The organism is Pseudomonas sp. 7-41 (assembly GCF_021233075.1).
Classification (GTDB): domain Bacteria; phylum Pseudomonadota; class Gammaproteobacteria; order Pseudomonadales; family Pseudomonadaceae; genus Aquipseudomonas; species Aquipseudomonas veronii.
Genome location: NZ_CP089552.1, coordinates 1 through 54,981, shown reverse-complemented (window position 1 = coordinate 54,981; position 54,981 = coordinate 1). Strand labels below are relative to the sequence as shown.

Sequence of the window (54,981 nt, the reverse complement as noted above, 5' to 3'; positions counted from 1 at the left end):
AAACTGAGAAATTGAGCTAGGCGTTTACCTTCTGCATCGATTACTTGCTCGGCTAGATAGAAGCCTAACACCTCGGTAAACAGATCATTTGTGGCTTGTAATTCGTCGCCATACAGCAAGCAATGGTCGAAGCGTACAGCCGCCATCCCTTTCAGATCGCGCGGCCAGGCCTCGGGATTAATCTCATTCACACCCCATTTACCAGTGTATTCCTTGTCCACATACAACTCGAAGTGATGTCCAGAGGGGGCCTGGAAGCGCACGCGCCTACCGCAGCCGTTCAGTTCGCCCGCCGGTACATGCTCGATGGCACAGCCATATGCCAGCAGATCCTGCTCAAGTTGCCGGAGAGAATCCTCATCTACCATCTTGAAACCCATAAAATCCATACCAGGCTCATCGGCTTCACGTAGCACCACGGAAAACTTGTCAACTTCTGTCCAGGCCTTCAGATAGACACGGCCGTGCTCGTCACGGTCCATCTCGATCAGGCCTAATAAATCGACGTAGTGTTTTAGGGCCTCGGCCATATCCAGTACCCTTAGCTGCACGTGGCCGGGGCGCATTATCCCTTTACTCATGGCGTCACCTTTTCTCATTGTTGTGGGTTGACTATTTCTTCGTTTGGGGGGTTTGAATAACGTTCGATACATAAATCACTACGGGCAAACAGTCGGCATGCCAAGGCGTAACCTTGTTCTCGAGCCTCTATAGATAGGTGCTTGCAGCTCATACGTCCGCATTCGTAATCACCGGTCAGCACCCGCACCTTACACACGCCGCACCCGCCGCCGCGACAGCCAACTGGTAAGCAGTACTTGTTCTGGGCCTCCATAGCACGCAGCACTGACTGCTGCGGCTGGCAGACGAAGCTCTCCCCATCAGGCCGCACAGTGATTTCAAAGACAGTTTGCATCCCGCCTCCATCGACACCTGCGTCACTGGGCACCGCTGCAGGACCCCAAAAGACAAATCCTAGCCAGCTTGGTGATTGCTAGGGAAGTATTGATTGTCATCGCGCGAGCTCTGATTGTGGAACGGAACGAGCGCTTGTTATTGGTTTGCATTGTTATCTCTAGCGGTGCTCTTCGGCACAGCGTGTAGGAAATACTAATGGGTTACCGTGGTGTCTGCGTTGCCCTGGTACCAATGCGGTGGCTGCCCGTGTTTAGATCAGAATCTAAGTTTATCTACAGATCCAACGGCTCTCATCAGCGTCGGCCTAGCGGCTGAAGCAAAGTGATATCTTGCACCTAGCACCAAAGGCAAACCCATACGCATCACGTAACCCGTGCGCAGAAAATGCTTCAATACTTGCCGTCGAAACCCCAGCCACAATCTACACGCCCACTTACCCTTGACGCTGCGCAATTTGGTCACGCGGCTCCCACCCCATGCGCACTCGGGCCTCAGCCAGATCGGTGTCGAGGTCATGGTTCCATAGCCAATCAAAGCGGGTCGCCAGGGTCTCCCCCAGCAGTTGCTCGTTCGCACCGACGATGGGGTCGCGCAATTCGTATAGTTCGCCGGTTTCGAAGGAGGTTCGCTGCACGAGACAGGCACGAGGGCGGCGTAGGTCGTCGTAGGCTTTAAGCAGCTCGGGTAGAGTTTCTGCATCCGCATGAGGATCGCCCAGCAGACGAGCGAGAAAATAGGCGTCCTCAAGCCCCTGAGCGGCACCGGCACCTTGATGCGGAAGCATAGCGTGGGCTGCGTCACCGATTAGGACGACCCGACCATGCACATAGGTTGGCAGCTCCGCCAAATCATGCAATGCCCAGAGAGTGGGGTTCGGGATGCACTCCAGTAGGATACGTGCGGCATCCCCCCACCCGAAGAAAGCATCAAGCATATCGAGCTGGCTCACTTCCCGGACCCAAGGGGCATCGGCGGGCCAAGTTGGCTCCGGCTGGCTACGGTCGGAAATGAAGGCTACCACGTTGATGCTGCTACCATTTCTTACAGGGAAGGTAAGAATATGGCCATCGAGTCCTAAGTACATCTGCGGTACATCCACCAAGTGCTCGGCGATGCCATTGATCCTATAGGCTTCGCGCAGTTGCAGGCTATCTACCATCCCCCGGAATGCACAGGTGCCGCTAAAACGTGGTCCTAGATGGGCCAGTCCCTGACCTTCCAGCACATGACTACGAAGCGCTGACTTAATGCCGTCGGCACCGATTAGGAGATCGCAACGGTACTCCGTGCCGTCGGCGAATAGCACTTGCAGTTCACCACCCTGCTGTTCGACCTCGGTGGCACGCTTCCTGAATTGTGCGATGCCTTCTGGAAGGTGTCTTACTAGGGCGTCAAGGAAATCCGCCCTGTGTACAGAAGACTGACCTACGCCCGGCGCAATGGTGGCACCTAAATAGCTAGCATCGCTCCCGCGCCGCCATTCAAACCAAACATCCTCCCAAGGCTGTGGGGTACGATCAGCAACCTGCAGGTAGGCCTCACCCAAACCCAAACCGGCAATGGCGCGCACGGCGTTAGGCCCGAAGGACACACCAGCACCTACTTCACCGAACGCGGGGGCCGCCTCGAATAGCTGTACCTCGAGATGGGAGTGCTGGCACAAGCTCAATGCCAAGGCGACACCTGAAATTCCGCCGCCGATTATACCAACGCGCAAGGCCGGTTTCTTATTGTTCATGCAATACCTGTCAACTTTATTATTGGATGCCTCCAACAATAGCGAAGCTATAACTATTGATAAATACACTAAATCCTATACTATATATTCGCATTGAGAATAATGCTGCCGTTCAGGCAGAACGACAGCGACAACATAGCGAGGCTCCATGGAACTACATGACCTGGATTTAAACCTGCTAGTAGTATTCAATCAGTTGCTCGTCGACAGGCGTGTCTCTACCGTCGCGCAAAGCCTAGGTCTAACCCAACCTGCCGTAAGCAACGCCCTGAAGCGCCTGCGCACCGCACTGCAGGACGAACTATTCGTACGTACCCACCAAGGCATGGAACCTACGCCCTACGCTGCCCATTTAGCCGAGCCCATCGCCCATGCCATGCACAGTCTGCGCGAAGCACTACATCACGAAGAGCGCTTCGATCCTCTGACCAGCGAGCGCACCTTCACCCTGGCCATGACCGACATTGGTGAGATATATTTCATGCCCCGGCTGATGGATGCGCTCACTCATCAGGCCCCCCATTGCATAATCAGCACTGTACGCGACAGCTCGGTGAGCTTGGTACAGTCGTTACAAGACGGTACAGTAGATTTGGCCGTAGGCCTGCTACCCAACCTACAGGCCGGCTTCTTACAGCGTCGGCTGCTCCACAACCGCTACGTGTGCCTTTGCCGTAAGAACCACCCGGCCACCAGAGAGCCACTGACCTTGGAGCGCTTCTGCGCCTACGGCCATATACGAGTCATCGCCACCAGCACTGGCCACGGCGAAGTAGATTCCCATATGGCGCGGGCCGGCATCCGACGTGACATCCGCCTAGAGGTTCCGCATTTCGTCGCCGTCGGCCATATCCTCCAGCATACGGAGCTACTCGCGACCGTACCTGAGCGCTTCGCTGACTGCTGTGTAGACCCCTTCGGCTTGAGCGTGCTGCCTATCCCCATCGACCTACCAGAAATCCCCATTAACATGTTCTGGCACGCAAAATACCACAAGGACCTAGCCAACATCTGGTTGCGACAACTGATGTTCGATTTGTTTTCGAATTGAGCCACAATCCGGGGTGATCGTTGGGGCTATCAGTAATCTTGAGCAGCCGCTCGCATATTGGTTGGCAACCGAGGAAGCCAAGCAACTAGCTACTCATGCAGGGGGACCTTAGCAATACGCCAGTCGCACCGACTGTGCCATTCCTAGGTTTAGGTATGTTGAGGGCGGCAAGGCGTCCGTAGATTGGCCACTGGAGCCGGTTACGCTGGCTGCGTCGCTTGAGGCGCTTGCCGCCAACCGAAAACCACCGAGACGTGTCAGATTTCCCTGTACTGCATGGTGCTTGAAGAATCCACTAACCACTCGGTTAAGCGACTGACCACGACTCAAACTGGCTCATGACGTCGGCGTTTTAGCTTATCCCGAATGGCCAGCAGCATCGCACGCCTCCACTCCTTGACCGTCAGCCACAGGATTTGAAACCCACCGGTTCTGTTGGTCCTACAAGTGTGTAAAGCCCAGGCAGTCAAAAGCCTCCGGTTTACCCAAGGCTCGCTTCCTACAATTTCTCGCAGCAAAACGATCAAACTCGATCAGTCGTGTCTTCAAAGCGTTGAGCGATAAACCGAACCTAGGGAATCTCCGAACAAGTCCCGGTTATGCGAAAATCGCCTGACCACCTGATCCGAGCCTCCCATGAGCCAGATGAGCTTTTCCGATTTCGAATATGCCAGCAAGCGCAAGCAGACACGCCGCGAACGCTTCCTCGCCGAGATGGATCATGTCGTCCCCTGGACAGGTCTGCTGGGCCCGATCGAACCGTTCTACCCCAAGGCCGGCGGTGGCAGAAAACCTTATCCGCTGGAAACCATGCTGCGCATTCACCTGCTGCAGAACTGGTTCTCCCTGAGTGATCCGGCCATGGAAGAAGCGCTCTACGAAATCACCCCCATGCGCCAGTTTGCACGCCTGACGTTGAGTGCGCCGATACCGGAAGACACCACGATCATGAACTTCCGGCACCTGCTGGAGAAACATCAACTGGCTCCTGCAATCCTCGCGGTCATCAACGGTTATTTGCAGGAAAAAGGCCTGTCGCTGCGCCAGGGCACCATCGTCGATGCCACTATTATTCATGCCCCAAGCTCGACCAAGAACAAAGACGGCGAGCGTGATCCCGAGATGCATCAGACAAAGAAGGGTAACCAGTATTTCTTCGGTATGAAGGCCCACATCGGCGCTGACGTTGAGTCTGGACTGGTTCATCACGTCCATGGCACTGCGGCCAATGTGGCCGATGTCACTCAAGTCGCCGAACTGCTCCACGGGGAAGAAAACGCGGTCTATGAGGACGCTGGCTACACCGGTGTCGAGAAGCGTGAAGAGCACGAAAATCGTAACGTGATCTGGCAAATCGCGGCGCGGCGCAGCACGTATTCCAAGCTGAACAAACGCAGCCTGTTGTACAAAGCCAAGCGCAAGATCGAGTACTGCAAAGCGCAGACACGCGCCAAGGTCGAGCATCCGTTTCGGGTCATCAAGCGCCAGTTTGGTTACGTGAAAGTACGCTTTCGTGGGCTGATGAAAAACACGGCCCAACTGACCACGCTGTTCGCCCTGTCGAACCTGTGGATGGCTCGAAAGCGACTGATGGGTTTGGGTGAGTTGCGCGCTTAACACGGAAAACCGAGCGAAAAACGCGCTCGACTCACACTGCATCAGACCGTTTTCAGAAAAATAGCGCTATGTGCCTGGCAAATTACGGCTTGCCACCGCTGCGCGGCAAGTTGATCGGAGCATCCCTAGGGTTAGAAACTTATTTCAGAGACAGCACACTAGATCAAGCTTGGCAGGGGAATTAAAGAGTTCAACACGGCTTTTCAATTAAATGAGATGACAAAGATCGCTGGCGACTACTGCAGGAAAACACTGGTGTCCAGGGGATAGGCTCCGGTAGTGTTTCTCCGCCTACTGATGCGTCGGCACTGACCAATCTGTATCGGACGGGTTCGATTCCCGGTTTGGAACTGAGCTGGCCCTGAAAGTAGACGGGCTTGGAATCCTTTCCAGCGACCTATTTCGACGACTGCTGCCGGAGCTGATGCTGAAGCCGTCAAATACCCAGACCTAGGAACGCAGCCACGAGCCACCCGCAAGTTACACAGGATGGTTCGTACCGCGTCCTGTAAAAAGTGGAGAAACACTTATTTTCAGGATCAACCCAACGATTATCGTGCCTTAGCCGAGCAGGCCCTCTCTTTTGAGGGCCGCCTGTATGGCAGGACGCCCGGCGATGCGCCCCAGGTATTCGTTGATCGTGGGCCAGGACGCAAGATCGAACTGCACCAATCGCGACCAACCCAACACGGTAAACAGATAGGCATCGGCAACCGTGTAACTGTCGCCGAGAAGGAACTGTTTGCCCGCAAGCTGTGCCGCGACATACTCACACCGCTTTGTCAGCGTCTGTTTGATCTGTATTTTCCATTCATCAGGCGCGCAGGGATTGAACAGGGGGCTAAAGGCTTTGTGCAACTCCGATGTAATGAAATTGAGCCATGAGTACAGGTGGTAGCGTGCCATGCTGCCGGCCGAAGGTGCCAGGCTCTTGTCGGCGCGATCTGCCAGGTAGAGTAAAATCGCCGACACTTCGGTTAGCAGCTCGCCATCATCGAGTACTAACGCAGGCACGTAGCCCTTGGGATTGATGGTGCTGAAATCGATATTGGACTCCGTCCTATGCGTGGCCAGATCCACTTTTTCGAGCGCAAAGTCAAACCCGGTTTCTTGTAGCGCGATGTGTACGGCCAGCGAACAGGCACCAGGTGCATAGTACAGTTTCATAAGTGTGTCTCCTTGTTGTGGTGGCAGTTACAAACCTGCGTAAGCGGGATAATTGGGGGTAGCCTTTTTCACCTACGGTATAGACAGTGGAGATATCAAGCGGATTGAACGGCGTGGCCATGCGCCAGCACCGATAGGTCGGCGTTGGCGAGGAATACTCCCCACCACGATCAATATACACTTGCGGCTCCAGGTCAGCCTAGGTACGTTCGGCAGCAGCATGACCGCCGAACAAGAGCAGATACCCTGAACCGCTCGCGAATGGCCTGTTTGATAGCGGTGGGTTTCAAATACTGCGGCTGACGGTCAAGAAGCGGATGCGTGCGACGCTGCTGGCCATTTGGGATGAGCTGAAACGCCAACGTCATGAGCCAGTTCGAGTCGTAGGTCAGTGGCTTACCCGGGTGATCAGCGGGTACTTCAATTACCACGCGGTGCCGGGGAATCTGATACGTCTTGGTGGTTTTAGGTTGGCGGTATGCCGTCTATGGCGGCAAGCCCTCAAGCGACGCAGCAAGCGTAATAGACTCCAGTGGTCACGCTACGGACGCCTTGCAGACCTCTATATACCTAGACCTAGAAATGCACATCCTTACCCTGAGGATCACTTCGCGTCACATACCCGAGGCAGGAGCCGTATGTGGTAGTTCCGCACGTACGGATCTATTGGTATGGACGCCCCCATCCACAAACCAGTGGCTTCAACGTGCAATAGTAGAAGTGCTTCAGAAACCACAAACCAAGAGGAGCATCTGGCATGAAAATTATGACCGTTGGTAACGATCTGGCGAAAAATGTATTTCAGGTGCACGGTGTTAATGAACATGGCAAGACCGTTCTGAGGAAGCAACTCAAGCGCGAACAGGTCGCCACCTTTTTGCAATCATGCCGCAGTGCCTGATCGGTATGGAGGCCTGTGGAAGCGCCCACCATTGGGCTCGCAAGCTGCGCAGCTTTGGTCATGATGTGAGGCTGATGGCCCCGCAATTCGTAAAGCCATATGTGAAAACGAACAAAAACGATGTAGCTGATGCTGAGGCTATCTGCGAAGCGGTAGGTCGGCCAAACATGCGTTTTGTGCCGATTAAGGACATAGAGCAACAGGCTGTGCTGTCGCTGCATCGGGTTCGTCAGGGATTCGTGAAGGCTCGGACAGCGCAGGCTAATCAGATCCGTGGGCTGCTGGCCGAATTTGGTCTTGTAATCCAATCCCACAGGGCATCGCACATATCGCCAAGCGTGTGCCGGAGCTTATTGAGGATGAGCACAACGAGTTGCCGGGCTTGTTTCGTCTGCTTGTGCCGCGTCTACAGGAACAGTTGAAGGGGTTCGATCATCAGGTTCGTGAGATCGAGAGTCAAATTGTCGCCTGGCATCGCGTGAACGAAAACAGCCGCAAGCTGGCCAAGATTCCAGGCATCGGGCCAATCAAGGCCAGTGCGATGGTAGCCTCTCTTGGCGATGCCAAGAGTTTCAAGAATGGCCGACAGGTGAGTGCTTGGCTTGGGCTGGTGCCGAAGCAGAACTCCACTGGGGGTAAGACGGTGCTGTTGGGGATGAGTAAGCGGGGGGACTCCTATCTACGGACGCTACTGATCCAGGGGTCACGGTCGATGATCTACGCAGCACAACGAAAAGATATCTCTGACAGCTGGCTTGGCCGGCTACTTAAGCGGCGTAACGCCAATGTGACAGCCGTTGCACTGGCGAATAAAAACGCCCGAATTATATGGGCCTTGTTGGCCTGTGACCGCGAGTTCCGCTCCGATTACACGACCGTCGTCGCGTAATCGGAGTGGCTTGAAGACGTCAACTCACCCCTGTAGTAGACCAACGCTATTGATTGCTCAGGTGAGCATGAATTGATGGCAAAACTGGTAAGACCGTGGCCAAGAAAATCTGACCCGCACAGCGTGCCATGAGCACACGGATCTATTGAGAACTCGGCCAGCGGATTCCATCAGGGACAGCGGCAACGCCGCACCGAAAGTCCAGATGTATGAGTGTAATCTATACCATCGAGCCGTCACAGATTGAAAGCTTGGCAACCCGGGGGCGTCCATGTATGTGCGGGGGGCGGCAGGTAACTGCCGTCCCTACCGCGACCTGGTTACCTGCCTTTCAGAGCGCTCGTTCCACCAGAAAAAAGCGCCATCTCATGCCATTTCATGAGAACGATCCAAGCACCATTATTCACAGCGGTAATACTAATATTCATTTATGCTTTATTGACATATAGGAGTTGGTCTATGAGGATGGTGGACACAAAACCTATAATGACGAATCAGAGCTATGGAACTTCTCGTACAACCGAACAACCGCCGCCTGCCATTTGAGTCCGGTGCTAACCTTTTGGAAGTACTCCGTGAGCACGGTGTGGGTATTTCCTATAGCTGCATGTCTGGACGTTGTGGTACATGCCGCTGCCGAATTACAGATGGCAGCGTCATCAGTTCAGCGGCGGAAAGTGGTGACTCAAACCTCGTCGACGAACATTATGTGCTCGCCTGCCAGTCAGTACTCACGAGCAATTGCGCAATTGAAATCGTAGAAGCTGACGACATAGTCACCCACCCGGCGCGAGTCATCAAAGGCATGGTTGTCGCCATCGAGTCACCCACTCACGATATCCGCCGCATCCGCATCCGCCTTGCCAAGCCATTCGAGTTCTCACCCGGACAGTATGCGATGCTGCAGTTCAGTCCCGAGCATGCGCGTCCTTATTCCATGGCAGGTCTGCCAGATGACCAAGAAATGGAGTTTCACATACGAAAAGTGCCGGGTGGGCGTGTTACAGACTATATTTTCGAGCACCTTCGCGAAGGTACAAACGTCAAGTTGAGCGGGCCTCTCGGCACGGCATATCTGCGTCAGGCCCATACCGGGCCAATGCTGTGTGTGGGCGGCGGGACTGGACTCGCGCCGGTACTGTCGATTGTCCGCGGGGCGCTGAAGTCTGGTATGACGAACCCTATCCACCTATATTTCGGGGTGCGCAGTCAGCAAGACCTTTACGACGTAGACAGATTGTACGACCTCGCCGCTATGCACCCTCAACTCAAAATCCATACAGTGATCGCAACTGGCCCAATTAATCAGGACCAGCGAGCAGGCCTAATTACTGATTTGATCGAAAAAGACATTCCTTCGCTGGCTGGGTGGAGAGCCTATCTATGCGGCGCACCAGCGATGGTTGAAGCGCTTTGCGGCGTCGTGAAAGGCCTTGGAATATCGTCTGAACATATTTATGCCGATGCCTTCTACTCCAGTGGGGTTTGAATTACCCCACCGCCCCTGCATCTCTGTGCATCGAGAATCCCTCAACAAGAAAAACAGCTGCGTCTGATTATTTACGACAGTGGAATGATCTCTGAATCCATAATTTACCCAATTTGAAGATAGCTTTATGACAAAAAGATGGATTGAAGCAGTAGCTCTTTCAGATATCCCTCAAGGGGACGTCCTCGGCGTGACAGTCGAGGGAAGGGAGTTGGCGTTGTATGAAGTGGAGGGCGAAATTTACGCTACCGACAATCTATGCACACATGGCGCCGCCCGCATGAGTGACGGTTTTCTCGAAGGCAGAGAAATCGAATGTCCCTTGCATCAAGGTCGGTTTGATGTATGCACAGGCAGAGCCCTGTGCGCTCCACTGACACAGAATATCAAAACATATCCTGTAAAGATTGAAAACATGCGAGTAATGCTTGATTTGAGCTGTGAGTTTAAATAGGAGGCACCCCGGACCCTAGAGCGTACCCCCATTCCATCTTTTAGGTGAAAGCATGAATTACAAAAATAAAAACTTGGTAAGTGAATCTGCGCTGACTCAAAAACACTTGATTCATGGCGACGAAGAGCTTTTCCAACACGAGCTGAAAACCATTTTTGCGCGTAACTGGCTTTTCCTCACCCATGACAGTCTGATTCCTTCCCCTGGCGACTATGTAACCGCAAAAATGGGAATTGATGAAGTCATAGTCTCCCGGCAGAACGACGGTTCGATCCGTGCATTTCTTAATGTTTGTCGTCACCGTGGTAAAACGCTAGTGAACGCTGAAGCCGGTAATGCCAAAGGTTTCGTTTGCAGCTATCACGGCTGGGGCTTCGGATCCAACGGTGAGCTACAGAGCGTCCCGTTTGAAAAAGAACTGTATGGCGAGTCGCTCAACAAAAAATGTATGGGATTGAAAGAAGTCGCTCGTGTAGAGAGCTTCCATGGCTTCATTTATGGTTGCTTCGATCAGGAGGCACCACCGCTTATGGACTACCTAGGTGATGCAGCCTGGTACCTAGAGCCCATTTTCAAGCATTCTGGTGGTTTAGAACTGATCGGTCCCCCAGGAAAGGTAATCATCAAGGCCAACTGGAAAGCACCCGCAGAAAACTTTGTGGGGGATGCATACCACGTGGGTTGGACTCATGCGTCTTCGCTTCGCTCGGGTCAGTCAATCTTCTCTTCGTTAGCAGGCAACGCAGTGCTGCCCCCTGAAGGCGCAGGCCTGCAAATGACCTCTAAATATGGCAGTGGCATGGGTGTGTTATGGGACGGATATTCAGGTGTGCATAGCTCAGACTTGGTCCCGGACTTAATGGCATTCGGCGGTGCTAAACAGGAAAGGTTGAACAAAGAAATTGGCGACGTTCGCGCGCGGATTTATCGCAGCCACCTCAACGGCACTGTTTTCCCGAACAATAGCTTTCTGACATGCTCGGGTGTCTTCAAGGTATGGAACCCCATCGACGCGAATACTACTGAAGTATGGACCTACGCCATGGTCGAAAAAGACATGCCTGAAGATCTCAAGCGACGCTTGGCCGACGCGGTTCAGAGAACGTTCGGGCCTGCGGGTTTCTGGGAAAGCGATGACAATGACAATATGGAAACGGAATCGCAAAACGCCAAAAAATATCAATCCCGAGATAGCGATCTTATTTCTAACTTGGGTTTCGGCGGGGACGTATATGGTGACACGGCCTATCCTGGCGTCGTAGGAAAATCTGCTATTGGCGAGACCAGTTATCGTGGATTCTATCGGGCTTACGGCGCACATATCAGTAGCTCCAGCTGGGCTGAATTCGAGGATGCTTCTAGTAATTGGCATACCGAGCTGACAAAGACTAATGATCGCTAACAGCCGAGAGGGATTATGATGATCAATATCCAAGAAGACAAGCTTGTCTCCGCCCATGACGCTGAAGAGTTTCTTCGTTTCTTCAATTCCCGCGATATTGCTTTGCAACAAGAAGCCGCCATGGTGCTGACCCGGGAAGCGCATCTGTTGGACATTCAGGCTTACCGGGCCTGGCTCAAACACTGTGTGGACTCAGAGGTGCAATATCAGGTTGTCTCACGCGAACTGCGCGCAGCTTCCGAACGCCGTTATCGGCTCAATGACACCATGAACATTTTCAATGAGAACTATCAACAACTGATGGTTCGAGTCGAGCATCAACTAGATCCGCAAAACTGGGGAAACAGCCCAAAGTTACGCTTTACTCGGTTTATCACCAATCTCCAGGCCGCAATGGATGAGGATGAAGATGTACTTCACATCCGCTCCAATCTGATTCTTCAACGAGCACGACGCGGCAATCAAGTCGATGTCTTCTACGCCACACGGGAAGACAAATGGAAGCGCGGCGAAGATGGCGTGCGCAAACTGGTCCGGCGATGGGTGGATTATCCTGAGCGCATTCTTCAAACGCACAATCTAATGGTCTTTCTGTGACCCAATGATCGTTTCTAAAAATGGTGGACACCACAAGCGCCCACCATTCTCAAAAGGACATTTGTGTGTATGAGCAATCAACAAGTCGTTTCGATAACCGGTGCTGGCTCAGGAATTGGTCTCGAACTGGTTCGATCCTTTAAATCGGCCGGTTATTATGTATCCGCCCTAGTGCGAAACGAAGAGCAAAAGGCAAGCCTTTTCAACGAGTTCAAGGACACACTCGAGATTGTCGTGGGTGATGTACGGGACCACGCAACAAATGAAAAGCTGATAAAGCAAACAATCGATAGGTTTGGCCATCTCGACTGCTTCATTGCAAATGCAGGTATTTGGGATTACATGCTCAGCATCGAAGAACCTTGGGAGAAAATATCGAGCAGTTTTGACGAGGTATTCGACATCAATGTCAAGAGCTATTTCAGCGGTATAAGAGCGGCCCTGCTAGAACTAAAAAAAACTAACGGATCAGTGGTGATGACCGCCTCTGTGTCTTCCCATGCGGTCGGTGGTGGTGGTTCTTGCTACATCGCCAGCAAGCATGCGGTCCTGGGAATGATGAAGGCTTTGGCTTACGAATTAGCCCCTCATATTCGGGTCAACGCCGTTGCACCAGGCGGCACCGTAACATCTCTAAGCGGTCCTGCGAGCGCCGGCTTCGAAAAAACACACATGAACAACATGCCCGGTATCGAAGACATGATCAAGGGCCTAACACCCCTGGGATTTGCAGCCAAGGCCGAAGACGTAGTGGCACCCTATTTGTTGTTGGCATCGCGAGATCACGGAAAATTCATTACAGGTACAGTAATTAGCATTGATGGTGGGATGGCGCTCGGTCGCAAGTAGGTTTGTGCGTACCTTAAAATTATAACTACATTTCTGGTCAAACCGAATGAATACAAAATTGTTTATCAACAACGTCTGGATCAATTCCAGTGACCAACAGACCTTCGATCGAAAGCACCCAGTCAGTGGTGAGGTGATGACGGAGTGTGCAAACGCCACGGTGACGGATGCGTTAAAAGCCGCCCAAGCTGCCCAAGAGGCGTTCCAGACATGGAAGAATGTCGGACCTTCGGAGCGACGCCGTGTTCTGCTTAGAGTCGCTGAGGTTATGGAAAGTAAAACACCTGAGTTTGTCGAAGTGATGGCCAGGGAGGTTGGAGCCTCCGCTCTTTGGGCTGGCTTCAATGTCCAGATGTCAGCCAATGTGTTCCGCGAAGCGGCATCGCTAGCTACACAAATACAGGGAGAAACTATCCCGACGGACAAACCCGACACGCTTTCTATGACTTTACGTCAACCGGTTGGACCGATCCTGAGCATCGTGCCATGGAACGGCACGGCCGTGTTGGCGGCACGAGCTATAGCTTATCCGCTGGTCTGCGGCAACACTGTGGTGCTCAAAGGTTCTGAGTTTAGTCCCGCAACGCATGCCCTGATTACTCAGTGCGTGCAGGAAGCTGGGCTGCCTGCAGGAGCTCTCAACTACATCAACTCTTCGCCTGATCGCTCGCCGGAGATCGCCGACGCATTAATCGCCGCCAAGGAGATCCGACGCATCAACTTCACTGGCTCCACCCGCGTCGGTAGCATTATCGCGCAGAAAGCCGCACAACATCTCAAGCGCTGTCTGCTAGAGCTAGGCGGTAAGTCCCCGCTTATTATTCTGGATGACGCGGACATTGGAGCCGCAGTCAACGCCGCGGTGTTCGGTAGCTTTCTGTTCCAAGGTCAGATATGTATGTCCACTGAGCGTTTAGTGGTTGATGAAAAGATCGCCGATGAATTTGTCGCAAAATTCGCCGAAAAGACCAAGCATTTGAGCGCGGGCGACCCATGCGTGACTGGCGACTGCATTATAGGCCCGATGGTCTCGTCAAACTCAGGCGAGCGGATCAATGGTTTACTCAAAGACGCGATTGACAAAGGCGCCAAAATTGTCTGCGGAGGTGTGGCCAAAGGTGCGGTTATGCCAGCCACGATACTTGATCACGTCAATTCTGACATGAGGATCTACGATGAGGAGACTTTCGGCCCCATCACTGTGGTGATCCGTTGCAAAGGCGAAGCAGAAGCTATTCGCATTGCCAACGACAGCGCCTATGGTCTGTCGTCAGGCGTATTTGGCCACGACATTAACCGCGCATTGCGCGTGGGCATGTCCATAGAATATGGCTGTGTCCACATTAACGGATCGACAGTCCAGAGTGAAGCACAGGCTCCTTATGGGGGCACCAAGAATACCGGCTACGGTCGATTTGACGGCCGTGCGGTGCTCGACGAGTTCACAGAACTCAAGTGGCTAACTATCGAGCCTATCAAGCAGCAGTATCCCTTTTAATCAGTACTAACTTCAAGGACTCAAACTATGAGTGAGAAAGCTGGCGTTATTGAGCTCGGATACATGGGTATCTCGGTCAAAGACCCTGATGCGTGGAAATCATTCGCTACTAATATGTTGGGCCTGCAAGTACTAGATGAAGGTGAAAAGGACCGCTTTTATCTGAGGATGGATTACTGGCATCATCGCATCATAGTCCATAATAATGGACAGGACGACTTGGAGTACCTAGGTTGGCGTGTTTCCGGTAAGCCGGAGTTTGAAGCTCTGGGTCAAAAGCTTATTGATGCCGGTTACAATGTCCGCGTCTGCGACAAAGCCGAGGCTCAGGAGCGTATGGTGCTGGGTCTAATGAAAACAGAAGATCCAGGCGGGAATCCAACCGAAATATTCTGGGGGCCGCGAATCGACATGAGCAATCCGTTTCATCCCGGTCGCCCTCTGCACGGCAAGTTTCTGACTGGTGAACAAGGCTTGGGTCATTGCATTGTTCGCCAAACAGATGTTGCAGCGGCACATAAGTTCTATAGTCTACTGGGCTTCCGTGGGGACGTCGAATATCGTCTTCCACTGCCCAATGGTATGACTGCGGAGCTTTCGTTCATGCACTGTAACGCACGTGATCACTCCATTGCATTTGGTGCCATGCCCTCTACTAAGCGACTCAATCACTTGATGATCGAGTACACCCACATGGAAGACTTGGGATATACCCACCAGCAGTTTGTGAAAAACGAGATTGACATCGCGTTGCAACTTGGCATTCATGCCAACGACAAAGCGTTGACGTTCTATGGTGCAACACCTTCCGGCTGGCTTATTGAGCCCGGCTGGCGCGGCGCTACGTCCATCGACCAATCTGAGTATCACGTTGGGGACATATTCGGACATGGGGTCGAGGCAGCTGGATATGGGTTGGATGTGAAGCTTAGTTGAGATATTGAATAATAGGTATACACCTTGCGTTTCTTTATTAAATAAAAATAATAAATAATATGGAAGAAGTCGATGTTAACAAAAAGGTTTTTCCTCGCTTGTTTAGCAGTGTCTTCGCTCAGCACAGCATGGGCCGATGAGTCGCCTTGGACATACCGTGTAGGAGTGACTAATGTCGCCTTCGATGCAAGCGCCAAAGTTTACTTGGATGGGCACAGGGTGCCAGGAGGAAGTGCTGATGCAAGCGATAACAACGCGCTCACCTTTGACATCGGATACGACATCACCGACCTGTGGAATGTACGTTTTATTTTTGGTGTTCCGCCCACAACCAAAGTTACAGGCGCAGGCTCTCTTCCAGGCATGCAGTTGGGAAAGATTAAATATGCACCAGCTGTATTGACTTTGAACTTTAATCTACCTTCTTTAGGTCCAATTCGCCCTCACATCGGCGCAGGAGTAAATTATACGCGAATTGTGGCGAGTGAGGATACTAATCTCAAATCGTTCGATGCAGACCACGCATGGCCCCCCGCGCTGCAAGTTGGTGCTGATATTGACGTAACTAATAACTGGTTCGTTAGCATCGATATCCGAAAATTGTTCCTAAAAACCGACGCTTCTGGGTACTTGGGGCCCCAAGAGGCAAAAGCTAAGGTAACTCTAGATCCATTGCTGACGTCGCTCGCTATCGGATACAGATTCTGAATAGGTTAACTCTAGATTTTTCACCTAATTGAGGAGTATATTTCTATGTCGAATAAAACTATTAAGCCAGCGCGTATTACTGCTGATGAGATACACGGTGTCTGGGCTATTATGCCAACGCCGGCCACTCCCGATGCTTCGAACTGGCGTAGTGCTAATACAGTTGATGTAAAGGAGACTGCCCGCATAGTTGAAGAGTTGATTGCCGCAGGCGTCAACGGAATTTTGAGTATGGGCACTTTCGGGGAGTGTGCAACATTAACTTGGGAGGAGAAATGTAATTATGTTTCGACCATTGTCGAAACCGTTCGTGGTCGCGTGCCTTATTTTTGTGGAACCACGGCATTGAATACCCGTGAAGTTATCCGCCAGACTCGTGAGCTTATGGATATTGGGGCAAGCGGCACCATGCTCGGTGTTCCTATGTGGGTGAAAATGGATCTACCTACAGCGGTCCAATTCTATCGTGACGTTGCAGAGGCGGTTCCAGACGCTGCCATTGCGATTTACGCCAACCCAGAGGCCTTCAAGTTCGACTTTCCTCGCGCGTTCTGGGCGGAAATGTCAAAAATTCCGCAGGTAGTAACTGCCAAGTATCTAGGTATCGGAATGCTTGACTTGGACCTAACACTTGCTCCCAACATACGTTTCCTTCCACACGAAGACGACTATTACGCGGCCGCACGCATCAATCCCGAGCGGGTGACCGCGTTTTGGTCAAGCGGCTCTATGTGCGGCCCCGCCACCGCCATCAGGTTGCGTGACGTAGTGGAGCAGGCCAAGAACACCGGTGACTGGGTCAAAGCCAAAGACATCTCCGATGATATGCGGGCAGCCGATTCGACATTGTTTCCGCGTGGCGACTTTTCGGAGTTCTCGAAATACAATATCGGACTTGAAAAAGCACGCATGGATGCCGCTGGCTGGCTCACGGCGGGGCCCTGCCGTCCACCCTACAACCTTGTTCCAGAAGACTACATCACTGGCGCACAAAAGTCAGGCAAGGCTTGGGCTGCGCTGCACACTAAATATAGTAAGGAGTTGAAATAGCTCACCTTCTCAGGAAATAAGCGAGATATAGAGAATTTCTTGCTATAGGAATCGCCAGATCAACAGGTTAGTTGATCTGGCAGTAACCAAAGTATAGGCGAGTGCTGATCTTTATGAGCATTGGATGCGGGAAAACGGGGATGCCCCCCGTGATGAGAATACCCTATTATTGCAGGGTTTTTATTGTATTTGGAGTTTTTAATTGTGATTATTGATTTCTATTTCGATTTTTTGAGCCCTTTCTCGTACTTAGCTAACCATCGGTTGGCAAAGCTAGCGCAAGAATATAGCTTTTCCATTCGATATCATTCGATTGATTTGGCGCGGGCCAAAATAGCCATTGGCAATGTTGGACCCTCTAATCGCGACCTTAAAGTCAAATTGGACTATTTGACGGTTGATTTGCAACGGTGGGCCGAGCTTTATGGAATACCACTTGTGTTTCCAGCTAACTATAACAGTCGAAAGATGAATGTTGGAGTGTATTACCCAAGTGACCTGGGGGAGACTGCCGCCTACGTGAATATAGTGTTCAATGCGGTTTGGGGGGAAGGCATGGCTCCAGATTCGGAAAGCCTGGTTACCCTAGTATCCGGGAAGTTAGCCTGGGATCGCATCGCATTCGAGAAATTTCTCACCAGCCACATTGCAGTAGGTAGATACGACGAGCAAACGGAGGCAGCCATCGAGCGTAAAGTTTTCGGTGTACCTACGATTTTTTTTGGCGACGAAATGTGGTGGGGGAATGACCGCTTATTTATGCTCGAGAATGCACTCGCGTGCGCCTTTGATACGGAGAGTAACTAAGGAAACTCGCGGTTTAACATCCCTTCCCCGTAGTCAAGAGCCAGTTTGGCTACACAAAAGTACACTTTTGTGGTTTGTCGAAAAAACATCGCACAGCGTACGACTTTATTTGCTTTGTCGAACCTGTGGATGGTGCGAAAACGCTTGTTGATTGCGTGGGGAAGTGCACCTGTAATGCGGGCTGATCGCCCTGAAGTACAGCGATGAGAGAAAAACAGCATGAATTAAGATAGGAAAGGTCTCTTTTCGAGCGACTTAGTCAGGCAGCAGAAGGTATCAAAAATCGGTGGATACTTCAGGCCTTCCCTAAGGTTTTTAGATCGGTCTTAGCCAAGCGCAAACGTCAGTTGCGCTGCTTTCACAATTCTATCGATCCTCGCGGGAGTGCCACAGGCACAGCAGATAGATGGTGGAATTCACTATCTCGTAACGCATCTCGTACTGGCCGATCTGATTTCGACTCACATCCCTCGGCTCAAATTCTTGATCGGGTCCCAGGAAGTGGTGTAACTCATCATGGCTCTGGCCATTGAATTCGCCGCTTCGTTGATCACGGCCGACAGTTTGGCCTGTGGATTATCGCTGACGGATTCAAATGCCTCCAACTGCATATAGCGCCGTTGCAGGCAGCACTCGTCGTTCTTCTCCAGCAGCATCGCCCCTACCAGCCGCGTGATTGTAGGGTCGTTGGGAAAGATGCCCACGACATCGGTGCGACGTTTGATCTCAGCATTGAGCCGCTCCAGCGGGTTCGTGCTGTGCAATTGCTGTCGATGCGCTTTGGGAAACTCCATGTGCGCCAGGACTTCATCCTCGCAGCCGTCCATGAGCGTCGCGATTTTCGGGTACTTTTAGCGCAGTTGGTGAGCAACCAGGCGCCACTGCTGGTGGCATTCAGCGCGGCTGTCTTGGGCGAAGACCGTGCGCAGAAGCGCCGCCACCATGGTGCGCTGGCCCTTGCCGACATGGGCCATGGCGTTGCGCATGAAATGCACGCGGTAGCGCTGCCAGGTCGCGTTGAAGACCTTGGAAACTGCTGCCTTGAGCCCTTCGTGGGCGTCGGTGATGATCAGCTTCACGCCACGCAGTCCGCGCCGCATCAGGCTTCGCAGGAAATCCGTCCTGAACGGCTCTGCTTCTGAAGGGCCAACGCGCATGCCCAAGACTTCCCGACCACCATCAGTATTTACCGCCACGGCGATTATGACGGCGACCGACACGATACGCCTGGCCTCCCGCACCTTGACGTAAGTGGCGTCGATCCAAAGGTAAGGCCAATCGCCTTCCAGTGGGCGGTCAAGGAAGGCGTGGACACGTTCATCGATCTCGCCAGCCAGCCGTGACACCTGGCTCTTGGAGATGCCCGTCATGCCCATGGCTTTGACCAGCTCGTCCATTGAGCGCGTTGAAACACCTTGAATGTAGGCTTCCTGGATCACCGCTGCCATCGCCTTCTCGGCGGTACGTCGAGGTTCAAGAAAGCCAGGAAAGTAGCTGCCTTGCCGTAATTTCGGGATCTTCAGGTCAACGTCACCGGCGCGGGTTTGCCAGAGGCGATCACGGTAGCCGTTGCGGCTATTCGTCCGGTCTGGGCTTTTGACATCGAAACCGGCGCCGCACATGCCTTCGACATCGAACTCCATCATGCACTGGGCAACGAACTGGATCATTGCTTGAGCAGATCGGCGTCTGCCCCTTTCTCAACCAACTCGGTCATTGCGATAGTGGGCTTGGTCATCGTGGTTTCCTTGGTGAGTGTTAGGTCTTCGCCAAGAACCACGATGGCCATCCTCTTTCGCCCGCAGGGCGCCTTCGGCTGGTTCAGTTACACCACTTCCTGGGACACGATCAAATCCTTCCAGGCGCTCGCCGATGCCCGGGCTGGCCAACAGCGTATTCGGCGCTGCTGTGAGTTGCTGTAGGGCTCGTGCAGCGGCAGGTTGATTCACCGCTGCCAGAAACTCGTACAGCCGTGCAATGTCGGACAGCGCCTTGCTTCTTGTCCACTTCAATTCCATCAGCGCGGTACCGGCAACGGTGTGTCGGTGCTAAGGCTATCAGCCCAGGCCTGCACGGCGTGGTGGTCAATTACTCAGACAGCATCAACATCAGCTAAGGCTTCGCGGGTCAGGCGACTACGTTCCACTTCCTGGTCGATCCAAGCGGACAGAGCCTGTTTGACGATCCAGTTTTTTGGAGCGTTCCAGACGCTCTGCCATCAAATCGACCTTTTCGGCAAGTTGCACAAGGACGTGAGCCGTGACAAATCGGGTTTTTGCGGTAGTTGCCATGATGAGATACTCCTAATTGTGTATTGATTCAAAGTTAATCATAGTGATTAGTTATGCGTCGTCAAACGCCGTCAGGTTGGGCTATACCCTAACTGGATGTCAGGCAAGGCCGCTCCGCGCCGTCAGAATAGAGTCTGCATTCACATTCTTTGACACATGCTTGCCAAGGTCATAGATTTCAGCCTGACAAATTCAAGGCTTCGGGCGCAATGGAACCAAAAACCAACGTAAGCCCTACATCCCATGGAGGCATCTTGCAGGGACAACGCATCGGTTATGTCCGGGTCAGCAGTTACGATCAGAATCCGGAACGGCAACTTGAGCAAGTCGAGGTCGGCAAGCTGTTCACCGACAAAGCCTCGGGCAAGGACACCCAGCGTCCCCAGCTGGAGGCCATGCTCGGCTTCGTCCGCGAGGGCGACACCGTTGTGGTGCACAGCATGGATCGCCTGGCCCGTAACCTCGATGACTTGCGACGCCTGGTGCAGAAGCTGACCCAGCGCGGCGTGCGTATCGAGTTCCTGAAAGAGGGCCTGGTGTTCACCGGCGATGACTCGCCGATGGCCAACCTGATGCTGTCGGTGATGGAGGCCTTCGCCGAGTTCGAGCGCGCCCTGATCCGTGAGCGGCAACGGGAGGGCATCGCCCTGGCCAAGCAGCGCGGCGCGTACCGGGGCCGCAAGAGGCCCTGTCCGACGAGCAGGCTGCTACCCTGCGACAGCGGGCGTCGGCCGGCGAGCCCAAAGCGCAGCTTGCCCGCGAGTTCAACATCAGCCGGGAAACTCTCTACCAGTACCTACGCACGGACGATTGATACATGCCGCGTCGCTTGATCCTCTCGGCTACGGAGCGGGATACCCTGCTCGCGTTGCCGGAAAGCCAGGATGACCTGATCCGCTACTATACCTTCAACGACTCCGACCTGTCGCTGATCCGCCAGCGGCGCGGCGACGCCAACCGCCTGGGCTTCGCGGTGCAGCTCAGCCTGCTGCGATATCCAGGCTATCTCCGACCAGTACGCACCGTTCAGCACCCGCGTGGTGAATGTCGGCGTGCGCGATTCCACCTATGTGCTCGACGGCTTGCTGTACCACGAGTCCGATCTACGGATTGAGGAGCACTACACCGACACGGCTGGCTTCACCGATCACGTCTTCGCCCTGATGCACCTGCTGGGCTTCCGCTTCGCACCGCGCATCCGCGACCTCGGCGAAACCAATCTGTATGTTCCGAATAGCGTCCAGGACTACCCAACATTGCGCCCAATGGTTGGCGGCACCCTGAACATCAAGCATGTCCGCGCCCACTGGGACGACATCCTGCGCCTGGCCAGCTCGATCAAGCAGGGCACCGTCACTGCCTCGCTGATGCTGCGCAAGCTCGGCAGCTACCCGCGCCAGAACGGTCTGGCCGTGGCCTTGCGCGAACTGGGCCGGATTGAGCGCACACTGTTCATCCTCGACTGGCTGCAAAGCGTAGAGCTACGTCGCCGCGTGCATGCCGGACTGAACAAGGGCGAGGCGCGCAACTCCCTGACCAGGGCGGTGTTCTTCAACCGCCTCGGCGAAATCAGGGATCGGAGCTTCGAGCAGCAGCGCTACCGGGCCAGCGGTCTCAACCTGGTGACGGCCGCCATCGTGCTGTGGAACACGGTGTACTTGGAACGCGCCACCCAGGCGATGGGCGAAGCGGGGAAGTCGGTGGATGGCGAGCTGCTGCAGTACCTGTCGCCGCTGGGATGGGAGCACATCAACCTGACCGGCGATTATGTCTGGCGGCAGAGCCGCAGGCTGGAGGACGGGAAGTTTCGGCCGCTAAGGCTGCCCGGAAAACCTTAGCGAATGAAAGGGACTTCCCCGTCCAAGTCCGCGGCGAAAGTCGCGAGGCGGCATCAAGGTGCCATGATGAAGTTTCATAACTGCATCAATTACTGGAGGGGAAGCCAATGTCAGTTATCACGGTGGGAATCGATTTAGCCAAGACGGTGTTCGCCGTTCACGGCGTCAATGAGGCTGGCAAAGCCATATTGGTGAAACCGAAGGTTGCGCGTGATCAGTTGGTGCCATTGATCGCGCAGTTACCGCCGTGTTTGATTGGTATGGAGGCTTGCTCAGGGGCGCACCACTGGGCGAGGGTGTTTGTTCAGCACGGACATACTGTCAGGTTGATGGCTCCTAAACTCGTTGCTCCTTATCGGATGTCAGGTAAGCGCGGTAAGAATGATGCAGCAGATGCTGCTGCAATCTGTGAGGCAGTGACCCGACCCAGCATGCGGTTCGTACCCGTCAAGGACGAGCATCAACAGGCGACTCTTTGCCTTCATCGCACTCGGCAGGGATTTATCGAAGAGCGCACAGCTACTTACAACCGACTGCGGGGATTACTTTCTGAATTTGGGGTGGTCCTGCCGCAAAGCCCAGAGCGATTGAGAAGAGAGATTGGCCCTTATCTGGACAGCTTGCCTGGCTGGGCAAAACGGTGCATGAGTGAACTGTTAGAGCACACCAACCATATCGAGGACCGCTTGGTAGAGCTTGATCGAGCAATCAGCCAGATTGCTCGTGAAGATGATCGTAGCCGTAGGTTGCTGCAATTGCGCGGGGTTGGCTCGACCACGGCGAGTGCCTTGGTTGCCAGTATTGGGGATGGGCACGACTTCAGAAATGGTCGCCAAGTGGCTGCATGGCTCGGACTGACGCCAGGTCAGTACAGTAGCGGTGGAAAGCAGCGTTTGGGGAGTATCACCAAAGCCGGGGATGCCTATTTACGGAGTCTACTGGTGCTCGGGGCTCGATCTGTAATGGCCAACCTGGGCGATAAACAAGATACATTCAGTCGCTGGATCCGCAATCTGATTGAACGTCGCGGTTACTGGCGTGCGGCCGTCGCGATTGCCGCCAAGAATGCAAGGATGGCCTGGGCCGTCCTGCATTACGGCGACACGTTCAAGCTTGAGCAGGTAGAACCAACTGGTGCGTAGGCCCTGGCTTTCTATTGCTCAACTTTTAAGGTGTCAGGGTAGAACCATGAGCAGATAAAAAGAGGATCAATGTGCACTGCCGTCGTTGATGTGAAGCGGGTTGGACCTACGTGGGGTATACCTGAAAATCGTATGGGGAATTCAGTCCCGGTTAGCGAACGAGGTCCTCACGTGCGTCTTTCATCAGGGTCCGAGCCATCAGCTCAATATGACCGTTTGTAGTACCGCAGTCCTTCACCTTCTTACGTCGATCCGGCACGCGCAGCAGTGCAGCAATACAGAACACAATCGCTATTGCGCTTGCGCTCAATGGGGAAGCCCTTGTAGTACGATTTTTTCCGTTTTCTCTATTCGCCCCTTATAGAGCTTGTCGACCTCTGCCAGCACACGCCGATATCGAACTACTTCGAGAGCCAGGCGGCGAATATCGGGATCTTCATGCGCCGACCAAATGCGACGCAACTCGTCGAGCGTCACGGGCTCGAATGGCGGCAGTTCCGAAGAGGGCATAGCACGCCTCACTGTATGTAAAAACAGTATAGTCGCACAGGATTATGGTTGTTGCTTACACGGCTCTCATCAGAACAGATCGATCTGACCCAGTGAGTTACCACCAAGATGGGCTATCAGCGCAGCGCGGTCATGCAGAATGGGCTGAAGATCGCTTCTGAAAATCTGGTTGGACATCCGCATCATCCGATCCCAGTCGCCATGGTCGCCCTTGTAGATCGCTATGGTTCCCAACCCCAACAGGTAATGCAGCCCCGCAGTCGGAGACTGGTCGAAGGTCACGCGGGACAGGGCGTTATCCAGCTCGAAGTTCACGAACAGCTCTGCACCTTCGCGATCGATCTCGAATCCGCTGCTGGTCACCACATCCATGACCACCATCCCACTGCGTGTTGTGGTCAGGAACTCTGCATCAGCAGCAGCATGGGAAATACTGCGCAGGCCGTTGAACATTCCCTGGTACTGATCATCACAGAACGGCACCTCGACCTCGGGGTAGCGCAGGTCTGCCTCGGTGTACTTTGGCAGCGCCGCGATATCTGGGATCTCATAACGAACACCTTGCTCGTAGACCTCCAGGAACACCCTCATTGCGGTAAACGGTTTCTGGTATCCATACCGACCCCAAAGCGCCTCGACCGCCAGCAGTTGCTGGATATCCAGAAGCGTGAAGCGGGGCTTGATACCGGCTTGCTGGGCAGCGTCAAACTCGTCGAGCTGGATCGTGAGCATGATTCCCAGCAGCTCTTTGGTGAATGCCGGCGAGTAGGAATTCGGAGCGATTTTTATCGTCCCCGTTTCCTTATCAATCGTGCGCGCCAGCCAGCATCGAGCGCTCGGATCGAAGTGGCGGGCCTTAATGTAGTTCCGCAAGTCGTTCAAGGGCTTGAGCCAGTCGTACTCGCCGCCTTCCTTGGCAATCATGCTCTCGGCCGACGAGTCTCGAGAGACGCGGGTACATGACCAGCAGCCTGTCCGATGGCCACACGCTGGGCGCTCGGATTGTTTCCCGGCCAGGTAGACGTTCACCATGCAGTCACCGCCATTCATGTCGCGGTAGATCTCAACTAGCTGGTTGAAGCGGTCGTAGCACTCAATCCGGCCGGCGATCACCTGGCCGATGTAGCTGAACACGTCCATGGTGGTCATTTCAGCAATAGGGCTGAGTACCCAGTCGTGCGCGCCGGCGTCGGCGGCGAGATTCACCGCCTCAAAGGCGCTCTCGCCGCGCTCAGACATTTTCCGCTCGCGCTGCACCGACTCATCGAACCGGGTACCGATCAGCGAAACGAGATCGTCGTCAGTACACTTGCGGCCGAGGCGAGCCGCGACATCCCGGAGAATTGCCTTCTTCACTCGTTTCAGGGGATCTGCTTTGGTCATTTGCTGGCATTTGGCGTTGGAGCCAACGCTGGCGATAATGCGCCCGCCGACCAAGCTCACCAGGTAGTCATTGCTCAGGCCCGGCTTTGCTACCCACACCTTCATCTCGATGCCGGCGAACTTCGCATAGGCCTGCATTTGCTGCATCTGGCTCTGGTTGTAGCAGTGGATCACCGGGTTTTCCATGCGGGTGTCGGAGTGCATGACGTTCAAGGTTGGCACCGCGAAACCTTCGGTGGCCAGCTCGCGAATTGCAGTGAACGCGATGTTCAGCGTAACGCTTGAGTCTTTGCCGCCACTCCACGCCACAACAGGCTGCTTGCCGGCCCGCACGACGCGCTTCACAGCGTCGACCGCCCCGGCAATCTTCTCGGCCAGGGTCTTCTCAGGCCCGCGAACAACATTGGCAGGCATCTCCTGGACGCCAGCTGAAGAGAACAGATCGACATCGAACAACTGCATGACAAGCTCCGTGCTTGAATCCAGCTCCTCACTGGAGCTGATGGATTCAAGGTACGGCAGGCATCGGAAATCCCAAGGAACGCGGACAGCTATCGTTCCAGGGGAAACCAGGGTGGAATCTTTTAAACCGATCCGCAACCTTCGGTCACGAATGCTCCAGCTGGCAACTGCCAGGCTTTACCCTCGGGCGTGAAGATCGGCAGCACGTATTCGCGCTGGCGCGCCTGGGCAAGTGCGTCCAGATCGGTAATATCAAACGCTTCCGCCGTGGCTGACAGATCCACCACGTTGATTTTCTGCCGGCTGATAGTGCAGCCGAACTCGTCCTCGTAACCGGCTATCGGGGTGACCCGCTCAGGGAAGTATTTGCGGATAGTGGCCCAGACCTTCGGTGAGTTGTAAATGCACGTCATGCAGCTGAAACGCCCCCAAACGGTAGGGGACAGGTGCCTCCACGCGGTGGCGAGCAAGCAGCTCCCACACCTGTTCTTCGCTGTAGTGCAGCACCGGCCGCCAAGCATCTACGTGCCGGCCGAGGCGACCCTTGCGGCGGTCGACGGCGTGAGGTTCCAGCTGGTTGTACTTGCTGCGGTTACTCGACTCTGCACGGCGCTCGCCAGTGACGAACAAGGTCTTGGTCCCGAGAAAGCGCTCCTGATTAGTGATGGCCCTGCGGCCTACGTCGATCTTGGCCGCCGAGCTACACCAGCGAGTTGCCAGGCTGGCGCTTTGCTGAGGAAACCGGCGACGGGTCGCTGGTGATGTCCGACTGGTATCACGATCCAAGCAGATAATTCCGCCTGGAGTTTCGACCATGTGAGGCTTGGAGTAGGCGTCCATCTTGAGCATTTCGCCCTCGATGCCACCCTTCAACCAAGAGAAATAGAGCGGCAAATTGAATGCTGCTGCGAACTTCTCGATGAAACTGTCATTGAATGTCCAGTCCATGAGTGTGCTCCCCTCAGCGCCATCAACGCGGTGGTGCCAGAGTTCGACGCGACGCAGATCCACACCCTGCTCGATCAATGCCAGCAGGCAAGCGATGCTGTCCTTGCCAGACACACAGACTACAACGTGGTCATAGCTGTCCAGATCCACTGTCGGAGCATCGAAATAGGTGCCCTCGGCCAGTACCGTAGGCTCAGGCTCGAACCCGAGCAGGGTGAGCTGCTGACCCAGTGCCGGGATAACTACCTGGTCGTCAAACTGGTGTGCGCGGGAGATTAACGGGTGCATTGGCTGTCCTCTGAGCACCTACCTGGTGCCTACAGTCTCAAGCTACTGCGGCAACGCGAAATCCCAAGTGAAGGGCAAGGGGGACGTTTCCCCCTTGGGATAGCAGGAAGCTGGGAGGAAATCATCTACAGGGGACAGGGAGCGTTCGGATACCACTCGGCCGCGCTTCTCCTGGATGGGATAGCTCTATCTAGACGTAGCGCTAGGTTGACTCCCACTCGATTACGTCCCAGTCATAGCTCACTTCGCAAAGGTCGCCGGCAGTTCGCCAGGCACAATCGTCCTCTGCCACGTGGACTAGAAGATGCTGCTGGATATTGCCACTGCTGCAATGCCTGAGTCTGCATTGGACGGGCACCCCTGGAGCGGGCATAAAGTCTTTTGTCTTGATCCAGGCCAATGTTTTCGCCTCCGCTTTTCAAATCAGTCGTCAGTCTGGTTGCCAGCGATGAGCGCGTTCAGCACGGTTTCGTCATCGTCAAACCAGCCGTCTTCAGCCAGGCCCAAGTTCCCGTCGAGGATGACGCAGACCGCCAGAGCGGCTTCCGCAGGATCTGCACCGTATTCACGAATCACGCGCTCGATCTGTTTGCGCAGAAGGGAAGCGGACTCAACTTGGCCTACGCCACGCTCAGCAGCAGGATCTGCGAGCTCCAGGGGTGTCTGCCCCTCAGCCATAGGATCGGCAGTGACGATGGCATCGGACTGGGTGCGAAATTTCATTTCCATGGATGGATTCCTACTTCTTGAACTTGATGTCGCCGGAGCCGGCAACAGACTGGTCACGGCTCGGCGGGTTGCCGCGCACCACGATGTCACCGGAGCCAGCCACTGACAAATGTTATGCGCAGTCTGCGTGCCTACTCGACCGCGGGCCACTTACTCCGACACCCGGGCCTCTTGCAGCGCTGCCAGTCGGGCACATCCTCGGCCGGCTCGGGATCGCACATCACCGCCACCAGCCCGCACGCGGCGCGCTTGGGCGTGCGAGTGTCCGGGTTCGAACACCAGCTCGCGTCGCGGAAAGCGGCGAGCAACGGCGGGGCTTCGGTCTGCTCAATCATGAGTCGGGTTCCTCCGGTTAGCAGTCATCACACAGAAATAGCCGCTCGGCTCGGCTGCGCGGGTCGTTCTTGTGAGGGCCGCAATTCATGTGGCAGACCTTCGACGCCGGGTCGAACTTGGCCAACTCGGCTGGGTCGGCGCGCGGCCACTCAATAGGCACTTCAGCCGGTGGCTGCGCTGGCTTTGACTTGCGGACTTTCGCACTCATCGCGGGGTGGACTCGTCTTCAAAGTTTTCCGCCACTTTCGCTTCGCTTTTGATTTTCAGGATGACATCTGCGAGCTGCTGGCTTGAGCCGCTATCGTTGTGTGGCCATGGTCCGAAAGGCTGCGATGAAAGGCGGTTGAAAACGATCAAACCAGGGCAGCGGTATTCAAATGGGCCAGTGGATTGGAACCGGACAAAGGCAACCGGGCTGGTGCAGCCAGGCATATCAGTTATTTCTCCGATTTCCTTCATGAGCGCAATATCCGCCCATCCTGCCTGATCGGTGTTGAAGAACGTCAGGTGGTCATATGCGGACTTGCTACCTACGAAGCATGCCAAAGCAACAAGTGTCAGCTGGCCCATCGGCCAAAAGCCTTTGGAGTTAGCCGCTCTTTTCCACAGCGAGGGGATGTAGAAGAGTAGGGCCACTGAGGCGGCCAAAAGCAGATAGACGGTTAGCCGCGCAGTATCGACGCCAAGAGTTTTCCCCGGAGCGCCATCTGGGCCAAAGAAGAGGTAAAGCAGTGGTGCGCAGTAGGCCATGCCTACAGCATAGGAAGCCAGCACGAGAGCCATTTGAAGTAGCCGCTGCCCAGGGCCGGGGGAAACCAAGGCCAACGTAGCGCGAGCGACGGTACCAATGACCACGATCAGCAGAACAACGGAGCATAGGAGGATGTAGAGCATTATGATTGACGCCTTTAGCGCTATTCGGTGGATCTACCGCCGAGCTGTTAGAGATCGAGATTTATGCGAGGGGGCGTACTCGGTTATCCACTGCCTTCCTTCTTGCTGCCATTACCTGAGAAAAGCAGCACGAATGGGGTCACCAGTAGCCCGACCCCCATGAAGAACATGGCGAAGATGCCCAGGCCATCGCCCGGCTGTAGCCCGGTACCAGCAGCGGTCGCAATCGCCCGATAGTGGTCGGCCTGTGCCCCAACGACACGCACAAGAACTATCGTCATGGCGCACACCACCAGAGCTTGCCAACCTTTGCGGATGTCCAGGTGATCGACGAACACCCACAGCCAGGCGAGGGCTGCGAAGATGGCTAGCAGTAGCAACAGCCAATAAAAAAGTCCGTAAATATCGGCCATAAATGCAGCTCCTAACATATTCCGCACTCCATTAATTTGCTTTCGGCCAAGATAGCGCGCAACGCAGGTATCCCAACTCATGGGCGCATTATCCCACACGGCTTGGAGAGGCGTGGCGGCGAGAGGATAGCTCGTGAGGAGCCTTAAAGCCTGCGCCAAGCCTAAGGGAACAGGCCGACGCGGTATTCATGGGCAGAGCGTCAGGGACGGGAGTTGTGGTGCAGTGTCGACAGCTCTGCCAATACCCACTGCCAGTATCCAAGCTGTGTCTGGTTGCTTCGCACTGCTTGAAGCCACTGGTAGTTGGTCAGGAAAGGATGGTCGTTTCCACTGAGCGCATACCTTTTCTCTAGTTGCGACGGAGTGCGATCCAGGTCAGAGAGATAGGCTTCCGGCAGTTGATAGGGCACCAAGGCGAAGTCTGTAATCGCTTGCTCAATTGAAATGGATATTTCCTGCCCCGTTTCGGCACAGCGGAGAGTCCTCACATCGCCATTGCGGCCGGTTACCTGCCACGCATACCCCGCCGGGGTTACAGCCTCAGCATTATCCGGGGAGCAAATAGCCTCTTCGCTGTAAACAACGGACTCCAGCGGAAAAAATATCTCTGCAATCATGCGGTCAAGCTGATCCAAAGTTCGCTGATGGATGCCTGAACCCTCGGCCTCGATCAGTGCCCGTAAGGAAGCTCTCGATGCGTTGAGTTCCTGATAAAGCTCGGCCAAATGCTGGGGTACGGAGGGGTCAATGTGAGTCATATTTGGTAGTCCTAACCAGGGGGAGTGTGCATATAAAACCGCTCCGCTGACCCTCTGGGCGTAGCGTCACGAGCGAAAAGGGTATTCTTAAACGTGGTTTTAATTGTTCCTGCCGATAACGCTTCTGTCTATGGAGAAGCGACCACCAACACGCGGGCGACCGGCAGGAACATCAAGCTTTGACCCTCAGGTGGCAGGAGCTTTTGGCAATGTCGTGCGCGAAGAACGCCTGAAATTGGGCCTGGCTCAGGAGAAACTTGCTCTCCTGGCTGGGGTTGAGCGTTCGCACCTGGGGAAAATCGAGCGGGGCGAGAGTCTGCCCACACTTCCCTTGATTATGAGATTGTCCAAAGTCCTCGAAGTTAAAGCCGCTGACCTGATATCGCAGATGGAGCAGAGGCTGGACCAATGCGAAGACGGGAGCGGTTGAGTTAGGCGGATTGCGGAACAGGTGGGAACGGAAAAGTGTTTTGAGAGCCTGACGCCAGATCAACGGTGATCCAGTGCTTATCGGTTTCCCCCGTGCGCAGCAACTCCCACACAATGCTCATTCCGGCAGTTGTAACTGCCCGGTTGACCAAGCAGTCCTGCGAACGAATGGCTTCCGCAACTGAGCAGGATTTTTTGTTGTCATCTTCAAGCGTTTCGATTTCAGGGTAAGCGTCCATCACGTTGGGGTAGATGCCCCTCTTGTTTGAATGCGCAGCGCCGAACACAACCTGTCCATGGCGGGCCTCGTTGCCGAGGTCAAGCCACATGCAGTGTCGGGATAGCAGCGCGCTGCTGGCGATTGCGCGGCGGGCCGAAGAAAGGTCAACAGCGGAAATGATCAAGTCGGCGGCGCGCATCGCCTCTATGGTCTCTTGGCTTGGAAATCGGAAGGGCAGGGCCTCCCAGGACGTACCCAGCATGAGATTGTAACGATTCACCAAACTGATTGCTTTGAATTGGCCCAAGTCGCACGGCCAGAAACGCTGACGTACAAGGTTCGGCTCGCGCACGATGGCATCGTCAATGACAGTGACCTCCAGCCCCTCTGGATGGCCGAGGGAGCGAAGCGCATGGTGGAAACTGGCCAGCGCATCAACCACCTCACTGCCATTGCCACCGGCCCCGATAACCACAATGCGTGGTGCGCGCTCAACCCACGAGGCTGGCGTCTTGTAGATCGGCGATTGGTGAGCTGTGATCGGATGAACGCTCATCGCGCACCTCCTTTGATAGCTTGCGCTAGCGTTAGCGGGCCACTGTATGACCCGGCTGAAACCAGTTTTGAGGCTGGGAACCGCTTCGATCCTTTCTCGCTCAGTGCTCGATAGAACTCCTTCAAGGCCTCAAACGAGCGGCAACCCGCCACCGGCTCAACCGTGCCGCTGTGGGTGTTTTCGCTCTCCAGCACGAAGTTCTCCCAGGCCGGGATGTTCTCTCGTCGAACATCGCGGGGAACATTGCCGCTGCCAGTGCAGAAAGTTCCGCCCTGGTACACGTTCCCCAACGGGGCGTAGAAAAGTTCTGTCTCCGGGGTCGGACGCTGGTTGCCCTTGAACGCAAAGCAACGGAAGGATTGGTTGGCCGCAGCGATGAAGATCAAGCCCGGCAGGGGGGCGCGTATGCGCTCGCCAAGGATTGGAATATCGTGCAGACCAGGGCGGCGGTACCACGCCAAGACGGTGCGTGAGCTGAACAGATAGCTCTCGGGGAGAAATTCTGCTCCGGCATCCTCATTCAACAGCAGAGCAGCCAATTCGGATTTATCGTAGGGGCTGAAAGCCCTCCCAGCGCCCAGGGTGAAGCCTGCCTTACCATCTTCCAGCGCAATGACGCTGTGACTGGTGACAGTGACCACGCCTGTCTGGCAGTGGTGGTGTATCAGCATGGCCTTGCTCGAAACATTTTCACTTAGCATTACCGCATTCCTCTAAAGCGTCGGCGATTCGCTGCAACAGACCTAGGGTCAGCGATAGCATGTCTAGAACTGGCAGGGTGACGGTTCGCAATCGATCAGAACTCAGCGGTAACCCGATGGCTGGGAAGCCAGAGCCGCTGACGATGCCGTCAAAACCGTCATAGCTACTCTGCTCTAGATTTGGAAAATCCCTAGTCAGACAAACCAGAATGCTCTCGAAAAGAGAAACCCCATCACCGGCTGTGCCTGGGAAATCATGGGGGTTGAACTCTTTGAGCGATCCGCTGGCCTCATGCTCCAGGCAGTGCTGCAAGGCTTCCGCCAGCACTTGAGTCAACGGAGCGTGTGCATCATCACGCTCACAGATTTGCCGCGCCTGATCGGACAGCTCCTCGATTTCGCACCGATCTCCCTGGCCAAGGGTAGCTCCAGCTATCTGTTTGAGTTCATCCATCTCATAGATGGCGTCAAGCAAGCTGTTTACAGAATCCTCGTCTTGGCCGTGGCAGTAGAGATATTCAGCGATGTAGTCCTCATGCTCGACCGAATCGTCCAACAGGAAGGCGCAAAGTTCCTCTCTGGAGCACGTGGCCAAGCGCGGTGCAAACTCCTCGTAAGCCTCCGAAAGTCCGTGATTCAGGTAGCTGTGCGGCCCGAGGAAGGTCATTGGGGTATGGAACGGCAGCAGATGGCGTGTCATCGCGTCGAGAGTTTTGAAAAGAAGCACCCGCAGTTCCAAGTTCGCTGGCGCTTGAATGGTGAAGGTAGCGAAGCAGCTCGACTCCAGAATGAAATGACCGTCCTGGATTCCGAAGGAGTAGGCGTCCTCAACGGATTTTGGCAGCTTGACCCGGCCAATCAACGAGCGCTCCAGCTCCGCCATTATCCGGCCTGCCCCATCAGGGCCTGCCTCGATGTGGGGGGCGAGCGCATCAAGTCCGACCAGCCCAGCCTCTACAGCGGCTATTGCATAGGATGCCGTCTCAACTGGATCGACGTATGGGGTATTCAGCCTATTCAGCAGGCTGGTGCGCTGTGGAAAAAGGCCTTCATCGCTGATGGCAAAGGACGCACCAAGACGCTGTACTACCTCGCCCGTAAGGCGATGCAGCCCGTAGCTATTTGGGTACTGCCGAAGCCATTCGATGGCGCTATCGGCAACCAGACCAGCTTGCAGCGCCTCACGGCACAGCATGCTATGAGCTTGGTGGTCGACCACCCCTGCATAGTCCCGGCTGAACAGTTGGGCCTGTGCTTCACGCATCACAGACCCGACATTCGGCAAGCTAAGAGGTGTCAGCGCGGCAGTTGGAAGTCGATAGTGCCGGGATTGGCGGGGGAGGAGAGCAACTTCCATAGCCTTTGTCTCTGCTGGTGGTCTAAACAATCAGGTTCGGTACCGGACGGGAGGTGGCGATCCAGTTCGCCACGCTCCCACGCTTTCAGGACTTCAAGCGGATCAACCTTTTGCGCCGAATCCGCCGTCTCGGAACTCGTAGACATAGCTGTCATTCTCCACAATGGGGTCGATAATTTTCGCTCCGTTGAGCTTTGGGAACTGACGGGCATAGTGTTTCAGCACGTCAGTCACGGACATTTCGGGCTGCGGGTCGGGGAGGTCACGACCGGCGTAACGAAAAACGCGGGCAAGAGAGATTTCAACGAGTGCCATGAGTGCAATTCCTAGAAAGAGGCCGCGAGGTTCAGATTGGGTTCGCCTGAGCCGCTGTCCACGCCCGAACCGCCACCTACCTGCGCAGCGTCGCCATCCTCGGCATCGGCATCGGCATCGGGCGCAGCAGGCTGCTCGGTAGCTGGCGTGGCGGCTTTCGCCTGCACAGTCGCGCCAATCGAGCGGATTTCATCCAGCAGGCTCACCCCCTCATTCAGCGCCTGGACGTGCTGTGTCAGGCGCTTCATCAGCGCCTCCTCGATTTCAACAGCACTCCCTACCAGGATCAGTGGGCGACACATGGCGGCGCGAAGCTGCACTTCGTGCTCGGAGGCCTTCTCAGGTGTAGGGCCGAGGTCAGCGGTAATCATCACTTTCAGCGCCTCAGCGGAGGCGGTTTCGATTGCCACATTGACGCGGTGTTGAGTGCCTGCCAGTGCAGCAGCCATTACGGAAAAAAACGTGGATTGCATGATGATGCTCCCTGTCAGGCTTTGGTCGATTCGGATTGCTGGGGAGCGGGGTTCTTCCCGCCCTGTGCCGATAGTTGTAACGCAGGCGGCAAATAACCCAACCAGCTGAACTCTTTGAAGGCCAGGATGGCTTCGGTAAGAGCGCTTGCCTTGCCGGTGGCCAGCCCCTCAAAGGCCTTTTCGCCCTTCGCCTCGTTGTAGGCGGCGGCAAAGCCTGAACGCTTGCAATCTTCGATGATGCCCGCCTTAACCTGAGCCTTGAGGTAGCTCTCGTTCATCACGAATCCTTTGGCCGGATCGACGTTGGCGTACTCCATGAACTTGAGTGACTGAGCACCCGACACGGATTTCTCGAATGCGTCAGCGCTATCCGTTCGGAATAGCGAGGCGGCAGCCATGCTGCCCATGAACGTGAGGAGCTTTTCCTCCCCGAGTTGCGCAAGCCGAATCTCGGCATCGGCGCGAGCCGTGGTCATCAGGGCGCTTGTGACACCCATAGCCTTTTCCATCTGTGCCCGCAGCTCGCTCTTGAGGTCGCTGCGCATCTCGAAATACATGCTTACGATGGCCACTGCCAGTGCGAGCGAGCGGTCATTGAGCACGACTTGCTTGCTCATACGGGCGTAAAGGTCGAAGGCTTCACGGCGTAGCGACTTCTTCACCTGGGTGGGCTTGGCGCTTGCAGCCTTCGGCTTGGCCGGGGCTGCTCCAACAGTACCCCCCGCAACGGTGGCTGGCGCTGTGTTCGTTAGGGTGGCCAGGGCGGCTTTGTAGGCGGCGGTTTTCTCCTTGTGGCAAGGCTTGTTGAAGCACATACCGCCGATCACGTCGCCTTCGCGCCCCCTCGACACCATTACCACTGCGCCGAAGCTTGCACAGGTAGCGCACGCCGCTGCCTGTTGCTCTCCCACGCCATCCTCGCCCCGTGCGACAAGCTTCACGTATGAGTCCTTGGCGAGATTAAGCTCGCTATGAACCACCGCGTGTTCCTCCTGCGCCTCGATCAACCGAACCGAAATTAGCTGCTCGGTTTTCCGGTTCCAGCAGACAGAGTTCTGGCAGCGAGACGCCCCAAGGCTGGCCTCGAACAAATCGGCATTCGCGCCCGAGTTGTGGATGCAGCTCCGGCATTCGGTGGTGTCAAAGCGCGCAGTCGAAACGTCCCGAGTCAACTCCAGCAGGCGTGCCCTGGTCTGCTCGACGGAATAATTCTTCTCGACGATCTTCGACAGAATGCCCGCTTGATCGGAGGCGGGGAGACGGCACAGCAATTCAGCATGGCCAATCTTGATTTGCTCCTCCAGCAGAGCTTCGGCCACCGCGTCACAGGCATGTGCGAGTAGCAGGCGGCTGTCGAGCTTGGTTCTAGACCAATCCAAGGCCTTCATCACCGCCAAATGATCGTTGGCCATGTCCTCCAGCAAAACTACCGCAGACTGGGCTTCTTCGATTGGCGTCAGGTCGGCCCGCACCTGATTCTCCAATGCGGCGATCAACCGCGCTTCCTGATCGCTCATAGCGCGGATCAGGGCGGGAACCTCGATCAAGCCCGCATCGTGGGCCGCCGTCCAGCGCCGGTTGCCTGCAACCACCTCATGGTCGTAGTTCGGGTCATCGCTTACTGGCCTGACCAGAATCGGCTGGATGATGCCCTTGGCACTGATAGAACGCACCAGTTGCTCATAAGCGGACTTCTTCCGGCCTTTACGCGGGTCGATTTGCGGGTTACGGCGGATACGATCCAGGGGGAGGACTTGGGCTACTTGCTGATTCACTTGGCTAAACTCCGTGTTTGCAATGAGTTCAGCTTCACCCATGTTCGGGAAAACCCAAGCTTCAAGGCGCGCCGGTTATTTCGGACGTCAATCGCGCCTGAAAGCGGAAAATAGGGGGCTTTTTTCGGGGTACGTTAAGCCCATCCCTCCCTGGTAGGGCAACCCACGGCCCTGATCGAAATGAAAAAGACCGCTCACGTTTTTATCCTCACGCTCACGCCGGTGGCTCAATGGGTGTGCTCAGCTTTCTTGGGAAAATCCCGTGCTGAGTAAGAATCGCAAAACACTGAACCTGGAGTTACACCCAATGAAGTATGAAATTGCCGAGAAGTATGGCTGCACCATCATCTACGGGATGATCCCCGTCACCGAACTATGCGCTGTTATGGCCAAGGCTGCGGAAGGCGCTGTCATGTCTCCTTTGCTGGCCAAACGTCTTGGGGCGAACACGGTGTTTGGCACGCCTGCTGCCCTGGAACAACTGGTAGCAGATCCAGACACACGAGCAACCAGCAAGCTGCTGACCGAGGAGCTGCGAGGGGATTTTCCTTTGTCGGACAAAGCAATTCTTTGGCTAGAAGAAGGTGAGCGGGGAGCCAGTAGCGAAAGCATGTTCCAGCGATTTACAGGAATGCCTGGTTTGGAGGAGGGCAACTATCCTCACGATCTTTCTGACCTCAGGCGTTGCCGACTACTCCTGGAACAAGTGCCTGAGTTCAATAGTCTGCTACCCCAAATGAGAGATGTATCTCTGGTATGGGAAAGGCTCGTCGAGCGCTGGGCATATATCTGCGAAGCAATGGATGAAGACTCGCCAGACTGGCGGAATGGAAACTTTGTAAACGATAACTGGCACGCATATCACTTGCTGAAAACCGCTATTCAAGGCACGCCCCCTCCGTTGGTGTAACTGCCCAAACGATGAGAGAAGACTGCCCCGGAGAAATCCGTGATGCTGGTGGTGCATGTTTCAAGTAGCAAAAAGCCCGGATCAACGCCGGGCTTTTTTTTCATAGAAACAGAGAATCATTGACCAACAAAAACCGCCTCAACCGCCGCCAAGGCTTGGCGCGCCCCCTCAAGCTCCGGCTGTATCAGCTTTAAGCCTCCCAGGTCGTTGCTCATCACCGACACGCAATCCTGAAGCGCTTTTTTTGCCTCAGTGAGAGCAGCCAATAGAGCAGAATCCTTGGCATCCGCAGTAGCCGATGCCACGTCTACTACGCTGAGACGTTTGCTGAGAACGAAGTAGATGTGCGGGAAAACCAACTCCTGGACAACACCCGCATTCTTCGCTGCTTTTGCTGAAGCTTCTTCGACGATAGAGATCAGCTCTGCCTTGTGGATCGGGTTAAATAGTTGCATGTGGTAGCTCCCTGTGACGAATACCCCCAGGATGCCGACCATTCCGCAAAACCCAAGCCATCAAGCACGCACTCTGCCGAAGGCCGAGAGAGCGGCTTACCCCTCGACGCCGGCAAGGCTGGCTGAGCGCGTGGCCGACACAGCGGGGTACCACCAGCGGATCAACCCGGTAATGTTCGTAGCAACGAAACAACCATTCAGCAGCAATAATCCCCAGGCCTGCGCGAGAACGGCGTAGCAGCAGAGGCTCAAGCTCGACACGAGGAATAGCCACCATCCCCACGGAGACACACGGGTATTGGTCGAGATCATCAGCGCCCCGAGGACGCCGCAGATACTTCCGATCCACTCGAAATACAGGGTCATAGGTCAGTCCTTCAGATATTCCAGGGAGATTTCTTCGGCTCGAATTTCATTGATGATCCGATGAGCATTGAGCCGACACTGGACGGGATACGCCAGAGGATCGTGGCCTCGACGTTCAAAAGCGACGATGAGCTGGGCCTTCCAGGCGATACCAGACGACTTCGGGTCGGGAGCTAAGCCGCGGCCAGCAGCAATGCGGGCTTGCCGGTAGCACCGACTCCAATCAGCCCTGGTCGCGCTGTACCGGCCAAGACTTGGTTTACGAGGGAAACACATAGGCACCCCTCAGATAAGCGCAAATTTGCGGAGGGAGTCACCAAGCGTCCCTGTCCATACAGCGCCCGACTTCGAGCTTTCCCCGTGATAGACGTTGAAGTGCTCGCCCTTCTTGATCGAATTCGGAACGCAGGCACGCCGCACCACAGGATGCCCGTCGATATCGAAATCCTGGAAACCGTGATGGGAGTTCACCAAGCGAGCGGTGAAGGTCAGTGGTTCTTTGGAGTTTTTCTGGCACATGCAAATGACTCGATTGAACTGGATAGCCTTCAGGGTGAATGCGTCCCCAGAAAACCCAACTCAAATAGCAGGGCCGTATTTGTCCAACAGACTGTTGGACGACCTGGATTTCAGGCACAAAACCAGCGTGAAAACGCGCCCGGCCTAGTTCCCAGACCGATAGCATCAGGCCAAGCCAACGTGGCTTGCCAACCAATCACAGGGAATATTTTTCATGCAGAACGAACAACTTGAATATGCGGGTTTCTGGGCGAGAACAGGGGCGTGCATTGTTGACGGCATCCTTTTCACCTTGGTTTCCCTGCCGCTCCTGTTGATGATCTATGGCACCGGCTATTTCAGCAGCGACATGCTGATCCAAGGTCCAGCTGACTTAGCAATCAACTTTTTCCTGCCAGCGATCCTGACGGTAGTTCTGTGGCGTCGTCTCCAGGCTACGCCGGGGAAGATGGCGCTGAAATTGCGGGTGCTCGACGCTGAAAGCGGTAACACCGCAAGCGTTCGACAGTGCATCGGCCGGTACCTCGGCTATGTAGTGTCGACTCTACCGCTGGGGCTTGGCTTCTTCTGGGCGGCATTCGATCGCCGTAAGCAGGGCTGGCACGACAAGCTCGCCGGAACAGTGGTGGTACGCGAGCTCAGAACACAGCCGGTGAAATTCCGGAGCTGATCACCGTGCTCAGTTGAGCCGGACGTGGCGTTCTGGCTCATCCACCAGCCGTCCGTGGTTGGGAGTTTTTCAACCCATGGGATGCTGGCCACATCAACTGATCAAGGGAAGCGTAATGAGCAAGCAAACCACCAAAACCCAACCGGAGCTTGAAGTCGTAGCCACCATCGAAGTGATGAGTTACGACGAAGAAACGACCTACATCGAAACCCGCAGCGATCGGATCAACTTCGAGAATGCGGTCAACGATGATGCTCTGGTGTTCAAATCCGACGCCGAGCGCGTAATTTCTGGCCTGAGCTACAAAGCCGAGCTGTATGACGAGGTATGGGGCAAATCCAAGGCGTTGGGATTCATGAATGTGACTATGGCGTTGGAGGAGCTGGAGAAGTGGCGCCCCAACCCTGCGATTGCCGGGCTGCTCGAGGCCCTGGGGAAAATCGCAACTGGCTCCACAGGCATCATGGATCGCGACTCCGAGCTTGCCCAGATAGCAGCAGACGCCCTCGCCGATTACAACGAGGGCCTGCCTCCTAAGGGCGGTGCGTAGTGTTTACAACACGCCATGTCACCGACCACGCAACAGCAAATCAAGGAAAGTCTCGCATGAAATTGAAGTACATCACTCGAACCGTAGCGGTGGGGCTGTTCGGACTTATAGCGCTTGTCGGTACCCAGTTTTTCACAACGCTCAAGGCTGTAGATCAAGCACGTGAGTCTGCAATCTTGGCTTGGTCTAAATCGAATCCAGGTGAGGCAGATGCAGTGGATCGCTATCGGCAGTGCTTGCGCGGCCCGTCTGAAGTCCCGCCAAACCAAGCTCCCGTTCGACCACTGACCATCGCTCAGTGTGCCGAAAAGATTGGCAGCCCTTCACTGGCATCCGCTATTGAGGCAGCTGACGATTCGGTTGAGGTTCCGGCCCCACTGCGCTGGCTCTGATCCGCCTGAGCCCCCTCAACAGTAATTCCGACGCTCCGGTGTCCTGAAAACGAAATTTCTACTCCTCATCCCGCGATAGCCTCCTGATCGAATACACCAGGAGGATTCGCCCTCATGAAAATCCGCAGTCTCTGCGCCCTCGGCAAAATGAGGGCGTACTCCGCTGACCGACAAATGGTCACTCTCTCGCCCAAGGCATTCAGCATCCCCGCCGGCGCAGATCCGCTTGAGCACGAGCCTGAAGCGATCCACGACTTTATCCAGAGAAACCGCTGGCTCCATGCAAACTGCATCGTCGGCCTGCACAACAGCCACAACCAGATGCTGGAACCAGGCGAGGTAGTCATGAGTGGTACCCGCTCGTCCCTGATGCGATGCTGCTGCGCTGGGAGGCGCTGCGTATCATCCCTGTATGGGTTGATGGCTTTGACAGCCTTCCTGATGATGAGCACGCTACACGCGCCAAGCAGCTCGAATGCCTTGACCAGGCGCGCCACCAGCTCCTTTCCGTCGATAGCTGGTATCAGACTGACCAGGAACATTATGAGATAGCGCGTGCAGTCATGCGTACTGGTTACTGGGCGCTGGAAAACCTCCCCCCACTTGATGGGCTGGAGTGGCCAACCGGAGAGATTTTCGACCTGAAAAACCCCAGCCTTTCTGCTGAGGCCGTTGAGACCGGATACCTCGAAGGGATATTTTCCATGATTGAGCGAAAGGGCCGGTTTCATGGGGAGTGCGGGAGCATTCCAGCAGACGAATTGTTCGGTATTGCTCTCATGAGCCCCAAGTCTGGATATGAGTTGCTGGTCAAGCTGCATATACAGATCGAAGCAAACCGTGCTGAAGCAGCCTATGCCCGCCGGCAGCGGGCTATTGCCTGACCCGAATCAGGAGAGAAAAGATCATGCTCAACCGTCGATATCCGGTACTGATCTCTGGGAAACGTTACTCGCCGGAGTTCCAGACCGACCAGCAGTACGCAAAAAACTGGAAAATCGTTTTGGAGAAGGCCTACGGCACTCATGCAATTTGCCAGTGCCCAAGCAGCGGCTCCCGCAAACTCTCGATCAAGCGGCGTGAAGATAGTGATGGCTTTCACCTGGCGCGGTTCGCCGGTACAGGTCATGAGCACTCAAACGAGTGCCGGTACTACGCGCCGGCCCCGGAACGCTCTGGCATGCAAGGGTATGCAGTTGGCGTAGTCGAGGAGGGCGACGATGGCAGCATTCGCGTGCGCCTGGCTCGAGGCATTCGAGTCCAGGCTCCTCGAGCCGAGGAAAGTGAAAGCCCATCGGTGACAAGATCGCCTGGAAAGAGCAAGCCTGCTATGACGTTGCTTGGGCTTCTGCACCTGCTTTGGTCTGAGTCCCGGCTCTCTACCTGGTATCCAGCAATGGAGGGCAAGCGCAATAGTGGCATTGTGAACTACGCGCTTCTACAGGCCGCTGAACGTGTCGCTGCAAGCAGAATGAAGTTGAGCGAAGTGCTGCTGCTGGCTGCTCAAAAGGACAGCAAGGGAGCGGTTCGCAATCAGGCAATCGCCAAGTCTGCAATAACGCGGGATCTGCGCCTCGTCGCGATATCGCCGCTGGCACGCTACAACCCTGAGCGCCATTCTGGAGACATCAGCAGATTGCCTCTGGCAGGGCCCTTCGGGATGCCCATGCTGAATTTGCCCCCGGCAGTCTGGGCAACCGCCGCCCGCAGATTCGAGAGAGAACTTTCCGCCTGGAAGCGCGGAAGTCGAGTTATCGCCATCGCTCAGGTCACGCCGCGGAAGGGCGAGTCGTTTTCGCAAGCAGATGTCGTTGAGCTGGCCCTGATGCAGGTCAGTGAGCGTTGGATTCCTGTCGACTCAGATTACGAAGAGGTGATTGAGGCCAAGCTCCACGCCGCCGGCCGCAGCTTCGATAAACCTCTACGCTACGACGCTGATGAAAGTGCAGTTTTCCCTGACTTCTGGCTTTTGGACACCGGTAAGGACTACCCCCTGGAAGTGTTCGGCATGAGCACACCGGCCTACCTGGAACGGAAGGCCGTCAAAACGGCTTGGTACAATCGGGAGTACGGCGGGGCAGGGTGGTGGTCGTGGAATGCTGCGGATGATCCGAAAGGTAGAAATATTCCACCTTTCCCGGCCAGGTCCTGAGCTTCTTCGTCGATAGCATGCGTTCTTGGGTTCTCTAAATCTCGTGCGAAGCTGAAAGCCTCAAATCCGAGACTGCCTCTCAAGGAAAAACGCCATGCAATCCGTACTCTCGAAGAAGTCCACAGGGATGAAGAGCAGCTTCTGCCCAGTTACGCATTCGCCTTCGCCCAACGTAACGCGTAGCTTTGGCTCTACCGTTCACGTCAGTTACAACCCGCGTAGTGACGGCTATGGCAGTGATACGACGGCTATCGTCCTGCGCGAGCGCGTATTCTTTGTACTCAACGGCGATCATGCCGAAACGCTCTGCAAAGTAGCTGCAAACAATGGTGTCCATGGCTGTGTCGATTACTTTGTCGAGCACATTGCTCAGGCCAATAAACTCAGTGAGCATCTGATGGCCACAGGCATGAGCAACGATCCTTTTGCTCTGATGCCGACTGCCTTAGAAATCCTTGGCCAAGAAGGTGTAGAACGCATTGCAGCGGCTGCAAAAGCTCAAATGGAAGCCTAGGTAAAGACTGACTGAGGAACCGGCGATGGCTCGTGCTCGCTTACACCTGATCTGCGGAAACTGCGGATGTAACGATATGTGGTCATACCGCATAGACCCCCAAGGGCAAGACATTGAGGGCGAGCTGTTCCCTGCCGTTTACATCGCCTGCGGAAATTGTCACACGCTGCACGATCTGGCGGATACAGCAAAAAATTCAAACCCGAGCCAAACGCTCAACAGTTGAAGGAACCCTGATATGGGTGGTAATGCTCTGGCCGCATTCGGCTCAACACGCTGCTCGCGTGATGTTGCCCTGCACATGCTGGATGACTTCCAAGCACGCTTCGCGCAGATCACCGGCCACCTTGGGAATGCAGCGCGGGTTGAGCCCATCGCTGCGTATCGTCTAAAGCCTGACTTCGGCGACCTAGATGTGCTGGTTGACAGCCGGGTTTTTCAGTCCATGCCGCCACAATCTGTGGTGGAGGCCTTGAGCAACACCTATGGATTGGCGTTGCCGTGGGTAAAGAATGGTCCCGTCCTCAGTGTGGGCCTACCACTTCCGAGTGACGATCAGTGCCTACAACTCGACTTAATCAGCACGCCGGCGGCGGAGTTCGATTTCAGTCTGGGCTATTTCAGCTGGAATGACATGGGCAACTTGATGGGGCGGGTTGCCCACAAGATGGGGCTGAAGTTTGGACACAATGGCCTCTGGCTGCCAATGCGCGACGGCACAAACCTGCATGACGAGCTGCTGGTCACGCGCGACTTCGAGCAAGCTCTATCGTTCCTGGGTTTTGACGCAGCACGTTGGCTGCTGGGTTTCGATAGCCTTGATGACATCTACCAGTTCGTAGCCAGCGGCGAGCGTTTCAACCCGGATTTGTATCCGCTGGAGCACCGCAATCACACTGCTCGCGTGCGAGACAAGAAACGACCTGTATACATGGGGTTCCTGCAATGGATTGAGGCCCAGCGCGGGCTGCGTCACTTTGACTGGAGCGAAGACAAGGCCCTGTACTTGCAGGAGGTGATGACTGCGTTCCCTTCGCTGCGTGAGGACTACGAATACAGCCTGGCCAAGCTAAATCAGGTTAAAGCGATTCGCGCCTGCTTCAATGGTACGGTGGTGACTGCTATCACCGGGCTGACGGGTAAGCAGCTCGGCCAGTTCATGGCGCACTTCAAGCACGAGCATGCCGAGGGCATGGCTGACTTGCCTTCGTTATCTGTGGAACAACTACATTCGCTGATTCGCGATTCGCATCAAGTGTTCGCCCGTTCAGTCGAGCAATCTACAAAAAACCAACGCAAGCAAGATTGAGGAAAGCGGTATGTCCTGGGCAGATCGAGCAGCACCGATTGTTGGGGAGATAATTCGCCGCGTAGGGCGAAGCGACCAGCAGGCCCTTCGAAAGGCGTTGGCCGATGCATACCCGTGGGGAGAGCGAAAAAACACTCCCTACAAGGCGTGGCTCGCCGAGGTGCGCCGGCAGTTGGGGCACCCGTTGAATACGCCGAAAGCAGATCCAGAGAGCCAACAAACTGACATGTTTGCCCTCCCTAACAAGTAGACCACTTAGCAGTGGCATCCTTGATGCGAATGAGCTGGCCTACCTGGTGGCGTACTCCTGCTGAGAAGGTCATCCTTTTTCCAAGCGCTACCCTTACCGGGGTATGCCGGCTTTTTCCCTTCCAGAAAGGCTGGGCGGCCTCCCAAGTTCGCCCCCTCCAATACCGAAAATCATCTGCTCATGCATCCAGGCGCTTGCGCTGGCTGGGCCGCATCGAGTGCTAAGCCTCTAACGTCAGTGCCTGCGCCCTAGCATCGAATTCAGGCGGAAAAGCTGTCTGAAACCGAGCTGCACGGGCTACCGGTTCTTGCATCCTTGGGAATATCAACGTCTCGGGTAAAACCGATGCCGAACCCGCCAAAGGAGCATGCAATGCCAATCGCAAACGAGCATCAAGAAGACGAGCCGAGATTAATCGACCGGATAATGAGTGACCTGCTGTCCGCTATGGATCGAGACGATTCAGACATGCGCTCCACGTTGATCAAGAACAGTGACGACATCCGGACCCTGGCCGAAATCTGCCGGCAGACCGGTGTTTTCGAGCATAGCCAGGCAAAGTTCGCCGAATTCAAGCAGCATCTGGAGGAGTCAACACCTCCTGAAGAACGGCTCGTCAAATCGTGGGCGTGGCTGCTTGACCGGATTGTCCATTCGCCGACCACTCTGCATATGCGGGGAGCCGTTCGCCTATGCGTGCCACTGGTTGCGCTCTACCTACCTCCTGAATGACTTCAGGTCGACACCCGCATAGCTAGGGAAATTAGGCAATTATTCGCGCAATTTTGAAGCGAATCGGGGGAGGTTTGGGTTATTTCGAGATCGCGATACAAAGACTTCGAGCTGCGCTTTCAGTCGGTAAAAGCGTCTGAAATAGCAACCCGCCGAGGAATACGGCAGGTACGATCTCCAACAAATTCCAAGGAGAAATTTTCCGCCATGACTCATTCAGTGGTCAGCATCGACCACCTCAAACAGCAGGTACTCCCTGAGTTGTTTACTTTCCCGGCTCGCCTCGGCGAGTACGGGGGCGTAGCGGATAGCTCTGCCAAAATCGATCAACTATCCGATCTCATGGAGAGCGGGTCGGCGGCGGCGCTTGCGGCCAAAATCGCAGAAATCCTCTCGAAAATGGCCGACGCCTCGCCGGAGCAGATTACCCGGAAGCCGACCTGGTTCGAGAAGGTTATGGGCGGAGCCGTGGAAAAGCAGGTTCGCTATCAAGTCGCCAGGTCAACACTGGAACAACTGCTGGCCGAAGCTGAAGGTCATGCCCAAGGTGTACGCGATACGGTCAGCGCCATCAGCAGAATGATCATTGCCCACGCCGAAGAGGCAGAAGCACTGAAAGTGTTCATCCAGGCCGGGCGTGAATTCCTCGAAGAGAACCCTCTCATCGGGACGGTAGCGGAGGGGGAGATCGAGTTTGATCGGCCGCGAGAGCGGCTGGCGCGAAAGCTCGCCAACTTAGCAACACTTCTGGCCTCACACGAACTGAGCGTTAGCCAGATGAAGCTGAGTCGCGCCCAAGCCCTCGACATGCTCGATCGCTTCCGAGAGACAGTCACCGTACTGGTTCCAGTATGGCGGCAACACACCCTTACCCTGATCACCACCAAACACATGAGCCCGGCGATGGTCGAGGCTGCCAGCAAGGCGCATCAGGCGCTGATGGCCAGCCTGTCTGAAAGCCTGAATGGCGTGAAGCACTGAGGAGCAAAACATGCAGCAGGAAACTACCGTGACAGATCTCGCCACTACCAATACCGAGCTCACTCCCTCTGGGCTCCAGGCCCTTGGTCTCCAGGAACAGGACATCCCCCAGATCAAGGCTGTAGCGGCACTGATTCAGGCGGAAAACCCACTCTCGGTTTCTCAGTTCGGCAGGGAAGTGGCAGAACACACGTCCTCCTACGCCGACAGTTTGCTCGACCAGGTTCGTAACAGCGACTTGGACGATGCCGGCGCAAAGCTGAGCGAGGTGGTTGCCGTCGCGCAATCGCTCAATGTCAGCGCGCTTTCCAATCGCCGTTCGCGCATTCCTGTCATCGGCCGGCTGATCGACAAAGTAACGCTGCGCGGGAAGTCCGTCATGGGACAGTTCGACACGACGCGTGAGCAAATCGAAAAGCTCGTTGCTGAAGTCGACCAAACACAAGCGGGCATTTCCGCTCGGAATACCGGCCTCGAGTCCATGTTCGTTGCGGTACGCGAGGAGCATCGACTGCTTGGCATCCACATTGCCGCCGGTAAACAGCGCCTGGCGGAGCTACAGGCGCAAGTTTCTCAGCTTCGGGCGAACATCGGGAACGAACCGGCCCGCTTGCAGCAAGTTGCGGATCTGGACGCACTGATCTCCAACCTCGACAAGCGTGTTGGCGACCTCACGGCCCTACAGCAGTCTGCGATGCAGAGCCTTCCGACGATTCGGATGATTCAAGCGAATAATCAGATGCTGGTGGACAAGTTCCACACCATCCGGGAAATAACCGTGCCGGCCTGGAAACGCCAATTTATGTTGGCTCTGACGCTGAACGAGCAGCGGAATGCAGTCCAGCTGGCCACCAAAATCGACGACACCACCAATGATCTCCTCAAGCGTAACGCCGAGCTGCTCCACCGCAACTCCGTAGAGACGGCCAAGGCCAACCAACGGTTGGTAATCGACGTGGACACGTTGCAGAAGGTCCAGGCAACGCTGATCCAGACCGTAGAGGACGTAATCAAGATCCAACGCGAAGGCGCAGCTCATCGCAAGGCCGCGGAGAAAGAAATCCAGGGCATGCGTGTTGATCTCAAGAAGCGCCTGGGCAGGACTGACGAAGTGAAGGAGCTTCACTGATGACAGAAAAAGTCAAATTGTTCCGGCTGCGCGTCGACGGCAAAGTTGCAGAGACAAACGTTCCTGATAATGAGCTTGCGGATCGCCTCCGCAAATACGGCGTGCAGCGAAAGGGCACCTTGGATCGGCTGCTCACCGGACAGACACAACGCGTTCTTGGCCAAGATCTGGAGCTTTTGGAACTCATGAGAGAGCCAGGGAAGCAAGTTAAACCTCTACCTGTGCTGCTGGAGGTCGGCACATCTGCACCGGCAGAGGCTAAGCCGGAGTCACCAAAACCTGTTCAATCTCAATCCAAGCCGGCACCGCCGACACCATTTGATGCGCCCCTGCAAGAACTGACCTCGCGGGCGAAAAAGCTACGCAGGGGCACGCTCATTTACGGCGGTACCGCGCTGGGTTTGGCGGTATTCGGGGGCGTCTTTTACGCGCTGGGTATCGCCGCCGAGCCAACCACGGCTATTGACCAGATCCTGGTTCCTGATGCGATCGCCAAGGCTTTCCAAACATCTGGCCACGCTGGCGACGGTATCGGCGGGCTCAACGGGGTCGAATCGGTTCTCGGCTCGATCCTCAATAGCACAGCGCTCAAAATGATCAGTGCGGTTGCAATGATTATGGGTGTAGGGGCTGCGATCCTTACCCAACGCGTTTCTCACATCATTCCTGCCATGATGATCGGCACGATGCCTTATGCCATGGGCATGATCCTAGATGGAGGTGATTCCGCGACGACAAGCAAGCCTAACGAGTTCTACGCCGCGGTTGAGTCGAAGAACCTGCCGACCCTTCAGCGCCTGCTCAGCTCCAGAGAGGATCTAGATGAGGTGGCCAAGGCGTATGTGCTAGCCCAAGCATCTGTTGCCGAGGGCAGCTCTTCGAAGTGGGTCGTGCTGACAGCGAAGAACCTGCGAGAGGGAAAAATCAAGGCAGACTTTTCCGTGCCGGCCGGCATTGCCTACGCCATCGAGGCTACTGCGCTTGGCCCAGAAAGCCAGTCTCTTTCGGCTCGAGCCGAACAGCATCGCCAGAGTACCTTGGCCGAGGCAAGCGACTGGAAGCGCAACAGCGTCTGGGCACTTCTCCTGGCAGGGGTATTTGGGGTCATTGCCACGGGCCATGAATCGATCGCGCAAATAATCTTTCGCAGGGTTCGACGTATCAGCAAACTCCTCGACCCAGTGCTGTCGAGCTTCATACATCCCCGCCCCTAGCCCCCCCTAGTTCAAACCCAAGCCTTGCTTGGGTTTTTTTTCCCCTGAATAGCCTGGAACCACCTTTGTTTTAAGGAAAAGCCCCATGAAATCGATCCCCATGATGTTTTTGGCCATGCTGATGGCCACGTCTCACTTCGCTCTTGCCTCAGCACCTACGACCTTCGAGCAGGCCAAGGTTGAGCTACGCCAGAAGGTCTACTACGACCGCAACACCAGCGAAGCCGGCGATCTTTACTGTGGGTGCGATTGGAAGTGGGTAGGGCGATCGGGAGGCCGTGTGGACTTCGCCTCGTGCGGGTACGAAGTCCGCGCTCAGGAGAATCGCGCGCAGCGCATCGAATGGGAGCACGTCTTGCCAGCATACGCCTTCGGCAGCCAGCGGCAGTGTTGGCAGAACGGGGGGCGCAAAAACTGCATCGATACCGATCCGGTATTTCGCAAAATGGAAGCCGACATGCACAACCTCGATGTGAGTGTCGGCGAGGTGAATGCTGATCGCAGCAACTTTCGCTATGGCGTCTTACCCTCAACACCCAAGCAATACGGCGCTTGCCCGACAAGAACAGATTTCCAGCAGCGGGTGACAGAGCCTCGCGACCAGGTAAAGGGAGCGGTTGCTCGCATATATTTCTACATGCACGACCGTTACGGGCTGTCGATGTCCAAGGCACAACAGCAGTTGCTGATGGCCTGGGATCACCAATACCCAGTGACCGCGTGGGAACAGGAGCGTGACCGGCGCATTGCCCGAATAATGGGGCACAGCAACCCATTCGTAACAGGTGAGCGTTCTTGGAGTCTCGGGATGCGAGTGACGAGAGCCGGCACGATACCCCAGGCCATTCGGAGCGAGCCAGTTCAGCACCAGGTATCTGGTGGAGACGCCTCCAACTCGATCCCGCTGGTGATTGGGAACCGCAATAGCAATGTATACCACCTGCCAGTGGGCTGTCCGAGCTATGGAAAGGTCGGAACGCGCAACCGGGTAGAGTTTGCGAGCGCTGCGGACGCCGAAGCGGCGGGGTTTAAACGGGCCGGAAACTGCCGATAGGGGGCCGTGCGGGGCGGATATGCAGTTATGTAGTGCTGGGGCTTGCCTGAACGTTTTCCTGCCCTCTGGACGCTCTGCGGTGGCTACAGCAAGCGTGAGGTGAGGAAGCTGGTATCGCAGGCACGGCCGGGTGTATCACAAAGATCTCCCGGCCGACCTCAATGATCATTCAACTGTCTGGTGCTGTTTCGTTTTTGCGGCCTGCTGGGGCGGTACTGGCTCAGGTTGGGCCGGCGTCGTGGCCAAGGTATGAGTAATCACCGAGCCGCTTTTGTTTGCCAGGTTCTTTGCCAGAGACTCACGGACAACTTCCATAGTGAGTATCCGCGAGGTGGCAATCGCAGATTTGAGGGGCTGGCCAGCTGCAACCAATACCTCAACCATGTCCAGGGCCGTATTCACGCCGGCTTCGATTCGTTTCTCAACGCCATCAATCATCATCTTCTCGATCTCCGTTTCAGGCAGCTAGCGGAATGCAAGCGACCTCAAAGGAGCGTACTCGGTTCATTAGTGGCTTGAACAGCTCAGCGCATGGAGGGATAATGTTTGCTACCTAATTATTAGGGTGCTAACGACGTTTAACATAATCCCTATTATGCGAACTCTAAGCCATTGATTTTTATGGATAAACTATCGCTCTGAGACGTCTTTTATTGATTCTCGGTAGGTCGAAAGCACCTCGGGGCCATCTGGCCCGCCGGGCTCTTGGGTAATTGGTTCCGCAGTGGATGAGGCTACGAAAAAGCGCCCACCAGGGAGTGCCGGCAACCGGTGCTTTATGTCGGGCCGTTTTGCTGATCGCGAGTCTCTATCGAAGTCCTTGAGGCCAACGACTTTTGCAGAGGGCTGCCCATCGAGTACGAAGAATGGGAGGTTGGCATGCAGCATTGCGTCATACCGGCTTCGCTCGGAAAACCACAGCATGGCCCGTGGATGCGGAGCGATAGGCTTTGGTGCATCTAAAAGGTCGGTTTCAGCCATGTTCGCGATGGTGCGTAGATCGATCCACTGGGGGCTATTCTCCACTGGCTCGCCGGTGGCCACGGATCTTTCATGTGCCTCGGCAAGCAGTACTTCCCGGACGTGGCCAACAGTGACACGCTCTTTACCTGAGGTGTGGCCGGCCCAGGTGAATGTGATCTGCCTTGGGGCCGCATCAAAAACTTGGATTGCGCGCTTCAGCTGGTTGAGAGAGAAATTTTTCCCCAGGGCCTGGCGCATGATGTGGGAGCGGCGGCTGACGGCGACGTTGCGAAACACGCGCTCAGCCTCGATCGCATCCACCAGCGCGCTCTTGCAGCGATTCACCGCCCTACCCTCATCGAGTATCGATCCGGAGAGGAGAAAGTACCCCGGCAAACGCAGCACGGTACCTGGAGCCTGGCCGAGATCGCGCTCAAACTCGCGTAACGCCTCTACGGCGGCCTTGATCGCGTCAGTTCCTGTCAGTACCTGGACGTTGATTCGAGATGGCGTCCTCTGTTCAGAGAGGAGCGGGATGCGCCATATCATCCCGCCGACAACCAATGCGGGCCATTTCTCATTGAAAGCCCCAACGGTTTCGACCAAACGCTTGTAAGCGGAAACAATTGCGTCAGTCATCTAGGATTCCTCATAATACCACCCCTTCACTACGGCTATGCCGTGTGCCCTCCTCCCCCTCTGCTCCATGTTAACCAGGAGCAACGCAGCGGGTGCGAAAGCGATCTCGCGATTGAAGGGGTGGTATTACCAAGTATCACAAATTCCGCTCATAAAAAAACCCGTTCGAAACGGGCTTTTTTGCTACGTGTCAGCTCAGCGAGTTCGGACTGCCTCCAGAGACAGCAGATCCTCAATGTGATCCGCAGCGTCGGCTCGCAAACGGCTCTCCAACCTGTCTCGACTGATGTGTTCAGTTTCGCCCGGCTCAACGAGCAAGACTACATAGCCCTGATCCCGCAGCTGCTGAAGCAAAGCTGCCTGGTGGCTGGAAATGGACATGAGAATATCTCCTGTGATTAGCGGGTGAGTTTCAAGAATCGAAGCAACCAGGCGAAGCCTGCTTTTCGCTTCGGTTTCCATGTTTGCCAGAGCCCGTTCATTGGGCCTGAAGCTGTCAAATCATCATGAAGGCGCAACAAGAACCTGGTGATGCTCCTGCACTCAGGGCAATAGCCGCTTGCTTCAATCGTGAAGCACCACTGGGCAGTTCGGGTGACAGCTCCTCTCAGATGCTCGTCCGGGATCGTTTGGTTGCAGCCGCGGCACTCACCGGCGAACACATGCCAGGCTGTTTTATTCTCAAAACGAACAGGTAGCTGGCTGGCAATGCTCGACATCGCGAGCAGATCCAGATCCCGCTGGGTTGGCTTTTTCCGACTCATTTACGGTCCATCGGTAATCTAATGGTCAAATCCAATCCTAGTGCGTGCACCGGATAACCCAATGCGATGCTCGAGGAGCACTACGCGGCAGCCGCCTGTTTCTTCCTGAAAACCATTGGGGTGTTTGGCTTGCGACCATCACGCCGGTCGACGAACTCTTTCATGATCTCCAACATCGTCGAGTTGACAGCCAGAACACGCATAGCACGCGTACACGCGACGTATAGGAGGTTCATCTCATCGATCCATGGTTCCTTTTCGTTGTCCGGATTGAACGGATCGAAGGTGAAATCCTCAGCCAGTTGCACCGCATCCCACTCCAAGCCTTTCGAGCGATGCGCGGTGCTGAGGGTGATGGTGGCTTCAAGCTCATCAGTGACGGCATTGCGCCGCAGCTTGGCAAACAACTCCGGGAGATCCGCGCTGTACTGCTCGATGATCTTGATCGAGCGGTTCATCTCAGGGTCTTGGCTTTCATCGGCAATCTGCTTGTAGAGATCATAATCAGGATATTCCTGGAGGAGTTTTTTCCCCTTCACTCGGTCACGCCACCCCTTCGATAGCGCATGTAGGTCTTCAAGATCCTGGAGGTTGTAACCCTCGATCCCCCCAACCCAGTAGATCTTTGCACCTGTCTCTACATTGGCCAACGCCGTCTCGATCACTCCAACCACGGTCCGGCAGAGTACGGTGCGATGTTCAAGGTCAGCGGGTAGCGCCTTTGAAACACGAGTCTCGCCACCAAGCCCAGCCAGTTGACGGGATTCACCCTTGAACGCGAGAACCATGTTGGCGACGTGCGCAACGGCAGACCCGAACCGAAACGACTGAGTGAGGTAATGGACTTCCGCTTTGTCGAGCCAGGTCGCATTGAGGGCGTCTACAGCCCCCCTGAAACGGTAGAGCATCTGATGGCCATCGCCACACACGACTACTCCCATACCGTATGCCGCCTGCTGTGCAAGCACACCTGCAATCACTGGATTGATGTCCTGTGCCTCATCTCCAAGCGCAATATCGTAACGATCCCGCAAGTTTGGTTTCGAGAGAGCCCAGAGCTTGAGGTACCCGTCGTGCGGAATATTCGCTGCCTCGTTATTGATGTCGCACATTTGCAACCAAAGCTGCCTGGCTCCATCGACGATGCTGCCGGCGGAGCGCTTCATTCGATCCGTTTTGAGCTTGCTTACAGGGCAGTGACAAAGCTCGATATCGTCATCCGCGCTGGCCAAATAATTGTTCAGCGTCTCTTGCACGCTGCGCACCAGCTCCCAGTTCTGTGAGCCGATAACTCTCGCAATGTCGGTCAGACGCAGATTGCTCGTGAGCTTGTGTCTGTACTTCGATCCGATCGACGCATAAGCCAAGCCATGGGCTGTTTTGCACGTCACGTTCGGCGGAAACTTTTGCTTGGCAGCAATCTCGACGCTTTTGTTGTAGCAGAGGTAGAGCAGACGGCATTGAGGTCTAGCCTTGGCATAGCCAACAAGCGTGGTGGTCTTCCCTGTTCCAGCAAAAGCCACCAGCTTGACGATACGGGCCAACGAGTTAATCGCTGGCCCCTGTTCGTGGGTGAAGTTCATGCCTTGGATCTCCGTTCTGATATGTCTCCATGGTTGCATAGCCACGCACAAACCCAAGCGGGTCTGCCAGCTCTGCCCTCTACAGGATTTGGGTATTCCTGGAGCGGTGGCAATGTCTTCTCACACCCGGAATCAGAGCAGCAACCATGACTTACGACGAGACCCTTGCTTCCTATCAGCGTCTTCTTGAAGCCAATCCAGGGAAAGCATTGCAAATCGGCGACGATTGCTACGCGGTACTGATCAACGGAACCTTGAGCGGGGCATACGCCACCCTGGATGGGGCTGTTGATCTCGGGACGATCTTCAATTTTGACCCTGAAGGTTGGGACGCCGAATGCGAGTGTTGGGACGGTGATGTTTCTGGCATGCAAACAGCATTTTGCGTAGCCGCTCCAGCCCTTGTTGATCTTCCGCCACCACCCGCGAGGAAGAGCACGCCCAACCAGGGGGAAAAATAATGCTAGGGTTCGCCGCCAATGCGATGTCGAACAAAGCCAGGGGAATTCCGTTTGGGATTTACGAGACTGCTGGCAGGATGAATGCATATCAAGGGAGCCGTAGCTTATGACAGCCATCCAACTTTTCCAGCAGTGCCAATCGGAGCCGGTATGCACCGATCTGATTCAGATGATTCGTGACGGCATGATTCGCCGGCTCAAGCGATTTGTTGTAGAACCTTACGATGACGGCATCACCTGGGGAATTCAGACAGTCGCCATAGCAACACCAGATGCTGATGACGGCGACCAGTTTCCTGTTGTGATTGTCGATCTTCACGAAGATGACCAGGCTGCAATGTCGTTTGCTTTGAGCGTCTTCGACGCGCTCAAAACCGCAGGGCGAGCATCAGTCGAGGATGTATGCCAATGGCGGCGAAGCCTATTTACGCTGGTACCCAATTACTGAGCATCACCCGTCCAAGACCAGGCCAAGAAAACCCGCCACCAAGGCGGGTTTTTGCTATGGAATTGGCACTAAACGGACGGCAAATGACGACTCGAATGCCTGGGCAGGAATGAACGGCACCGGGAGCATTGCTAGAAAAGGCACAAACGGCCGTCAGATGACGACGCATGCTAATCTGGTTGCTCTTCTTCCTCTGCCGAAACAGTGAACAGCAGCCCAGCTTCCTGAGCTTCCGCCAACTCACCCAACGGCTGAGTGGCCAGCCATTCGCTATCTTCTGCGGGGTCAAACTCAGGAAGAGGGGGAAGATCTTCAGGGTCAAGTTCCAGATTAAGCGGGAGCTGTGCAACGTCACGGAAGGTGAATTTGATTGCGACCACCTTCCGCCCTTCCCTCTTCAACTCATAGCTGACATCCAGGTTGCTCTTAGTCTTCAGCTCCGCAACTGCCGGATCTATGACTCTCTGGCGGAGGTTGTTGAATCGTTGATAGGCATCCGACAATCCGAGGGCGACCCGCAAGGATTCGACCTCAATGTAGGCCCATCCTGTCTTCCGAAACTGCATCAGCATCTCAAACAGCCGGAACGAATGGCTCGAGTCCAGGCAGGCAACCCGCCGAAGATCATAGCTAGTCACTTTGCTGTACAGCATCGTGAGATAGGGCATGACATGGATGGTGAACGACAACTCAACGCGACCCTCACCATCCAAATACTTGGCCCGATCGACCCAACGCTTCCGCTCCATGCCAGAGCCGTCAAAGGTCTTAATATCGCGCTCGTACAGCTCATCAGCTGCCACTTTCATCTGCTCATAGGCATGCCTGAGCTGGACGCCGTAGATATCCGAATAGTCCACGGCCGAGACAGACACCTTTTTCGGCATGGGCCTTCTTGGATCGAGTTTACTGATAGCCGCGAGGATCAACCGCTGCTCGTTGAGCGTCAGCCGGTACGACGCGGTAATCAGCGTATTGGATTTCGTAACCCGGAGCGGCTTAGGTTCCGGCTTGGCAGGTTTGGGTAAATTGGACAT

The 54,981-nt window shown here is 55.3% G+C and carries 56 protein-coding genes and 10 pseudogenes (1 of these 66 only partly in view); 34 read left to right on the top strand and 32 right to left on the bottom strand.

The window, feature by feature from the left end; all coding sequences use genetic code 11:
• The 3 genes from LQ249_RS30660 to salA all read right to left on the bottom strand — a co-directional run.
• On the bottom strand, positions 1 to 581 hold the 5' portion of the coding sequence (locus tag LQ249_RS30660) for a catechol 2,3-dioxygenase (RefSeq protein ID WP_134939343.1). The gene continues 343 nt to the left of window position 1, outside the view; the window shows 581 of its 924 coding nt (coding positions 1–581); the start codon lies at positions 579 to 581; the stop codon falls past the left edge of the window.
• A 14-nt stretch (positions 582 to 595) separates the two neighbouring features.
• Positions 596 to 916, bottom strand: a complete 321-nt coding sequence (locus LQ249_RS30655; protein WP_134939342.1) for a 2Fe-2S iron-sulfur cluster-binding protein — start codon at positions 914 to 916, stop codon at positions 596 to 598.
• A 435-nt stretch (positions 917 to 1,351) separates the two neighbouring features.
• The gene (salA, locus tag LQ249_RS30650; RefSeq protein WP_134939341.1) at positions 1,352 to 2,656 is read right to left on the bottom strand and encodes a salicylate 1-monooxygenase; all 1,305 of its coding nucleotides are present in this window, start codon (positions 2,654 to 2,656) and stop codon (positions 1,352 to 1,354) included.
• A 148-nt stretch (positions 2,657 to 2,804) separates the two neighbouring features.
• Between salA and nahR the strand changes: the two genes are divergently transcribed.
• Positions 2,805 to 3,707, top strand: coding sequence for an HTH-type transcriptional activator NahR (gene nahR / locus LQ249_RS30645; RefSeq protein ID WP_134939340.1), 903 nt, complete (start codon positions 2,805 to 2,807; stop codon positions 3,705 to 3,707).
• A 636-nt stretch (positions 3,708 to 4,343) separates the two neighbouring features.
• Positions 4,344 to 5,324, top strand: a complete 981-nt coding sequence (locus tag LQ249_RS30640; protein WP_232566695.1) for an IS5 family transposase — start codon at positions 4,344 to 4,346, stop codon at positions 5,322 to 5,324.
• A 561-nt stretch (positions 5,325 to 5,885) separates the two neighbouring features.
• Here the strand turns inward: LQ249_RS30640 and gstA are convergent.
• On the bottom strand, positions 5,886 to 6,491 hold the full coding sequence (gstA, locus tag LQ249_RS30635; protein ID WP_134939338.1) for a glutathione transferase GstA: 606 nt from the start codon (positions 6,489 to 6,491) through the stop codon (positions 5,886 to 5,888).
• A gap of 757 nt (positions 6,492 to 7,248) precedes the next feature.
• Here gstA and LQ249_RS30630 point away from each other — a divergent pair.
• The 12 genes and pseudogenes from LQ249_RS30630 to LQ249_RS30575 form a co-directional block, all read left to right on the top strand.
• Positions 7,249 to 8,281 (top strand): annotated as a pseudogene (locus LQ249_RS30630) (IS110 family transposase).
• Positions 8,282 to 8,783: 502 nt separating this feature from the next.
• The gene (locus LQ249_RS30625; protein ID WP_134939499.1) at positions 8,784 to 9,770 is read left to right on the top strand and encodes a 2Fe-2S iron-sulfur cluster-binding protein; all 987 of its coding nucleotides are present in this window, start codon (positions 8,784 to 8,786) and stop codon (positions 9,768 to 9,770) included.
• Positions 9,771 to 9,897: 127 nt separating this feature from the next.
• Positions 9,898 to 10,224: a non-heme iron oxygenase ferredoxin subunit gene (locus LQ249_RS30620; protein WP_134939500.1), complete on the top strand. Its 327-nt coding sequence runs from the start codon at positions 9,898 to 9,900 to the stop codon at positions 10,222 to 10,224.
• Positions 10,225 to 10,276: 52 nt separating this feature from the next.
• Positions 10,277 to 11,626 (top strand): naphthalene 1,2-dioxygenase system large oxygenase NdoB, encoded by a 1,350-nt coding sequence (gene ndoB, locus LQ249_RS30615; protein WP_134939501.1) that lies wholly within the window; start codon positions 10,277 to 10,279, stop codon positions 11,624 to 11,626.
• A 15-nt stretch (positions 11,627 to 11,641) separates the two neighbouring features.
• Positions 11,642 to 12,223, top strand: coding sequence for an aromatic-ring-hydroxylating dioxygenase subunit beta (locus LQ249_RS30610; protein ID WP_134939502.1), 582 nt, complete (start codon positions 11,642 to 11,644; stop codon positions 12,221 to 12,223).
• A 69-nt stretch (positions 12,224 to 12,292) separates the two neighbouring features.
• Complete coding sequence (gene hcaB / locus LQ249_RS30605; protein WP_134939503.1) at positions 12,293 to 13,072, top strand: 3-(cis-5,6-dihydroxycyclohexa-1,3-dien-1-yl)propanoate dehydrogenase; 780 nt, start codon at positions 12,293 to 12,295, stop codon at positions 13,070 to 13,072.
• Between the two features lie 46 nt (positions 13,073 to 13,118).
• The gene (locus tag LQ249_RS30600) at positions 13,119 to 14,570 is read left to right on the top strand and encodes an aldehyde dehydrogenase (RefSeq protein WP_134939504.1); all 1,452 of its coding nucleotides are present in this window, start codon (positions 13,119 to 13,121) and stop codon (positions 14,568 to 14,570) included.
• A gap of 27 nt (positions 14,571 to 14,597) precedes the next feature.
• Positions 14,598 to 15,506, top strand: a complete 909-nt coding sequence (gene nahC / locus LQ249_RS30595) for a 1,2-dihydroxynaphthalene dioxygenase (protein ID WP_134939505.1) — start codon at positions 14,598 to 14,600, stop codon at positions 15,504 to 15,506.
• Positions 15,507 to 15,578: 72 nt separating this feature from the next.
• Positions 15,579 to 16,214 carry an OmpW/AlkL family protein gene (locus LQ249_RS30590; protein WP_232566694.1) on the top strand — a complete coding sequence of 212 codons (636 nt, stop codon included), beginning with the start codon at positions 15,579 to 15,581 and terminating at the stop codon, positions 16,212 to 16,214.
• A 45-nt stretch (positions 16,215 to 16,259) separates the two neighbouring features.
• Positions 16,260 to 17,264, top strand: a complete 1,005-nt coding sequence (locus tag LQ249_RS30585; protein WP_134939507.1) for a dihydrodipicolinate synthase family protein — start codon at positions 16,260 to 16,262, stop codon at positions 17,262 to 17,264.
• Between the two features lie 204 nt (positions 17,265 to 17,468).
• On the top strand, positions 17,469 to 18,071 hold the full coding sequence (locus LQ249_RS30580) for a 2-hydroxychromene-2-carboxylate isomerase (RefSeq protein WP_134939508.1): 603 nt from the start codon (positions 17,469 to 17,471) through the stop codon (positions 18,069 to 18,071).
• Positions 18,072 to 18,088: 17 nt separating this feature from the next.
• A pseudogene (locus tag LQ249_RS30575) lies at positions 18,089 to 18,278 on the top strand (hypothetical protein); the annotation flags it as partial.
• A gap of 159 nt (positions 18,279 to 18,437) precedes the next feature.
• Here the strand turns inward: LQ249_RS30575 and LQ249_RS30570 are convergent.
• The 4 pseudogenes from LQ249_RS30570 to LQ249_RS30555 all read right to left on the bottom strand — a co-directional run.
• Positions 18,438 to 18,557, bottom strand: a pseudogene (locus tag LQ249_RS30570) (type II toxin-antitoxin system RelE/ParE family toxin); the annotation flags it as partial.
• Between the two features lie 65 nt (positions 18,558 to 18,622).
• Positions 18,623 to 19,809: pseudogene (locus LQ249_RS30565) on the bottom strand (IS256 family transposase); the annotation flags it as partial.
• A gap of 109 nt (positions 19,810 to 19,918) precedes the next feature.
• Positions 19,919 to 20,089, bottom strand: a pseudogene (locus LQ249_RS31890) (type II toxin-antitoxin system RelE/ParE family toxin); the annotation flags it as partial.
• A pseudogene (locus tag LQ249_RS30555) lies at positions 20,089 to 20,362 on the bottom strand (CopG family ribbon-helix-helix protein). The pseudogenes LQ249_RS31890 and LQ249_RS30555, both read right to left, overlap by 1 nt.
• A 254-nt stretch (positions 20,363 to 20,616) precedes the next feature.
• Here LQ249_RS30555 and LQ249_RS30550 point away from each other — a divergent pair.
• From LQ249_RS30550 to LQ249_RS30540, 4 genes and pseudogenes are all read left to right on the top strand, one after another.
• A pseudogene (locus LQ249_RS30550) lies at positions 20,617 to 21,176 on the top strand (recombinase family protein).
• A gap of 3 nt (positions 21,177 to 21,179) precedes the next feature.
• Entirely contained in the window at positions 21,180 to 21,476 is a 297-nt protein-coding gene (locus LQ249_RS31885; RefSeq protein ID WP_442962256.1) for a DUF4158 domain-containing protein, read from the top strand.
• Positions 21,367 to 22,200: pseudogene (locus LQ249_RS30545) on the top strand (Tn3 family transposase); the annotation flags it as partial. The gene LQ249_RS31885 and the pseudogene LQ249_RS30545, both read left to right, overlap by 110 nt.
• A 107-nt stretch (positions 22,201 to 22,307) precedes the next feature.
• Positions 22,308 to 23,342: an IS110-like element IS1492 family transposase gene (locus LQ249_RS30540; protein ID WP_232566693.1), complete on the top strand. Its 1,035-nt coding sequence runs from the start codon at positions 22,308 to 22,310 to the stop codon at positions 23,340 to 23,342.
• A 306-nt stretch (positions 23,343 to 23,648) separates the two neighbouring features.
• Here LQ249_RS30540 and LQ249_RS30535 read toward each other — a convergent pair whose 3' ends face one another.
• From LQ249_RS30535 to LQ249_RS30495, 9 genes and pseudogenes are all read right to left on the bottom strand, one after another.
• On the bottom strand, positions 23,649 to 23,852 hold the full coding sequence (locus tag LQ249_RS30535; RefSeq protein WP_232566692.1) for a hypothetical protein: 204 nt from the start codon (positions 23,850 to 23,852) through the stop codon (positions 23,649 to 23,651).
• A 69-nt stretch (positions 23,853 to 23,921) separates the two neighbouring features.
• A complete protein-coding gene (locus LQ249_RS30530) occupies positions 23,922 to 25,697 on the bottom strand; it encodes a phosphoadenosine phosphosulfate reductase domain-containing protein (RefSeq protein WP_232566691.1) in 1,776 nt (591 codons plus the stop codon).
• A 122-nt stretch (positions 25,698 to 25,819) separates the two neighbouring features.
• Positions 25,820 to 26,933, bottom strand: a pseudogene (locus tag LQ249_RS30525) (phosphohydrolase).
• A 423-nt stretch (positions 26,934 to 27,356) separates the two neighbouring features.
• A complete protein-coding gene (locus tag LQ249_RS30520) occupies positions 27,357 to 27,662 on the bottom strand; it encodes a hypothetical protein (protein ID WP_232566690.1) in 306 nt (101 codons plus the stop codon).
• 10 nt (positions 27,663 to 27,672) lie between these two features.
• Positions 27,673 to 27,765: pseudogene (locus LQ249_RS30515) on the bottom strand (DUF2807 domain-containing protein); the annotation flags it as partial.
• 28 nt (positions 27,766 to 27,793) lie between these two features.
• Positions 27,794 to 27,997, bottom strand: coding sequence for a hypothetical protein (locus LQ249_RS30510; protein ID WP_232566689.1), 204 nt, complete (start codon positions 27,995 to 27,997; stop codon positions 27,794 to 27,796).
• 205 nt (positions 27,998 to 28,202) lie between these two features.
• Entirely contained in the window at positions 28,203 to 28,892 is a 690-nt protein-coding gene (locus LQ249_RS30505; protein ID WP_232566688.1) for a hypothetical protein, read from the bottom strand.
• A gap of 83 nt (positions 28,893 to 28,975) precedes the next feature.
• Positions 28,976 to 29,305 carry a hypothetical protein gene (locus LQ249_RS30500; RefSeq protein ID WP_232566687.1) on the bottom strand — a complete coding sequence of 110 codons (330 nt, stop codon included), beginning with the start codon at positions 29,303 to 29,305 and terminating at the stop codon, positions 28,976 to 28,978.
• Between the two features lie 200 nt (positions 29,306 to 29,505).
• Positions 29,506 to 30,063 (bottom strand): hypothetical protein, encoded by a 558-nt coding sequence (locus tag LQ249_RS30495; protein WP_232566686.1) that lies wholly within the window; start codon positions 30,061 to 30,063, stop codon positions 29,506 to 29,508.
• A 130-nt stretch (positions 30,064 to 30,193) separates the two neighbouring features.
• Between LQ249_RS30495 and LQ249_RS30490 the strand changes: the two genes are divergently transcribed.
• Positions 30,194 to 30,493 (top strand): helix-turn-helix domain-containing protein, encoded by a 300-nt coding sequence (locus tag LQ249_RS30490; protein ID WP_232566708.1) that lies wholly within the window; start codon positions 30,194 to 30,196, stop codon positions 30,491 to 30,493.
• 1 nt (position 30,494) lies between these two features.
• Here LQ249_RS30490 and LQ249_RS30485 read toward each other — a convergent pair whose 3' ends face one another.
• The 6 genes from LQ249_RS30485 to LQ249_RS30460 all read right to left on the bottom strand — a co-directional run bounded on the left by LQ249_RS30485 (position 30,495) and on the right by LQ249_RS30460 (position 35,889).
• Positions 30,495 to 31,268, bottom strand: coding sequence for a PRTRC system ThiF family protein (locus LQ249_RS30485; RefSeq protein WP_047882945.1), 774 nt, complete (start codon positions 31,266 to 31,268; stop codon positions 30,495 to 30,497).
• Entirely contained in the window at positions 31,265 to 31,969 is a 705-nt protein-coding gene (locus LQ249_RS30480) for a hypothetical protein (RefSeq protein ID WP_047882946.1), read from the bottom strand. The genes LQ249_RS30485 and LQ249_RS30480 overlap by 4 nt, the downstream gene beginning before the upstream one ends.
• A complete protein-coding gene (locus LQ249_RS30475; RefSeq protein ID WP_232566685.1) occupies positions 31,959 to 33,233 on the bottom strand; it encodes a hypothetical protein in 1,275 nt (424 codons plus the stop codon). The genes LQ249_RS30480 and LQ249_RS30475 overlap by 11 nt, the downstream gene beginning before the upstream one ends.
• 195 nt (positions 33,234 to 33,428) lie before the next feature.
• Positions 33,429 to 33,641 carry a PRTRC system protein C gene (locus tag LQ249_RS30470; RefSeq protein WP_011600742.1) on the bottom strand — a complete coding sequence of 71 codons (213 nt, stop codon included), beginning with the start codon at positions 33,639 to 33,641 and terminating at the stop codon, positions 33,429 to 33,431.
• An 11-nt stretch (positions 33,642 to 33,652) separates the two neighbouring features.
• On the bottom strand, positions 33,653 to 34,114 hold the full coding sequence (locus tag LQ249_RS30465) for a hypothetical protein (RefSeq protein WP_232566684.1): 462 nt from the start codon (positions 34,112 to 34,114) through the stop codon (positions 33,653 to 33,655).
• 14 nt (positions 34,115 to 34,128) lie between these two features.
• Entirely contained in the window at positions 34,129 to 35,889 is a 1,761-nt protein-coding gene (locus tag LQ249_RS30460) for a PRTRC system ParB family protein (protein ID WP_232566683.1), read from the bottom strand.
• Positions 35,890 to 36,196: 307 nt separating this feature from the next.
• Between LQ249_RS30460 and LQ249_RS30455 the strand changes: the two genes are divergently transcribed.
• Complete coding sequence (locus tag LQ249_RS30455) at positions 36,197 to 36,799, top strand: hypothetical protein (RefSeq protein WP_232566682.1); 603 nt, start codon at positions 36,197 to 36,199, stop codon at positions 36,797 to 36,799.
• A gap of 116 nt (positions 36,800 to 36,915) precedes the next feature.
• On the opposite strand, the gene LQ249_RS30450 is transcribed toward LQ249_RS30455, so the two are convergent.
• The 3 genes from LQ249_RS30450 to LQ249_RS30440 all read right to left on the bottom strand — a co-directional run bounded on the left by LQ249_RS30450 (position 36,916) and on the right by LQ249_RS30440 (position 38,139).
• Positions 36,916 to 37,254 carry a hypothetical protein gene (locus tag LQ249_RS30450; protein WP_232566681.1) on the bottom strand — a complete coding sequence of 113 codons (339 nt, stop codon included), beginning with the start codon at positions 37,252 to 37,254 and terminating at the stop codon, positions 36,916 to 36,918.
• A gap of 96 nt (positions 37,255 to 37,350) precedes the next feature.
• The gene (locus tag LQ249_RS30445; protein WP_232566680.1) at positions 37,351 to 37,620 is read right to left on the bottom strand and encodes a nicotinamide mononucleotide transporter; all 270 of its coding nucleotides are present in this window, start codon (positions 37,618 to 37,620) and stop codon (positions 37,351 to 37,353) included.
• A gap of 285 nt (positions 37,621 to 37,905) precedes the next feature.
• Positions 37,906 to 38,139 (bottom strand): hypothetical protein, encoded by a 234-nt coding sequence (locus tag LQ249_RS30440; protein ID WP_232566679.1) that lies wholly within the window; start codon positions 38,137 to 38,139, stop codon positions 37,906 to 37,908.
• A 214-nt stretch (positions 38,140 to 38,353) separates the two neighbouring features.
• Between LQ249_RS30440 and LQ249_RS30435 the strand changes: the two genes are divergently transcribed.
• The 12 genes from LQ249_RS30435 (at position 38,354) to LQ249_RS30380 (ending at position 49,086) form a co-directional block, all read left to right on the top strand.
• Positions 38,354 to 38,809 carry an RDD family protein gene (locus LQ249_RS30435; RefSeq protein WP_232566678.1) on the top strand — a complete coding sequence of 152 codons (456 nt, stop codon included), beginning with the start codon at positions 38,354 to 38,356 and terminating at the stop codon, positions 38,807 to 38,809.
• Positions 38,810 to 38,924: 115 nt separating this feature from the next.
• Positions 38,925 to 39,359, top strand: a complete 435-nt coding sequence (locus LQ249_RS30430) for a hypothetical protein (protein ID WP_232566677.1) — start codon at positions 38,925 to 38,927, stop codon at positions 39,357 to 39,359.
• Positions 39,360 to 39,415: 56 nt separating this feature from the next.
• Positions 39,416 to 39,751 (top strand): hypothetical protein, encoded by a 336-nt coding sequence (locus LQ249_RS30425; RefSeq protein WP_232566676.1) that lies wholly within the window; start codon positions 39,416 to 39,418, stop codon positions 39,749 to 39,751.
• Between the two features lie 374 nt (positions 39,752 to 40,125).
• A complete protein-coding gene (locus LQ249_RS30420; protein WP_232566675.1) occupies positions 40,126 to 40,635 on the top strand; it encodes a hypothetical protein in 510 nt (169 codons plus the stop codon).
• A gap of 23 nt (positions 40,636 to 40,658) precedes the next feature.
• Positions 40,659 to 41,903: a DUF1173 family protein gene (locus LQ249_RS30415; RefSeq protein WP_232566674.1), complete on the top strand. Its 1,245-nt coding sequence runs from the start codon at positions 40,659 to 40,661 to the stop codon at positions 41,901 to 41,903.
• A gap of 94 nt (positions 41,904 to 41,997) precedes the next feature.
• Positions 41,998 to 42,417: a hypothetical protein gene (locus tag LQ249_RS30410; protein WP_232566673.1), complete on the top strand. Its 420-nt coding sequence runs from the start codon at positions 41,998 to 42,000 to the stop codon at positions 42,415 to 42,417.
• Positions 42,418 to 42,655: 238 nt separating this feature from the next.
• Positions 42,656 to 43,726: a hypothetical protein gene (locus LQ249_RS30405; protein WP_232566672.1), complete on the top strand. Its 1,071-nt coding sequence runs from the start codon at positions 42,656 to 42,658 to the stop codon at positions 43,724 to 43,726.
• 622 nt (positions 43,727 to 44,348) lie between these two features.
• Positions 44,349 to 44,708, top strand: a complete 360-nt coding sequence (locus tag LQ249_RS30400) for a hypothetical protein (RefSeq protein WP_200601211.1) — start codon at positions 44,349 to 44,351, stop codon at positions 44,706 to 44,708.
• Positions 44,709 to 44,915: 207 nt separating this feature from the next.
• Positions 44,916 to 45,689, top strand: a complete 774-nt coding sequence (locus LQ249_RS30395) for a protein KlaA (protein ID WP_232566671.1) — start codon at positions 44,916 to 44,918, stop codon at positions 45,687 to 45,689.
• 10 nt (positions 45,690 to 45,699) lie between these two features.
• A complete protein-coding gene (locus LQ249_RS30390) occupies positions 45,700 to 46,818 on the top strand; it encodes a toxic anion resistance protein (protein WP_232566670.1) in 1,119 nt (372 codons plus the stop codon).
• Positions 46,818 to 48,032 carry a hypothetical protein gene (locus LQ249_RS30385; RefSeq protein ID WP_232566669.1) on the top strand — a complete coding sequence of 405 codons (1,215 nt, stop codon included), beginning with the start codon at positions 46,818 to 46,820 and terminating at the stop codon, positions 48,030 to 48,032. Before LQ249_RS30390 ends, LQ249_RS30385 begins: the two co-directional genes overlap by 1 nt.
• 85 nt (positions 48,033 to 48,117) lie before the next feature.
• Complete coding sequence (locus LQ249_RS30380) at positions 48,118 to 49,086, top strand: endonuclease (RefSeq protein ID WP_232566668.1); 969 nt, start codon at positions 48,118 to 48,120, stop codon at positions 49,084 to 49,086.
• 165 nt (positions 49,087 to 49,251) lie between these two features.
• Here the strand turns inward: LQ249_RS30380 and LQ249_RS30375 are convergent, their stop codons facing one another.
• From LQ249_RS30375 to LQ249_RS30355, 5 genes are all read right to left on the bottom strand, one after another.
• Positions 49,252 to 49,527 carry a hypothetical protein gene (locus tag LQ249_RS30375; RefSeq protein ID WP_016973421.1) on the bottom strand — a complete coding sequence of 92 codons (276 nt, stop codon included), beginning with the start codon at positions 49,525 to 49,527 and terminating at the stop codon, positions 49,252 to 49,254.
• Between the two features lie 189 nt (positions 49,528 to 49,716).
• On the bottom strand, positions 49,717 to 50,688 hold the full coding sequence (locus LQ249_RS30370) for a DNA replication terminus site-binding protein (protein WP_016974324.1): 972 nt from the start codon (positions 50,686 to 50,688) through the stop codon (positions 49,717 to 49,719).
• A 195-nt stretch (positions 50,689 to 50,883) separates the two neighbouring features.
• A complete protein-coding gene (locus LQ249_RS30365) occupies positions 50,884 to 51,069 on the bottom strand; it encodes a hypothetical protein (protein ID WP_016974325.1) in 186 nt (61 codons plus the stop codon).
• Positions 51,070 to 51,086: 17 nt separating this feature from the next.
• The gene (locus tag LQ249_RS30360) at positions 51,087 to 51,452 is read right to left on the bottom strand and encodes a hypothetical protein (RefSeq protein WP_033040680.1); all 366 of its coding nucleotides are present in this window, start codon (positions 51,450 to 51,452) and stop codon (positions 51,087 to 51,089) included.
• Between the two features lie 80 nt (positions 51,453 to 51,532).
• Positions 51,533 to 53,035: a UvrD-helicase domain-containing protein gene (locus tag LQ249_RS30355; RefSeq protein ID WP_232566667.1), complete on the bottom strand. Its 1,503-nt coding sequence runs from the start codon at positions 53,033 to 53,035 to the stop codon at positions 51,533 to 51,535.
• 146 nt (positions 53,036 to 53,181) lie between these two features.
• Between LQ249_RS30355 and LQ249_RS30350 the strand changes: the two genes are divergently transcribed.
• Both LQ249_RS30350 and LQ249_RS30345 read left to right on the top strand, forming a co-directional pair.
• The gene (locus LQ249_RS30350; protein ID WP_232566666.1) at positions 53,182 to 53,496 is read left to right on the top strand and encodes a hypothetical protein; all 315 of its coding nucleotides are present in this window, start codon (positions 53,182 to 53,184) and stop codon (positions 53,494 to 53,496) included.
• A 106-nt stretch (positions 53,497 to 53,602) separates the two neighbouring features.
• A complete protein-coding gene (locus LQ249_RS30345) occupies positions 53,603 to 53,944 on the top strand; it encodes a hypothetical protein (protein ID WP_232566665.1) in 342 nt (113 codons plus the stop codon).
• A 170-nt stretch (positions 53,945 to 54,114) separates the two neighbouring features.
• Here the strand turns inward: LQ249_RS30345 and LQ249_RS30340 are convergent, their stop codons facing one another.
• Entirely contained in the window at positions 54,115 to 54,981 is an 867-nt protein-coding gene (locus LQ249_RS30340; RefSeq protein ID WP_232566664.1) for a replication initiation protein, read from the bottom strand.

What these genes read in the sequence shown, in the direction of transcription:
- LQ249_RS30655 (WP_134939342.1), bottom strand. Translation starts at nt 916, where the DNA reads ATGCAAACTGTCTTTGAAATCACTGTGCGGCCTGATGGGGAGAGCTTC.
- salA (WP_134939341.1), bottom strand. Translation starts at nt 2,656, where the DNA reads ATGAACAATAAGAAACCGGCCTTGCGCGTTGGTATAATCGGCGGCGGA.
- nahR (WP_134939340.1), top strand. Translation starts at nt 2,805, where the DNA reads ATGGAACTACATGACCTGGATTTAAACCTGCTAGTAGTATTCAATCAG.
- LQ249_RS30640 (WP_232566695.1), top strand. Translation starts at nt 4,344, where the DNA reads ATGAGCCAGATGAGCTTTTCCGATTTCGAATATGCCAGCAAGCGCAAG.
- gstA (WP_134939338.1), bottom strand. Translation starts at nt 6,491, where the DNA reads ATGAAACTGTACTATGCACCTGGTGCCTGTTCGCTGGCCGTACACATC.
- LQ249_RS30625 (WP_134939499.1), top strand. Translation starts at nt 8,784, where the DNA reads ATGGAACTTCTCGTACAACCGAACAACCGCCGCCTGCCATTTGAGTCC.
- LQ249_RS30620 (WP_134939500.1), top strand. Translation starts at nt 9,898, where the DNA reads ATGACAAAAAGATGGATTGAAGCAGTAGCTCTTTCAGATATCCCTCAA.
- ndoB (WP_134939501.1), top strand. Translation starts at nt 10,277, where the DNA reads ATGAATTACAAAAATAAAAACTTGGTAAGTGAATCTGCGCTGACTCAA.
- LQ249_RS30610 (WP_134939502.1), top strand. Translation starts at nt 11,642, where the DNA reads ATGATGATCAATATCCAAGAAGACAAGCTTGTCTCCGCCCATGACGCT.
- hcaB (WP_134939503.1), top strand. Translation starts at nt 12,293, where the DNA reads ATGAGCAATCAACAAGTCGTTTCGATAACCGGTGCTGGCTCAGGAATT.
- LQ249_RS30600 (WP_134939504.1), top strand. Translation starts at nt 13,119, where the DNA reads ATGAATACAAAATTGTTTATCAACAACGTCTGGATCAATTCCAGTGAC.
- nahC (WP_134939505.1), top strand. Translation starts at nt 14,598, where the DNA reads ATGAGTGAGAAAGCTGGCGTTATTGAGCTCGGATACATGGGTATCTCG.
- LQ249_RS30590 (WP_232566694.1), top strand. Translation starts at nt 15,579, where the DNA reads ATGTTAACAAAAAGGTTTTTCCTCGCTTGTTTAGCAGTGTCTTCGCTC.
- LQ249_RS30585 (WP_134939507.1), top strand. Translation starts at nt 16,260, where the DNA reads ATGTCGAATAAAACTATTAAGCCAGCGCGTATTACTGCTGATGAGATA.
- LQ249_RS31885 (WP_442962256.1), top strand. Translation starts at nt 21,180, where the DNA reads ATGCCGCGTCGCTTGATCCTCTCGGCTACGGAGCGGGATACCCTGCTC.
- LQ249_RS30540 (WP_232566693.1), top strand. Translation starts at nt 22,308, where the DNA reads ATGTCAGTTATCACGGTGGGAATCGATTTAGCCAAGACGGTGTTCGCC.
- LQ249_RS30535 (WP_232566692.1), bottom strand. Translation starts at nt 23,852, where the DNA reads ATGCCCTCTTCGGAACTGCCGCCATTCGAGCCCGTGACGCTCGACGAG.
- LQ249_RS30530 (WP_232566691.1), bottom strand. Translation starts at nt 25,697, where the DNA reads ATGCAGTTGTTCGATGTCGATCTGTTCTCTTCAGCTGGCGTCCAGGAG.
- LQ249_RS30520 (WP_232566690.1), bottom strand. Translation starts at nt 27,662, where the DNA reads ATGGAAATGAAATTTCGCACCCAGTCCGATGCCATCGTCACTGCCGAT.
- LQ249_RS30510 (WP_232566689.1), bottom strand. Translation starts at nt 27,997, where the DNA reads ATGATTGAGCAGACCGAAGCCCCGCCGTTGCTCGCCGCTTTCCGCGAC.
- LQ249_RS30505 (WP_232566688.1), bottom strand. Translation starts at nt 28,892, where the DNA reads ATGCTCTACATCCTCCTATGCTCCGTTGTTCTGCTGATCGTGGTCATT.
- LQ249_RS30500 (WP_232566687.1), bottom strand. Translation starts at nt 29,305, where the DNA reads ATGGCCGATATTTACGGACTTTTTTATTGGCTGTTGCTACTGCTAGCC.
- LQ249_RS30495 (WP_232566686.1), bottom strand. Translation starts at nt 30,063, where the DNA reads ATGACTCACATTGACCCCTCCGTACCCCAGCATTTGGCCGAGCTTTAT.
- LQ249_RS30490 (WP_232566708.1), top strand. Translation starts at nt 30,194, where the DNA reads ATGGAGAAGCGACCACCAACACGCGGGCGACCGGCAGGAACATCAAGC.
- LQ249_RS30485 (WP_047882945.1), bottom strand. Translation starts at nt 31,268, where the DNA reads ATGAGCGTTCATCCGATCACAGCTCACCAATCGCCGATCTACAAGACG.
- LQ249_RS30480 (WP_047882946.1), bottom strand. Translation starts at nt 31,969, where the DNA reads ATGCTAAGTGAAAATGTTTCGAGCAAGGCCATGCTGATACACCACCAC.
- LQ249_RS30475 (WP_232566685.1), bottom strand. Translation starts at nt 33,233, where the DNA reads ATGCGTGAAGCACAGGCCCAACTGTTCAGCCGGGACTATGCAGGGGTG.
- LQ249_RS30470 (WP_011600742.1), bottom strand. Translation starts at nt 33,641, where the DNA reads ATGGCACTCGTTGAAATCTCTCTTGCCCGCGTTTTTCGTTACGCCGGT.
- LQ249_RS30465 (WP_232566684.1), bottom strand. Translation starts at nt 34,114, where the DNA reads ATGCAATCCACGTTTTTTTCCGTAATGGCTGCTGCACTGGCAGGCACT.
- LQ249_RS30455 (WP_232566682.1), top strand. Translation starts at nt 36,197, where the DNA reads ATGAAGTATGAAATTGCCGAGAAGTATGGCTGCACCATCATCTACGGG.
- LQ249_RS30450 (WP_232566681.1), bottom strand. Translation starts at nt 37,254, where the DNA reads ATGCAACTATTTAACCCGATCCACAAGGCAGAGCTGATCTCTATCGTC.
- LQ249_RS30445 (WP_232566680.1), bottom strand. Translation starts at nt 37,620, where the DNA reads ATGACCCTGTATTTCGAGTGGATCGGAAGTATCTGCGGCGTCCTCGGG.
- LQ249_RS30440 (WP_232566679.1), bottom strand. Translation starts at nt 38,139, where the DNA reads ATGTGCCAGAAAAACTCCAAAGAACCACTGACCTTCACCGCTCGCTTG.
- LQ249_RS30435 (WP_232566678.1), top strand. Translation starts at nt 38,354, where the DNA reads ATGCAGAACGAACAACTTGAATATGCGGGTTTCTGGGCGAGAACAGGG.
- LQ249_RS30430 (WP_232566677.1), top strand. Translation starts at nt 38,925, where the DNA reads ATGAGCAAGCAAACCACCAAAACCCAACCGGAGCTTGAAGTCGTAGCC.
- LQ249_RS30425 (WP_232566676.1), top strand. Translation starts at nt 39,416, where the DNA reads ATGAAATTGAAGTACATCACTCGAACCGTAGCGGTGGGGCTGTTCGGA.
- LQ249_RS30420 (WP_232566675.1), top strand. Translation starts at nt 40,126, where the DNA reads ATGCTGCTGCGCTGGGAGGCGCTGCGTATCATCCCTGTATGGGTTGAT.
- LQ249_RS30415 (WP_232566674.1), top strand. Translation starts at nt 40,659, where the DNA reads ATGCTCAACCGTCGATATCCGGTACTGATCTCTGGGAAACGTTACTCG.
- LQ249_RS30410 (WP_232566673.1), top strand. Translation starts at nt 41,998, where the DNA reads ATGCAATCCGTACTCTCGAAGAAGTCCACAGGGATGAAGAGCAGCTTC.
- LQ249_RS30405 (WP_232566672.1), top strand. Translation starts at nt 42,656, where the DNA reads ATGGGTGGTAATGCTCTGGCCGCATTCGGCTCAACACGCTGCTCGCGT.
- LQ249_RS30400 (WP_200601211.1), top strand. Translation starts at nt 44,349, where the DNA reads ATGCCAATCGCAAACGAGCATCAAGAAGACGAGCCGAGATTAATCGAC.
- LQ249_RS30395 (WP_232566671.1), top strand. Translation starts at nt 44,916, where the DNA reads ATGACTCATTCAGTGGTCAGCATCGACCACCTCAAACAGCAGGTACTC.
- LQ249_RS30390 (WP_232566670.1), top strand. Translation starts at nt 45,700, where the DNA reads ATGCAGCAGGAAACTACCGTGACAGATCTCGCCACTACCAATACCGAG.
- LQ249_RS30385 (WP_232566669.1), top strand. Translation starts at nt 46,818, where the DNA reads ATGACAGAAAAAGTCAAATTGTTCCGGCTGCGCGTCGACGGCAAAGTT.
- LQ249_RS30380 (WP_232566668.1), top strand. Translation starts at nt 48,118, where the DNA reads ATGAAATCGATCCCCATGATGTTTTTGGCCATGCTGATGGCCACGTCT.
- LQ249_RS30375 (WP_016973421.1), bottom strand. Translation starts at nt 49,527, where the DNA reads ATGATGATTGATGGCGTTGAGAAACGAATCGAAGCCGGCGTGAATACG.
- LQ249_RS30370 (WP_016974324.1), bottom strand. Translation starts at nt 50,688, where the DNA reads ATGACTGACGCAATTGTTTCCGCTTACAAGCGTTTGGTCGAAACCGTT.
- LQ249_RS30365 (WP_016974325.1), bottom strand. Translation starts at nt 51,069, where the DNA reads ATGTCCATTTCCAGCCACCAGGCAGCTTTGCTTCAGCAGCTGCGGGAT.
- LQ249_RS30360 (WP_033040680.1), bottom strand. Translation starts at nt 51,452, where the DNA reads ATGAGTCGGAAAAAGCCAACCCAGCGGGATCTGGATCTGCTCGCGATG.
- LQ249_RS30355 (WP_232566667.1), bottom strand. Translation starts at nt 53,035, where the DNA reads ATGAACTTCACCCACGAACAGGGGCCAGCGATTAACTCGTTGGCCCGT.
- LQ249_RS30350 (WP_232566666.1), top strand. Translation starts at nt 53,182, where the DNA reads ATGACTTACGACGAGACCCTTGCTTCCTATCAGCGTCTTCTTGAAGCC.
- LQ249_RS30345 (WP_232566665.1), top strand. Translation starts at nt 53,603, where the DNA reads ATGACAGCCATCCAACTTTTCCAGCAGTGCCAATCGGAGCCGGTATGC.
- LQ249_RS30340 (WP_232566664.1), bottom strand. Translation starts at nt 54,981, where the DNA reads ATGTCCAATTTACCCAAACCTGCCAAGCCGGAACCTAAGCCGCTCCGG.